46 protein-coding genes, 6 tRNA genes and 1 pseudogene (2 of these 53 running past the window's edge) are annotated in these 57671 nt (G+C 47.8%); 41 read left to right on the top strand and 12 right to left on the bottom strand.

Features of this window, described 5'->3' with window-relative positions:
* From EJN92_RS01280 to lon, 6 genes are all read left to right on the top strand, one after another.
* Positions 1-2597: the 3' portion of an efflux RND transporter permease subunit gene (locus EJN92_RS01280; protein ID WP_126126177.1), read on the top strand. 496 nt of this gene lie to the left of the window's left edge; 2597 of the gene's 3093 nt are visible here — the last part of the coding sequence; its start codon lies beyond the left edge, outside the window; it ends in the stop codon at positions 2595-2597.
* Positions 2598-2816: 219 nt separating this feature from the next.
* A tRNA-Leu gene (locus tag EJN92_RS01275) sits at positions 2817-2903 on the top strand.
* A gap of 28 nt (positions 2904-2931) precedes the next feature.
* Positions 2932-4281 carry a trigger factor gene (tig, locus tag EJN92_RS01270; protein ID WP_126126176.1) on the top strand — a complete coding sequence of 450 codons (1350 nt, stop codon included), beginning with the start codon at positions 2932-2934 and terminating at the stop codon, positions 4279-4281.
* Between the two features lie 16 nt (positions 4282-4297).
* A complete protein-coding gene (gene clpP / locus EJN92_RS01265; protein ID WP_126126175.1) occupies positions 4298-4924 on the top strand; it encodes an ATP-dependent Clp endopeptidase proteolytic subunit ClpP in 627 nt (208 codons plus the stop codon).
* Positions 4925-5086: 162 nt separating this feature from the next.
* Complete coding sequence (gene clpX / locus EJN92_RS01260) at positions 5087-6358, top strand: ATP-dependent Clp protease ATP-binding subunit ClpX (protein WP_126126174.1); 1272 nt, start codon at positions 5087-5089, stop codon at positions 6356-6358.
* Between the two features lie 208 nt (positions 6359-6566).
* Positions 6567-8975: an endopeptidase La gene (gene lon, locus EJN92_RS01255; protein WP_126126173.1), complete on the top strand. Its 2409-nt coding sequence runs from the start codon at positions 6567-6569 to the stop codon at positions 8973-8975.
* A gap of 204 nt (positions 8976-9179) precedes the next feature.
* On the opposite strand, the gene lexA is transcribed toward lon, so the two are convergent.
* Positions 9180-9836: a transcriptional repressor LexA gene (gene lexA / locus EJN92_RS01250; RefSeq protein WP_126126172.1), complete on the bottom strand. Its 657-nt coding sequence runs from the start codon at positions 9834-9836 to the stop codon at positions 9180-9182.
* Between the two features lie 260 nt (positions 9837-10096).
* Between lexA and rpsF the strand changes: the two genes are divergently transcribed.
* The 8 genes and pseudogenes from rpsF to EJN92_RS01210 all read left to right on the top strand — a co-directional run bounded on the left by rpsF (position 10097) and on the right by EJN92_RS01210 (position 16615).
* Positions 10097-10465, top strand: coding sequence for a 30S ribosomal protein S6 (rpsF, locus tag EJN92_RS01245; RefSeq protein WP_126126171.1), 369 nt, complete (start codon positions 10097-10099; stop codon positions 10463-10465).
* A gap of 29 nt (positions 10466-10494) precedes the next feature.
* Complete coding sequence (priB, locus tag EJN92_RS01240) at positions 10495-10809, top strand: primosomal replication protein N (protein ID WP_126126170.1); 315 nt, start codon at positions 10495-10497, stop codon at positions 10807-10809.
* A 9-nt stretch (positions 10810-10818) separates the two neighbouring features.
* A complete protein-coding gene (gene rpsR / locus EJN92_RS01235) occupies positions 10819-11103 on the top strand; it encodes a 30S ribosomal protein S18 (RefSeq protein ID WP_126126169.1) in 285 nt (94 codons plus the stop codon).
* A 12-nt stretch (positions 11104-11115) separates the two neighbouring features.
* Entirely contained in the window at positions 11116-11568 is a 453-nt protein-coding gene (rplI, locus tag EJN92_RS01230; protein ID WP_126126168.1) for a 50S ribosomal protein L9, read from the top strand.
* A 240-nt stretch (positions 11569-11808) separates the two neighbouring features.
* Positions 11809-13196: pseudogene (locus EJN92_RS01225) on the top strand (replicative DNA helicase).
* A gap of 147 nt (positions 13197-13343) precedes the next feature.
* Positions 13344-13970, top strand: a complete 627-nt coding sequence (locus tag EJN92_RS01220) for a DUF47 domain-containing protein (protein ID WP_126126167.1) — start codon at positions 13344-13346, stop codon at positions 13968-13970.
* 102 nt (positions 13971-14072) lie between these two features.
* Complete coding sequence (locus EJN92_RS01215) at positions 14073-15083, top strand: inorganic phosphate transporter (RefSeq protein ID WP_126126166.1); 1011 nt, start codon at positions 14073-14075, stop codon at positions 15081-15083.
* Positions 15084-15463: 380 nt separating this feature from the next.
* Complete coding sequence (locus tag EJN92_RS01210) at positions 15464-16615, top strand: IS110 family RNA-guided transposase (RefSeq protein WP_126126165.1); 1152 nt, start codon at positions 15464-15466, stop codon at positions 16613-16615.
* Positions 16616-17161: 546 nt separating this feature from the next.
* Here EJN92_RS01210 and EJN92_RS01205 read toward each other — a convergent pair.
* The 3 genes from EJN92_RS01205 to EJN92_RS01195 form a co-directional block, all read right to left on the bottom strand.
* On the bottom strand, positions 17162-17920 hold the full coding sequence (locus EJN92_RS01205; protein ID WP_126126164.1) for a LytR/AlgR family response regulator transcription factor: 759 nt from the start codon (positions 17918-17920) through the stop codon (positions 17162-17164).
* Between the two features lie 7 nt (positions 17921-17927).
* Entirely contained in the window at positions 17928-19412 is a 1485-nt protein-coding gene (locus EJN92_RS01200; RefSeq protein ID WP_126126163.1) for a sensor histidine kinase, read from the bottom strand.
* 374 nt (positions 19413-19786) lie between these two features.
* Positions 19787-22063, bottom strand: coding sequence for an EAL domain-containing response regulator (locus tag EJN92_RS01195; protein ID WP_170174844.1), 2277 nt, complete (start codon positions 22061-22063; stop codon positions 19787-19789).
* 249 nt (positions 22064-22312) lie between these two features.
* On the opposite strand from EJN92_RS01195, the gene aroC reads away from it, so the two are divergent.
* The 23 genes from aroC (at position 22313) to EJN92_RS01080 (ending at position 42876) form a co-directional block, all read left to right on the top strand.
* A complete protein-coding gene (gene aroC / locus EJN92_RS01190) occupies positions 22313-23395 on the top strand; it encodes a chorismate synthase (RefSeq protein WP_126126162.1) in 1083 nt (360 codons plus the stop codon).
* A gap of 229 nt (positions 23396-23624) precedes the next feature.
* Positions 23625-25028, top strand: coding sequence for a 3-isopropylmalate dehydratase large subunit (leuC, locus tag EJN92_RS01185; protein ID WP_126126161.1), 1404 nt, complete (start codon positions 23625-23627; stop codon positions 25026-25028).
* Positions 25029-25045: 17 nt separating this feature from the next.
* Positions 25046-25168: an entericidin A/B family lipoprotein gene (locus EJN92_RS01180; protein ID WP_126126160.1), complete on the top strand. Its 123-nt coding sequence runs from the start codon at positions 25046-25048 to the stop codon at positions 25166-25168.
* 1 nt (position 25169) lies between these two features.
* The gene (gene leuD / locus EJN92_RS01175) at positions 25170-25817 is read left to right on the top strand and encodes a 3-isopropylmalate dehydratase small subunit (RefSeq protein WP_126126159.1); all 648 of its coding nucleotides are present in this window, start codon (positions 25170-25172) and stop codon (positions 25815-25817) included.
* A 26-nt stretch (positions 25818-25843) separates the two neighbouring features.
* Positions 25844-26914, top strand: coding sequence for a 3-isopropylmalate dehydrogenase (gene leuB / locus EJN92_RS01170; RefSeq protein WP_126126158.1), 1071 nt, complete (start codon positions 25844-25846; stop codon positions 26912-26914).
* 68 nt (positions 26915-26982) lie between these two features.
* Positions 26983-28110 (top strand): aspartate-semialdehyde dehydrogenase, encoded by a 1128-nt coding sequence (gene asd, locus EJN92_RS01165; RefSeq protein WP_126126157.1) that lies wholly within the window; start codon positions 26983-26985, stop codon positions 28108-28110.
* Between the two features lie 555 nt (positions 28111-28665).
* Complete coding sequence (locus EJN92_RS01160; protein WP_227869645.1) at positions 28666-31452, top strand: motility hub landmark protein FimV; 2787 nt, start codon at positions 28666-28668, stop codon at positions 31450-31452.
* 77 nt (positions 31453-31529) lie between these two features.
* Entirely contained in the window at positions 31530-32372 is an 843-nt protein-coding gene (gene truA / locus EJN92_RS01155) for a tRNA pseudouridine(38-40) synthase TruA (RefSeq protein ID WP_126126156.1), read from the top strand.
* 210 nt (positions 32373-32582) lie between these two features.
* On the top strand, positions 32583-34376 hold the full coding sequence (gene lepA, locus EJN92_RS01150; protein ID WP_126126155.1) for a translation elongation factor 4: 1794 nt from the start codon (positions 32583-32585) through the stop codon (positions 34374-34376).
* A complete protein-coding gene (gene lepB / locus EJN92_RS01145) occupies positions 34373-35284 on the top strand; it encodes a signal peptidase I (RefSeq protein ID WP_126126154.1) in 912 nt (303 codons plus the stop codon). The genes lepA and lepB overlap by 4 nt, the downstream gene beginning before the upstream one ends.
* 14 nt (positions 35285-35298) lie before the next feature.
* Positions 35299-35694, top strand: coding sequence for a DUF4845 domain-containing protein (locus EJN92_RS01140; protein ID WP_126126153.1), 396 nt, complete (start codon positions 35299-35301; stop codon positions 35692-35694).
* 10 nt (positions 35695-35704) lie between these two features.
* The gene (rnc, locus tag EJN92_RS01135; protein WP_126126152.1) at positions 35705-36577 is read left to right on the top strand and encodes a ribonuclease III; all 873 of its coding nucleotides are present in this window, start codon (positions 35705-35707) and stop codon (positions 36575-36577) included.
* Positions 36574-37476, top strand: coding sequence for a GTPase Era (gene era / locus EJN92_RS01130; RefSeq protein WP_126126151.1), 903 nt, complete (start codon positions 36574-36576; stop codon positions 37474-37476). Before rnc ends, era begins: the two co-directional genes overlap by 4 nt.
* An 11-nt stretch (positions 37477-37487) precedes the next feature.
* Positions 37488-38330: a DNA repair protein RecO gene (recO, locus tag EJN92_RS01125; protein ID WP_126129694.1), complete on the top strand. Its 843-nt coding sequence runs from the start codon at positions 37488-37490 to the stop codon at positions 38328-38330.
* Positions 38327-39085, top strand: coding sequence for a pyridoxine 5'-phosphate synthase (pdxJ, locus tag EJN92_RS01120; protein ID WP_126126150.1), 759 nt, complete (start codon positions 38327-38329; stop codon positions 39083-39085). Before recO ends, pdxJ begins: the two co-directional genes overlap by 4 nt.
* A complete protein-coding gene (gene acpS, locus EJN92_RS01115) occupies positions 39082-39483 on the top strand; it encodes a holo-ACP synthase (RefSeq protein ID WP_126126149.1) in 402 nt (133 codons plus the stop codon). The genes pdxJ and acpS overlap by 4 nt, the downstream gene beginning before the upstream one ends.
* A gap of 1 nt (position 39484) precedes the next feature.
* A complete protein-coding gene (gene uvrC / locus EJN92_RS01110; protein ID WP_126126148.1) occupies positions 39485-41404 on the top strand; it encodes an excinuclease ABC subunit UvrC in 1920 nt (639 codons plus the stop codon).
* A 180-nt stretch (positions 41405-41584) separates the two neighbouring features.
* Positions 41585-42169, top strand: coding sequence for a CDP-diacylglycerol--glycerol-3-phosphate 3-phosphatidyltransferase (gene pgsA / locus EJN92_RS01105; RefSeq protein ID WP_126126147.1), 585 nt, complete (start codon positions 41585-41587; stop codon positions 42167-42169).
* Positions 42170-42238: 69 nt separating this feature from the next.
* Positions 42239-42314: transfer RNA gene (locus tag EJN92_RS01100), tRNA-Gly, on the top strand.
* Between the two features lie 59 nt (positions 42315-42373).
* A tRNA-Gly gene (locus EJN92_RS01095) sits at positions 42374-42449 on the top strand.
* A gap of 59 nt (positions 42450-42508) precedes the next feature.
* Positions 42509-42584, top strand: a tRNA-Gly gene (locus EJN92_RS01090).
* Between the two features lie 59 nt (positions 42585-42643).
* Positions 42644-42719 (top strand) — tRNA-Gly (locus EJN92_RS01085).
* Positions 42720-42802: 83 nt separating this feature from the next.
* Positions 42803-42876, top strand: a tRNA-Cys gene (locus EJN92_RS01080).
* Positions 42877-42986: 110 nt separating this feature from the next.
* Here EJN92_RS01080 and EJN92_RS01075 read toward each other — a convergent pair.
* From EJN92_RS01075 to folD, 6 genes are all read right to left on the bottom strand, one after another.
* Complete coding sequence (locus EJN92_RS01075) at positions 42987-44291, bottom strand: D-amino acid dehydrogenase (RefSeq protein ID WP_126126146.1); 1305 nt, start codon at positions 44289-44291, stop codon at positions 42987-42989.
* A gap of 117 nt (positions 44292-44408) precedes the next feature.
* The gene (locus EJN92_RS01070; RefSeq protein WP_126126145.1) at positions 44409-44765 is read right to left on the bottom strand and encodes a hypothetical protein; all 357 of its coding nucleotides are present in this window, start codon (positions 44763-44765) and stop codon (positions 44409-44411) included.
* Complete coding sequence (locus EJN92_RS01065) at positions 44762-45181, bottom strand: DNA polymerase III subunit chi (protein ID WP_126126144.1); 420 nt, start codon at positions 45179-45181, stop codon at positions 44762-44764. Before EJN92_RS01065 ends, EJN92_RS01070 begins: the two co-directional genes overlap by 4 nt.
* 14 nt (positions 45182-45195) lie before the next feature.
* The gene (locus EJN92_RS01060) at positions 45196-45801 is read right to left on the bottom strand and encodes a glutaredoxin family protein (RefSeq protein WP_126126143.1); all 606 of its coding nucleotides are present in this window, start codon (positions 45799-45801) and stop codon (positions 45196-45198) included.
* An 82-nt stretch (positions 45802-45883) separates the two neighbouring features.
* On the bottom strand, positions 45884-47956 hold the full coding sequence (locus tag EJN92_RS01055; protein WP_126126142.1) for a M3 family metallopeptidase: 2073 nt from the start codon (positions 47954-47956) through the stop codon (positions 45884-45886).
* 1 nt (position 47957) lies between these two features.
* The gene (folD, locus tag EJN92_RS01050; RefSeq protein WP_126126141.1) at positions 47958-48803 is read right to left on the bottom strand and encodes a bifunctional methylenetetrahydrofolate dehydrogenase/methenyltetrahydrofolate cyclohydrolase FolD; all 846 of its coding nucleotides are present in this window, start codon (positions 48801-48803) and stop codon (positions 47958-47960) included.
* 590 nt (positions 48804-49393) lie between these two features.
* On the opposite strand from folD, the gene aceE reads away from it, so the two are divergent.
* The 4 genes from aceE (at position 49394) to EJN92_RS01030 (ending at position 56233) form a co-directional block, all read left to right on the top strand.
* On the top strand, positions 49394-52090 hold the full coding sequence (aceE, locus tag EJN92_RS01045) for a pyruvate dehydrogenase (acetyl-transferring), homodimeric type (protein ID WP_126126140.1): 2697 nt from the start codon (positions 49394-49396) through the stop codon (positions 52088-52090).
* A gap of 103 nt (positions 52091-52193) precedes the next feature.
* Entirely contained in the window at positions 52194-53561 is a 1368-nt protein-coding gene (gene aceF, locus EJN92_RS01040) for a dihydrolipoyllysine-residue acetyltransferase (protein ID WP_126126139.1), read from the top strand.
* A gap of 13 nt (positions 53562-53574) precedes the next feature.
* Positions 53575-55377: a dihydrolipoyl dehydrogenase gene (gene lpdA / locus EJN92_RS01035; RefSeq protein ID WP_126126138.1), complete on the top strand. Its 1803-nt coding sequence runs from the start codon at positions 53575-53577 to the stop codon at positions 55375-55377.
* Between the two features lie 394 nt (positions 55378-55771).
* The gene (locus EJN92_RS01030) at positions 55772-56233 is read left to right on the top strand and encodes a hypothetical protein (RefSeq protein WP_126126137.1); all 462 of its coding nucleotides are present in this window, start codon (positions 55772-55774) and stop codon (positions 56231-56233) included.
* A 361-nt stretch (positions 56234-56594) separates the two neighbouring features.
* Here EJN92_RS01030 and EJN92_RS01025 read toward each other — a convergent pair whose 3' ends face one another.
* Complete coding sequence (locus EJN92_RS01025; RefSeq protein ID WP_126126136.1) at positions 56595-56801, bottom strand: hypothetical protein; 207 nt, start codon at positions 56799-56801, stop codon at positions 56595-56597.
* A gap of 722 nt (positions 56802-57523) precedes the next feature.
* Positions 57524-57671 carry the 3' end of an IS110 family RNA-guided transposase gene (locus EJN92_RS01020; RefSeq protein ID WP_126126135.1) on the bottom strand. 872 nt of this gene lie beyond the right edge of the window, so only the last 148 of its 1020 coding nucleotides appear in the window; its start codon lies beyond the right edge, outside the window; the stop codon is at positions 57524-57526.

Below are 57671 nucleotides of genomic sequence, written 5' to 3'. Positions count from 1 at the left end.
CGGATTTTGTGCGGCAAGAATTCTTGCGCATACCTTCGGTCTCTAAGGTCGAGTTGTTTGGCGTGCAGGATGAAAAAATCAATATAGAATTTTCGCAGAAAAAATTCTCACAGCTGGGTGTTTCCTTTGAGACCATCGTAGCTCAAATCAATTCGCAGAATACGGTAGAAGCCACAGGCGTTTTGACTACCGCAACCGATAATTTGCAGGTGCGTGTTTCAGGTGCGCTGATGGGCGTGAAAGATCTGGAGAATTTGCAACTACGCGCCAATGGAACCAGCTTTCGTCTAGGTGACTTTGCGACGATTAAGCGTGAATATAAGAATCCGCCGCAAGACAAGATGCGCTTCAATGGTAAGGAGGTCATAGGCCTGGGCATCTCTATGGAGAAGGGCGGGAATATCATCGACCTTGGTAAAAATTTACAGGTTTCCATGGCTGCCTTGAAAGCGAAATTGCCAGTCGGAATACAGATAGAGCGCGTCTCTGATCAGCCAAAAATGGTGGCGTCTTCGGTCGGTGAGTTTGTCAATACCCTGATCGAGGCGGTGGTGATCGTACTCGCAGTTAGTTTTCTGGCTTTGGGTTTGCATACCAAGCCGTTTCGTTTGGATGTGCGACCGGGTTTGGTGGTGGGTTTAACCATTCCTCTGGTGTTGGCGGTAACTTTTCTATGCATGCGCTTTTTGGATATCGACCTGCATAAAATTTCTCTCGGTGCGCTGATTATTGCTTTGGGCTTGTTGGTGGATGATGCCATCATCGCGGTCGAAATGATGGTGCGTAAGATGGAGGAGGGCTTTTCTCGCTTCGATGCGGCCACTTATGCCTATACCTCAACTGCCATGCCTATGTTGACGGGCACCTTGATTACCGCCGCTGGCTTTTTGCCGATAGGCTTGGCGAAATCCTCAGCGGGCGAATACACTTTTTCTATGTTTTCTGTCAATACCCTTGCCTTGATTATTTCTTGGTTGGTTGCTGTCTTGTTTACGCCTTATCTTGGTTATTTGCTGTTGAAAGTAAAGCCTTCGGCCGCAGCAGATGGTCATCACGAGTTATTTGATACACCTTTTTACAATCGCTTTCGCGCCATAGTGAACTGGTGTGTCGAATGGCGTAAGACGACGATAGCGATCACTCTGATGATCTTTGGTCTGGGCGTGTTTGGTTTTAAATTCATAGAGCAGCAGTTTTTTCCGGATTCGAGTCGTCCCGAATTAATGGTGGAACTTTGGTTGCCCGAGGGCTCAGCCTTCGCCGCCAGCGAAGCTCAGGCGAAAAAGTTTGAGGCATTTATACAAAAGCAGGATGGTGTTGAGAGTATTACGAGTTACGTGGGGACTGGGAGTCCAAGATTCTATCTGCCACTGGATCAAATTTTTCCACAAACGAATGTATCGCAGATTGTGGTGTTGCCTAAAGACTTGAAGGCCAGGGAGGCTTTGCGTTTAAAGATTACGCAGGCTTTTAAAACTGATTTTCCTGAGGTCAGAGGTCGCGTTAAATTATTGCCAAACGGTCCGCCTGTTCCTTACCCGGTTCAGTTTCGGGTGACCGGTTTGGAGGTGGAGAAAGTGCGCGAAATCGCTGATAGAGTGAAAGATGTCATGCGTGCCAATCCAAATGCGATCGGTGTCAACGACAACTGGAATGAGTCGGTCAAGGTGATACGCATCGACATGGACCAGGATAAATTGCGCGCACTAGGTGTTACATCGCAAAGTGTGATGCGTGCGGCGAATACGATTTTGACTGGCAGCACCGTCGGACAATTTAGAGATGGAAATAAACTCATCGATATCGTGGTGCGTCAGCCGGTGGATGAGCGTTCTACTGTGTCGGCCTTGGGTGGTGCAAATATCCCAACTGCCAGCGGTAAATCGGTGCCCCTGTCGCAATTGGCGCGTATTAAACTGGTATGGGAGCCGGGCGTGGTCTGGAGGGAGGGGCGTGAGTGGGCTGTTACAGTGCAGTCGGACGTGGTTGACGGCATACAGGGGCCGACCGTCTCTTCGCAAATCTCGCCTAAGCTCGATGCGATACGTGCCAGTCTGTTACCAGGCTATAAAATTGATCTGGCCGGCGCTGCTGCCGATAGTGGAAAAGCGCAGGGCGCGATTGCTGCGATTTTCCCCCTGGTTATTTTTATCATCTTTACTTTGTTGATGTTGCAGTTGCATAGTTTCTCGCGCTCCCTGTTGGTGTTTTTAACTGGGCCGCTAGGAATAGCAGGAGCTGCTGCTGCCTTGTTAATTTTCCAAAGACCGTTTGGCTTTGTCTCGTTGCTAGGTGTGATCGCCCTGTTTGGTATGATTATTCGAAATTCGATTATTTTGATTGACCAGATCGAGCAGGATATTGGGGCTGGCGCGGCACCTTGGGATGCCATTGTCGAATCTGCCGTAAGGCGTTGCCGGCCTATCATACTTACCGCAGCGGCAGCCGTGCTGGCGATGATACCTTTGTCGCGCTCGGTTTTTTGGGGGCCTATGGCGGTTGCAATTATGGGAGGTTTGATCATTGCCACCGCTTTGACACTGCTATTTTTGCCGGCCTTGTATGCTGCCTGGTTTAGGGTGAAGCGAGCTGTATAGCGCCGTTTAATAGCCCTATTTCTTCGAGGAATAGGGCTGTTTAGTATGCGCCCCTGAAATCTAAGGCTAAAGCGAAGAAAAATAGTGACGCGTCCGTTTAAAATCCAGTAGAATATGCGGCTGGAGTTGAAATGCAACAGTTACAGTTCTGGGCGACACTTGAATTCTAGGTCGCCCTTTGCTTTTGTGCTGGTTTTACGCCAGTAAGTATCTCATCCTGCGAGGATGGCGAAATTGGTAGACGCACCAGGTTTAGGTCCTGGCGCCAGAAATGGTGTGGGGGTTCGAGTCCCCCTTCTCGCACCACAGAATTTTTTTTATTTGGACGATTTTCATGGCAATTGCAGTCGAAACTTTAGATAAATTGGAACGCCGCCTTACTATCTCTTTTCCTATTGCAGAAGTGCAATCTGAAGTCGAGAAGCGTTTGAAAGTGCGTGCGCGTACCGCGAAGGCGCCTGGTTTCCGTCCTGGAAAAGTGCCTATGAAAATGGTTGCCGCTCAATACGGTTACCAACTCGAAACTGAAGTGCTCAATGATAAAGTTGGTCAAGCGTTTAGCGCAGCGGCTAATGAGAATAAATTGCGTGTCGCTGGTTATCCACGGATAGAGCCTAAATCAGGCGAGGCAGCAGTTGAAGGTACTTTGGCTTTTGAAGCTACGTTTGAAGTATACCCAGAATTCACGGTTGGTGATTTGTCCGCAGCCGAAGTAGAACAAGTTAAAACGGAAGTGTCCGACGCCGAAATCGATAAAACGATAGATATCTTGCGCAAACAACGTGTGCATTATCACGTAAAAGGTGAGCAAGGCGAGCACGGCGATGGTGGTAGTGATTTGACTGCAAAAACAGGCGATCGCGCTACGGTAGATTTCGTCGGAACGCTCGATGGTGTTGAGTTTGCTGGCGGTAAAGCAGAAGCCTTCGTGTTTGTGCTGGGCGAAGGTCGCATGTTGCCTGAGTTCGAAACTGCAACTATCGGTTTGGCTGTTGGTTCTAGTAAAACTTTCCCGCTGTCATTTCCTGAAGATTACCATGGCAAGGATGTTGCAGGTAAAACTGCAGAATTCACTATCACCCTAAAGCAATTGGAATGGGCACATCTGCCAGAAGTTGACGCAGAATTCGCGAAAACCTTGGGCGTTGAAGATGGTGACCTGGTCAAGATGCGTACTGACATCAAAGAAAATCTGGAGCGTGAAGTTAAAGGTCGCGTGAAAGCGAAGACTAAAGACAGCGTGATGGATACTTTGGTTAAAGCGGTTGAATTTGATGTGCCGAAATCATTAGTTGAGCAAGATGGCCAACGTTTGGCTGAAATGACACGCCAAGACATGGCACAACGTGGCATGAATGTGAAAGATGTTCCATTTCCGCCAGAATTGTTTACTGCTCAGGCAGAGCGTCGCGTGCGTTTAGGTTTGATCTTGGCGGAATTGGTTAAGTCAAACAACTTACAAGCGACTCCTGAGCAAATTAAAGCGCAAGTAGAAGATTTCGCGCAAAGCTATGAAGATCCACAGCAAGTGGTTAAATACTATTTCAGTGATCGTAGTCGTTTAGCTGAAGTTGAAGCCCTTGTGTTGGAAGAAAACGTCGTTACTTATGTACTTGGTAAATCGAAAGTGACAGAGAAAGTTCTGCCTTTTGATGAGTTAATGGGTAGTAATAACCAAGCGTAATTAATAAGGAAATCACATGACAGGTATCATCCGTAATTCTGCGTTGGACACCAATATGCTAGGAATGGTGCCAATGGTGGTGGAGCAAAGTGGTCGTGGGGAGCGTTCTTACGATATTTATTCCCGCTTGCTTAAAGAACGTGTGATTTTTTTGGTTGGTCCTGTCAATGACCATGCCGCAAATTTGATCGTTGCTCAGATGTTGTTTTTGGAGAGCGAAAATCCTGATAAGGATATTTCTTTCTACATTAACTCACCAGGCGGTTCCGTTTCGGCTGGTATGGCGATTTTTGATACCATGCAATTCATTAAGCCAGACGTGTCAACCTTGTGTACTGGTTTGGCCGCCTCTATGGGAGCTTTTTTGCTCGCCGCAGGCACCAAGGGGAAGCGTTTTTCCCTGCCAAATTCGCGCATCATGATTCATCAGCCTTCCGGTGGCGCACAGGGACAGGCGACGGATATTGAGATACAAGCACGAGAAATTTTGTATTTGCGTGAACGTCTGAATGGTATTTTGGCTGAAAAAACTGGCCAGACCATAGAGCAGATTGCTAAAGATACTGAGCGCGATAACTTTATGTCTGCAGAGTCTGCTGCAGAATATGGTTTGATCGATAAAGTATTGACTCATCGTTCTTGATGAATTGAAATATCCAAAAACGCCCGCATCTTTGAGTTGCGGGCGTTTTTCTATTCCGCCCTATAATTAGTCGACCATCGCAACGATGCCTGTATCTCTTCATGACGAATCATGAATTTGCAGGTAATATTACATCCACTCCGTTAAATAATATTCCGCACCATGCCCGATAAAAAATCCTCCACTGGCGAAAAACTGCTTTATTGCTCATTTTGTGGCAAGAGCCAACATGAGGTTAAAAAACTGATTGCTGGGCCATCTGTATTTATTTGCGATGAATGCATCGATCTTTGCAATGACATCATTACTGATGAGATCAGTAGCCTCGATACGATTGCCAGTGCCAAGACCGAATTACCTACGCCATCTGAAATTACGGGATTGCTTGATCAGTATGTGATCGGGCAAACTAATGCGAAAAAAATTCTGGCAGTGGCGGTATATAACCATTACAAGCGCCTCAAACATCTAGGCAAAAAAGATGATGTTGAGCTGTCAAAGAGTAATATTTTATTAGTTGGCCCGACTGGATCTGGTAAAACCTTATTGGCCCAGACCTTAGCGCGCATGCTGAATGTGCCGTTCGTGATCGCGGATGCAACCACCTTGACAGAAGCTGGTTATGTCGGTGAAGACGTAGAGAATATCATTCAAAAATTGCTACAAAATTGCAATTATGAAGTGGAGCGTGCGCAAAAGGGTATAGTCTATATTGATGAAATCGATAAAATTTCACGTAAATCTGATAATCCTTCTATTACCCGTGACGTTTCTGGTGAGGGCGTACAGCAAGCTTTGCTGAAGTTGATTGAGGGTACGATGGCGTCTGTGCCACCGCAAGGCGGGCGTAAGCATCCAAATCAGGATTTTATACAAATTGATACGACCAACATCATGTTCATTTGCGGTGGTGCCTTTGACGGCTTGGCCAAGGTTATCTCTGATCGCTCTGAGCGCAGTAGTATCGGCTTCTCTGCAAGTGTGAAGAGTCAAACGGAAAAGAGTGCCAGTCAAATCATGCAGGATGCTGAGCCGCAAGATTTGATTAAGTTTGGTTTAATTCCTGAGTTGGTCGGTCGCCTTCCTGTGATCGCAACGCTCAATGAATTGGATGAAGCTGCACTTATCCAGATTTTGCTTGAGCCAAAAAATGCCTTAATTAAGCAATATTCAAAATTATTGGAAATGGAGGGCGCAGAGTTGGAGATCCGCCCTGCGGCATTGCAAGCGATCGCCAAAAAAGCCATTGCGCGTAAGACCGGCGCGCGTGGTCTGCGCTCTATTCTCGAGCATGCTCTCCTTGATATTATGTACGAATTGCCAAACGAGCAAAATGTCGTTAAGGTGGTGATTGATGAAAACACCATTGCAAACGGCGCTAAGCCGCTATTGATTTATGATGAGCAACCAAAAGTTTCTGGTGCTAAATCTTAATTGTGAAATATGAAGCCGTAAATTTTTTGCCGGCCGCCAAATTAAATTAGCGGTACAATTTGTTTAAATAATAAAATTCAGGCTTCAATTGAAAAAAGCTGCACGGAGCCCTCTCTGCGTGGCTTTTTTTATTGTTTTTTGGATGACGGGCTTGTGTTTTGGCCTAGTGCGCCAATCTAACTGTTAGAAATTTTGAAAAAGGTGCGCCATGACAACTTCCATAATTACAGAACGAACTGAATTGCCCCTATTGCCTTTACGCGACGTTGTCGTGTTTCCGCATATGGTCATTCCCCTCTTTGTTGGTCGCCCTAAGTCGATTAAGGCTTTAGAAGCTGCAATGGAGCAAGGTAAGAGTATCATGCTTGCGGCGCAAAAGGCCGCAGCCAAAGATGAACCTTCTGCTGATGATATTTATGAAATTGGTTGTATTGCCAATATTCTGCAAATGTTGAAATTGCCAGACGGCACAGTAAAAGTACTGGTTGAAGGCGTGCAACGTGCGCGGATTCATAAAATCACAGAGACCGAATCGCACTTTACCGCGGATTTAACACCGGTTGAAACCGAAGTTGGCGATGATAGCGAAATCGAAGGAATGCGCCGGGCTATAGTCCAGCAATTCGATCAATACGTTAAATTAAACAAAAAAATTCCTCCTGAAATTCTGGCATCTTTGTCCGGGATTGACGATGCTGGGCGCTTAGGCGATACCATTGCGGCGCATCTGCCTTTGAAGCTAGAGCAGAAGCAAGTGATACTGGAGATCTTCAGTGTCGCAAAACGTCTTGAGCATTTGCTGGGGCAGTTGGAGGGCGAGCTAGATATCTTGCAGGTCGAGAAGCGCATCCGTGGGCGTGTTAAGCGCCAGATGGAAAAGTCGCAGCGTGAGTACTATTTGAATGAGCAAGTAAAGGCGATTCAAAAAGAGCTGGGCGAAGGCGAAGAGGGCGCGGATATTGATGAACTCGAGAAAAAAATTGTTGCTGCGAAAATGCCTAAAGAGGCGCGCGATAAGGCGATGAATGAGTTGAAAAAACTCAAAATGATGTCGCCCATGTCGGCTGAAGCGACCGTGGTGCGTAACTACATAGACACCGTCGTGAATTTGCCTTGGAAGAAAAAATCGAAGGTGAACAATGATTTAACCAATGCTGAAAAAGTATTGGAAGACGATCATTACGGTCTGGATAAGGTTAAAGAACGCATCTTGGAGTATCTCGCCGTACAACAGCGCGTCGACAAGTTAAAAGCACCGATACTTTGTTTCGTCGGCCCTCCAGGTGTCGGTAAAACTTCTTTGGGGCAATCTATTGCCCGTGCTACCAATCGTAAATTCGTGCGTATGGCGTTAGGTGGCGTTAGAGATGAGGCCGAGATCCGTGGACATCGCCGCACCTATATCGGCTCTATGCCAGGCAAAATTTTACAAAGCTTGGCGAAGGTCGGGGTGCGCAATCCTTTATTCTTGCTCGATGAAGTCGATAAGATGGGGGCTGATTTCCGCGGTGATCCATCCTCCGCTTTGTTGGAGGTCTTGGATCCTGAGCAGAATCATACTTTCTCGGATCATTACATCGAGGTCGATTTTGATTTGTCAGATGTGATGTTTGTGGCTACGTCCAACTCTTACAATATTCCTGCGGCTTTATTGGATAGGATGGAAGTGATACGTTTGTCCGGTTACACTGAGGATGAAAAGACCAGTATCGCGCAGCGTTATTTATTGCCTAAGCAGATCAAAAATAACGGTTTGAAGGAAGAAGAGATTACGATCGCAGAAACAGCGATCCGCGACATCATTCGTTATTACACGCGTGAAGCTGGCGTGCGTTCGCTAGAGCGCGAAATCTCCAAGATCTGCCGCAAGGTCGTGAAGATGTTGCTGCTCAAAAAGACCGAAAAGAAGGCGACTATCAATTCGAAAAATATCGACAAATACCTCGGTGTGCGTCGTTATGATTTCGGGGTGGCGGTCAAAGATAATCAGGTCGGTCAAGTGGTTGGCTTGGCGTGGACTGAGGTTGGTGGCGATTTATTGACCATAGAGGCGGTAGCGATGCCTGGTAAGGGCGGCGTGATACGCACCGGTACATTGGGTGATGTCATGAAAGAGTCGATCGAGGCTGCTCGCACGGTGGTGCGTAGCCGTGCTAAGCGCCTGGGTATTAAAGCCGACGTGTTTGAGAAGAGTGATATCCATATCCACGTTCCCGAAGGTGCAACGCCGAAGGATGGTCCTTCAGCGGGTATAGCTATGACTACCGCTTTGGTCTCTATCTTTACAGGCATACCAGTACGGGCTGATGTGGCGATGACGGGTGAAATTACCCTGAGAGGTGAAGTTTTGCCTATTGGTGGGCTAAAAGAGAAGTTACTGGCAGCGCATCGCGGCGGCATCAAGACAGTGCTAATACCTGAGGAAAATGCGAAAGATTTGACCGATATTCCGGACAACGTTAAAAATAAACTGGAAATTATCCCGGTGCGTTGGATTGATAAAGTCTTGGAAATTGCCTTGGAGCGTCAACCTGTTGCCTTGACGGATGAGGATGTCGCACTTGCTGCGACTGCGAAACCAGATGCGGCGATCGAGGCTTCGGCCATTAAACACTGATGTGATGTTGGGCCAGTTGCTTTATTGCAGCTGGCATCAATTTAAAAAAACGCCCGATAAATTCTCGGGCGTTTTTTTATGGGCATGCTTCTATTTGGTGGCTGGCGATTTTTAAACAGCCATGCTCAGCGCGCAGTATCCATGCGGCTTCCAGGCAAGCTAGGCTGGAAGCCGCATGGATACTGCGTCTTGGCGCCTTGCTTGTTACGACCAGCTGCGTAATAAGCCAACCGCCAATCCTTCGAGTGAGAAGTCGGTTTCGGTGTCGCTCACTTTGATAATTGGATAGTCTGGATTTTCTGGGATTAATTCTATGCCGGCGCTGGTTTTTTTGTAGCGTTTTACTGTCACATCGTCGCCTAGTCTCGCAACTACGATTTGTCCGTTACGCGCCGTATCAGATTTTTTTACTGCCAATAGATCGCCATCCAAAATGCCAGCGTCACGCATCGACAGACCGCGTACTTTTAGTAGAAAATCCGGTTTGGCAGAAAACAGTGCAGGATCCACGTTATAGGTGGCCTCTACATGTTCGGTCGCTAGGATGGGTGACCCTGCAGCTACTCTGCCAACCAAGGGTAAGCTCAATTGCATCAGCGCAGGATGCGGCAATGCCATTTGTATTCCTGGCATGTGGCTGGATAACTCGGATTCTAATAGGCGTATGCCGCGCGAGGTACCGGCTGCGATTTCGATGACGCCTTTGCGCGCCAGTGCCTGCAAGTGTTCTTCGGCCGCATTGGTCGAGCGAAATCCAAGTTCTGTTGCGATTTCTGCGCGGGTTGGGGGGAAGCCTGTGTTTTGTATGGCATCCTTGATCAGGTTGAGAATCTGCTCTTGGCGGGCGGTCAGTTTCAGCATGGTGGTTCTTTCAATTAGCTGTATGTATATGCAGACTGTATTTTTATACAGTGAAGTCACTTATGCAAGGAAAACCTGCAAAAAATATGGAATAAGTGATTTGACTGCTATTTCATTTGTGCACGCGGCAACCGAGTCGCTTTTGCTCCTAGAACTAATTGTGCAAAGCTTGAAAATCGGTTACTATTGTCGGCTTTCCTCTTCCCGCACTCGTCTTGACGCCGAGGCGGGCATCTTTTTATTGTCCACAAGGAGAATATATGCGTCATTATGAAATAGTATTTATCGTACACCCTGATCAAAGCGAGCAAGTGCCTGCAATGATCGAACGCTACAAAGCTAGCGTTACTACACGTGGTGGTCAAATCCATCGCGTGGAAGACTGGGGTCGCCGTCAACTGGCTTACGTCGTTCAAAAATTGGCTAAAGCTCACTATGTTTGCATGAACATAGAGTGCGATGCTGAGACTTTGCTTGAGTTGGAAACAGCATTCAAATTTAACGATGCCGTTCTGCGTCACCTCACAGTTAAACTGAAAAAAGCTGAAACAGCGCCATCTCCAATGATGAAAGCAGTTCAGAAAGAAGATGCAGCTAAGACGCAACGCGTTGAAGCACCTGCAGCTTAATAGTTTTAACGAAGGACGCGTAATTATTTGTGAATGAGCTTAAAGTCGTCGCTAGCATTGCAGAAAAATCAGCGCTGCGTTATACACCAGCCGGAATTCCGATAGCAACTGCAGTACTGATGCATTACTCTAAGCAAGAACAGGCGAGCACCCAGCGCCAGGTTGAATTTGAAATCACTGCAATCGCTGCAGGTACGATTTCTAAGCGATTCCTGGAAATACAATTGGGAGTCACGATGTTATTCACGGGTTTTTTAGCGCGTAAAAATCGCAACAGCAAAAGTCTCGTTTTTCATATCACTGATTTTCAGGAAAATGAGTTCGAGACACCTTTACTAGATTAGGAGCCTAAAATGGCATTCGGTAAAAAATTTGATAAAAGCAAACTGAAGCAAAAGCGTCAGCAACAAAATCCTTTGTTCAAGCGCAAGAAGTTTTGCCGCTTTTCAGCAGGACACGTAGCTGCAGTTGATTATAAAGACATCGATACACTGAAAGACTTCGTGCAAGAAAACGGCAAAATCATGCCAGCACGTTTGACTGGCACTGTAGCCTTGTACCAACGTCAAGTTGATACAGCGATCAAGCGTGCACGCTACCTCGCGTTGCTGCCGTACACTGATCTGCATACAGCGTAATAGGAGAAGAATATGCAAATTATTTTGATGGATAAAGTCGTTAATCTCGGCAATCTGGGTGATGTAGTTCGTGTTAAAGATGGTTATGCACGTAACTTTTTGATTCCACAACGTATGGCTCGCCGTGCAACTGCAGCCGCAATCGCTGAATTCGAAGCGAAGCGCGCAGAGTTGGAAAAAGCAGCAGCTGCTAAATTGGCCGCTGCGCAAGCACAAGGCGAAAAATTGAGTGGTTTGACAGTTCAAATCTCGCAAAAGTCTGGCGTTGATGGTCGTTTGTTTGGTTCTGTAACCAATTCAGACATCGCTGATGCTTTGACTAAGCAAGGTTTCGCAGTTGAGAAATCTCAAGTGCGTTTGCCATTGGGTCCTTTGAAGACTGCTGGCGATCACGCTGTATCAGTTGCATTGCACACTGATGTTGTAGTTGATGTCATCGTTGCAGTATTGGGCGAACACGCTTAATTAGCGCTTGCTTTAAAAAAAAGCCGGGTGTTCCCGGCTTTTTTTATTTTTATTTTTGATTTCGCGCAATAGACTACGCTTTTTTTTGCGTTGGAAATCCGGCTAATTTTTTCCGTAATTTGTCAATTAGGTGTTGCATAATTTTTTGTTGTGACGCATCTTTCTTCTCTCGAAAATTAGGCTAGTTCAGGCGCACTTTCACTTGCTTTTCAAGGCAAATAAAAAGGTATAATGCGCGCCATGAAAGCACCTTCCGATCCGCAGTTAGATAATCTTCGCATCCCGCCACACTCCATAGAATCAGAGCAATCTGTTTTGGGGGCTTGTTGTTGGATAACGCCGCCTGGGATAGAATCGCCGACTTTATTAATGAGGGTGATTTTTATCGCTATGATCATCGCATTATTTTCCAGGCTATCGTCAAGCTGATTAATGCTTCGCGCCCCGCCGATGTGATTACCGTCTTTGATGCGCTCACTGCCATCAATAAAGCAGAGGATGCGGGCGGTTTGAGTTACCTCAACGCATTGGCGCAAAATACGCCGTCGGCAGCGAATATCCGTCGTTATGCCGAAATCGTGCGGGATAGGGGGGTCTTGCGTAAGCTGATAACGGTGTCTGATGAGATCGCTGGCCAAGCCTTCAATCCTCAGGGTAAAGAAGTCAAGCAAATGCTGGACGAGGCAGAGTCAAAAATTTTTGCCATTGCCGAAGAGGGCTCGCGTGGCGCCCAAGGTTTTAACGCGATTCAGCCCTTATTGACCCAGGTAGTCGAACGTATTGATGAGTTGTATAACCGTGATCACACCAGTGATATTACCGGTGTGCCTACTGGCTTTACTGATCTCGATAAAATGACCTCGGGCTTGCAGCCTGGTGACTTGATCATCGTTGCGGGTCGTCCTTCCATGGGAAAAACGGCGTTTTCTATCAATATCGCAGAGACGGTGGCAATTGAAAGCGGCTTGCCCGTGGCGGTGTTCTCGATGGAGATGGGCGGCGCCCAGTTGGCCATGCGTATGCTAGGTTCGGTTGGCCGTTTGGATCAGCATCGGTTGCGTACCGGTCGCTTGATTGATGAGGATTGGCCGCGCCTGACACACGCAATACAAAAAATGAATGACGCCCAGTTGTACATCGATGAGACACCTGCGCTCAGTTCTATAGAATTACGTGCCCGTTCCCGTCGTTTGGCCAGGCAATGTGGCAAACTCGGTTTGATCGTGATCGATTACTTGCAGTTGATGTCGGGTAATACCCAAGGTGAGAATCGTGCCACAGAAATTTCTGAAATTTCCCGAAGCTTAAAAGGCTTAGCGAAAGAATTGCAGTGCCCAGTGATTGCGCTGTCGCAGTTGAATCGTTCTTTGGAGCAGCGCCCGAATAAGCGCCCGGTGATGTCAGATTTGCGTGAATCCGGCGCGATTGAACAAGATGCCGACGTTATTTTGTTTATTTATCGCGATCAGGTCTACAACCCTGATTCACCTGATAAAGGAACTGCCGAAATTATTATTGGTAAGCAGCGTAATGGCCCTATCGGTAGCGTGCGCCTCACCTTCTTGGGTGAATATACCAAGTTTGATAATTACACGGGTTCTTTGTCTATCTATGGTGACTCTGAGTAGTCGAGTGTAGAAGAGCCCCGCATAACATTTTTATTTTGTAGTGTTTGGTAATTGTAGTAAGTGTTTTACAGCAGTATCCGGGAAGTCAGGTGATCCTTGTACTTTTCGGATCAATTCTAGAAATTTTCTATTTTCAGTGAGAAAAAAATGTTTGGACGATTCATGCCCACCGAGGGTAAATTCTTTGACCTATTTAATCAGCATGCTGAGTTATGCGTCAAAGGATCGAAAGAGATGGTCGCATTAATGACCAATTTTGACGACTTGGAAATCCGGGTTCATGCGATAGAGGGTATAGAAAAACAAGCAGACACTGTCACATACAATACGATAGAGTTGCTGCATAAAACCTTCATCACACCTTTGGATAGAGATGATATTCATAAGCTCATTACGCGCATGGACGATATTCTCGATTTACTGGAAGATGCTGCGCAAACGATCTCACTCTACGATATTCGTGAAATTACACCCGAAGCCAAGCGTCTGGCTGAGTTGTGCTTGGCCTGTGCCGAGAAGGTAAAAGCGGCCGTTGGGTTGCTCCATAATATGGATAATTCGCGCGAGATTCTGGCAATCTGCGAAGAAATTGACAGGCTCGAGTCGGATGCCGATCACGTCATGCGTGCTGCCATGTCTAAACTGTTCCGTGATGAACCGGATGTGCGTAATTTGATCAAACTTAAAGCGATCTACGAAATTCTGGAAACCGTCACCGATCGTTGTGAAGATGTCGCGAACATCATCGAAGGCATCATCGTCGAAAACGCGTAATTTTCGCGGTAGCAGGCTGTATCCAGCTGGCCACCTACACGAGAGTATTGATTAGTATTAGTTGCGTCGGATCCGGCGCAACTTAAAAGAGAAGTGATTCCTATGCAAACCCTCCATATAAGCATGTATGTCATCGTATTTCTGGTGGTATTGGCTTTGTTATTTGATTTTATGAATGGCTTCCACGATGCGGCAAACGCGATTGCCACCGTGGTTTCTACCGGCGTACTCAAGCCGCAACAAGCGGTGGCGATGGCCGCCTTTTTCAATGTGCTCGCGATCGTGGTGTTTCCTTTGACGGTAGCGACCACCATCGGTAAGGGCACCATAGACCCGGCAATTGTTGATCACTACGTGATTTTTGGGGCCTTGGTGGGCGCCACGTTTTGGAATTTTGTTACCTGGTACTTTGGCATACCTTCTTCCTCATCACACGCCTTGATAGGTGGCATGGTCGGCGCAGCTGTTGCTAAATCGGGCACTGGTGCCTTGATTTCTGCCGGACTTTACAAAACCATCATCTTCATCGTGATTTCGCCATTGCTGGGATTTTTCCTGGGATCCTTGATGATGTTAATCGTATCCTGGTTATTTGTGAAATCTACCCCTATGAAGGTCGATAAGTGGTTTCGTCGCCTGCAACTGGTGTCGGCTTCGATGTTTAGTCTCGGTCATGGTGGTAACGATGCGCAAAAAACCATGGGCATAATCTGGATGTTATTGATCTCGGCGGGCTACTCTAGCCAGGCTGATAAAATGCCACCGCTATGGGTGATTATTTCTTGTTATGCAGCGATCGGTCTGGGCACCTTGTTTGGTGGCTGGCGTATCGTCAAAACCATGGGGCAGAAGATCACTAAACTTAAACCGGTGGGCGGCTTTTGTGCTGAAACCGGTGGTGCTATCACTCTGTTTATGGCAACTGCTTTAGGCATTCCGGTGTCGACCACTCACACTGTGACTGGTGCGATTGTCGGCGTAGGATCTGCTCAGAAAATGTCGGCAGTGCGCTGGGGTGTGGCTGGTAACATTGTATGGGCCTGGTTCTTGACCATCCCTGCTTCAGCCTTTGTCGCCGCCATTGCATGGTGGTTGGGAACCAAGATTTTGTAAGATCTAGTTGATTGCAAGAAAAAGCCACTCTGCGCGGTCGAGTGGCTTTTTTTATGTAACTGTTCAGCCTGCTACTAAAATTATTAGAAACAAAACGAAAACATCTCAAAGGAGGCACAGAGACACAGAGAAAAACGGAGAACTGCCTTGCTTCCTCTTTGAATCTCTGTGCCTCTGTGTTGGGTGGTTTTGACTTTCTACATAGTGGGCTGAACAGTAACTTTTTTATGCGAATTTTTTTGAGCATAGGCCCAGTGCGCAATAGGCATGCGGGTTTGCGGCTTGCCATGCCTAGCAGATCCTATGATTTAAAAAAAAGAGTCGATCCCAAATCTACCCCCTAAAATAAAAGTACGAACAATCAATTTAAGGAGATCAAAATGGAATCGACTCTTATCACAGATTTTACGCCAGAGATGACTACTTTGGCTGTGGCGTTTGAATTATCCAAAGCGAGCTGGAAGATAGGCTTGCACGATAGCAAACGAGAACACCCTGCGATGCACACCGTTGCCGATGAAGCTGCTCAGAAACGGCTAGAGCAAGCCGTAGCGGTGATTGAAGAGACCAAACAAAAATGGGGACTAGCTCAGCCGCTGCGCGTGGTCGTCATGTACGAAGCGGGGCAGGACGGTTTCTGGATCGCCAGAGCGCTCATCCAACTCGGTTATGAAGCGCTAGTCATTGATCCGGCCAGCATCCCGGTAGAGCGGCACGCACGACGTGCCAAGACCGACCGTTTAGACACGATCAAACTGCTCACCTGCTTGCGCGCCTGGCTACGCGGCGAACGCGACCGCATGCATGTCATCCGGATACCGGAGTCTGCCGCGGAAGCGCAACGCCAGCTGGTACGTGACCGCGGTGAACTGCAAAAGGAATGCGGACAACATCGCGACCGCATCCGCAAGCTATTGCGCACCGTTGGCTGCTGGGACAGCATGGATAGTCACTTTGCCAGGCGACTGGCCGATGGTGACGTCAGATGTCACGACGGCAGCGCACTAGCGCCCGAGTTACAGCAGCGGCTGCGCCGGGAAAGCGTACGCATGGAGCTGGCCGAGCAGCAACTGCTGGCGTTAGAAAAGGCCCTGGTCAAGCAACTGCCAGAAAGCACCCAAGAGCGCATCGCCACTCTGACCCGGCTCAAGGCCATCGGCAAGGTGGGTGCGATGCGCATTGTGCTCGAATTATTCTGGCGCGATTTCGACAATCGGCGCCAGGTCGGCTCCTGCGTAGGCTTGGTGCCGCAACCCTACGACAGTGGCGAAAGCCATATCGACCAAGGCATCAGCAAGCAAGGCAACCGGCGTGTGCGCGCCTTGCTGGTCGAAATGGCGTGGATGTGGCTACGCTACCAGCCGGAAAGCGCACTGACGCGCTGGTTTGATAAGCGGACACAAGGCAGCGGACTGAATAAACGCGCCCGACGTATCGCCATCATCGCGGTCGCCAGACGACTGGTGATTGCCTTATGGCGCTATTTGAAGGATGGGGTTATTCCAGACGGGGCGACGTTAAAGGCAGCGTAGAGTTAAGCAAGGGAGCAGCGACAGAGCAAACCAACGAATTGAAGTGAATAAGCCCGCCATGCGCCTTGGTTGCCAACAGCAACCGCCTATACGAGATGGGGTTTATTGGAATTGAGGTCACCTTAGCGCAACGCGCATGCAGGATTTGGTTGGCGTAGAAAAGCCAGCGGATAGAAGGTGGTGAAGCTCTATGCTTCACGAAACGATGACCGAAAGCTTCAAAGAGTTTGAATGAGCGTCACTGTAGATATGCCCAACAGGAGTCAAGGACGCGCTGAAAAGCGAGCATGGTGGTAAGGCAAAAAGCGCGCCTTACCACCCGGCGACAGCGTAATGTTGATTACTTGGGCGTCAAGGGTTCGCTACGCTGGGCTACGCCCACCCTTGACACCCAAGTAATCAACAAAGTAAAAATAGCCGTGAATGGGATAATTTTGAGAAAACCTCTTGATGTTAATCATAGAAGGCGCATGGAATATAGCTGATACGGCTGGCATGCCTGAAAAGCGCATGGAATATGCGCATCAGGCGTACTGCTGTTTGTATTTACATTTGTTTGAATAAATGGACGAAGCTGCGACTCACTTCTAGTTTTTCAGTTAAACCTTTGATCTGTACCAGATGGCGGCCGCGCATGTCGCGCACGACACCGGCGATGGCCTTGGCGTTGACCAAGGTGGAGCGATGTATTTGCCAAAATAGGGCTGGGTCTAGCTCTTCGCATAAATCGCGTACCGGTTTGCGTATCAGTGCTTCATAACTAGCGGTTTGTACGCGGGTGTATTTTTCGTCGGATTGGAAAAAAAGTATTTCTTCCACTGGAATCAAACGCAATTCCTGTCCTATCGAGGCTTGTATCCATTGCAAATAGCTGGGCTTGGCAGCGATACCCATTTGTTTGGCTAACTGTGACAGCATAGCGCTCATATCCGTGGGGCTGCTAGCCACGCTCAAGCGCGCCTTGAGCCTAGCTACGGTGCGACCGAGCCGCTCCACATCGGCTGGTTTTAAAACGTAGTCCACCGCGCCCTGGTCAAAGGCTTCAATCGCATATTGATCGTAGGCGGTAATGAAGACCACGTGGGCTTGATTGCCGATTTCTTTGGCCGCTTCCAGTCCGGTCTTGACCGGCATTCTAATGTCCAAAAAAATCAAGTCTGGTTGATGGGTCGCGACCATATGTATGGCCTCTTCGCCATTCTTGGCTTCCGCCAGTATCTCAAGCTCGGGCCAGACTTGTTCCAGGCGCGAGCGTAACTGGTCGCGCATCATTCTTTCATCGTCGGCAATAATCGCGGTAGGCATGGGTGATCTAGTTGGCTAATTCGTAAGGGATTTCTATGGTAACGCAAACGCCTGTCGGTTGGTTAGGTGTGATGATCATCTGTGCTTTTTCTTTGTAGATAAGCTTGAGTCTTTCACGAATATTTTGTAGCCCGAGGCCGGTTCCATTACTGGGTTTTGCGCCAAAACCAAGGCCAGTGTCTGAGACTGTCACGCGTAATTTATTGTGAGCTACTTCTGCTCTAAATTGCAGCGTGCCGCCTTCGGCTTTGACTTCCAGTCCATGTTTGATAGCGTTTTCTACCAGTGATTGCAGCATCATAGGAGGGAAGGAGGCGCTTCTGAGACCGTCGGGCATGATGAAGTCTATCTCTAATCTTTCTTCCATGCGCATCTTGAGTAAGTCTAGGTAGGATCTCACCATATCGGCTTCACGCCCGAGGTTAGTAGTGGTGGCATTTTCTCGCATCTGCGGCAAAACCGCGCGTAAATACGAAATCAGACTACGTTGCATGGCGGCTGCACGCGGTGGATCGGTTTCGATTAAATATTCCACCGAGGCTAAGGTATTGAAAAGAAAATGCGGTTCTACCTGGGCCTGCATCATCTGCATTTGCGCTTCGCTGACTTGGCGCAATAAGGCTTGTTTTTCAGCGCTGTTGTTGGCTTCTTTGGCTTTCTCTTCGGCGCGTACCTTGCCGCCCATTAAAGCTTTCATACCGAACAAGCCGAAAATGGCGAGCAGGACAAAATTAATAAACCATTGCGATGATTTTTTCTGGTAGCTGCGAACTTCTTGATCGGCTGCGTCAGCTACTGCATCGTCGATTTCATCGCTAATTTTTTGCGCTATTTCCGGCGGCATCTTAATGTGGATCTCGTCTTCTCCTATGCTGACACCCGGGGTGTTTTGCATATTAGGAACATTAGGAACGTTGGGAACATTAGGAACATTAGGAACGTTGGGAACATTGTGAACGTTAGGTACATTAAGTGCATTAGGAACGTTAGGTGCATTAGGAACGTTAGGTGCATTAGGAACGTTAGGTGCATTAGGAACGTTAGGTGCATTTGGTACAATAGGTACATTAGGTACATTAGGAGCGTTCTGCGTGCTTGAGGTGACAGGAGATTTCTCTGTGCGACTCGAGCCTTTACTAACATGGACACCGTCGCCATCGATTTCTATCTGCTTAGCGCCGCCAGTCGGATTGTTTTTGCGTATATGTATTCCTGTAGCATCAATTTCTACGTTGGTGTCGCCGTCTATCGTATGTTGCGATGTCAAAGGTTTTTTGGGGCCATGTTTTTTGCTGACAATCACACTTTCCTCTTTAGTAAAAAAGGTATCTTGCATAATTGCGCCAGCGGCAATCGTAATGGTCGCGAAGATAAAAAATTTCCACCATGATAATTTGGTGACCCACGTTGCTGTGCTATCAAAGGCTTTGCTAAGCCAAATAAGGAAGTTGGAGCTGAGCTCTTTGGCGGTCTGGAGAGTATCTTGATTCATGATGGGCTTTTTCAAAAAATCCTGGTTCGCCACTCAAAGGGACGAGTGGCATACTGTGCGACACTTTAGTACATGTAGGCACTCTAAAGCGCTCAGCAAAGTTTAGCCACTCAGTTGCGACAGTCTGCAAAATTGTAGGGCTAGAATGATTAAAATGCTTGCTGTGGCGCAAGCTGCGGTAAGTAAGGCTAGGGCTGCGATGGTCATCGCGCTGAAGCGAGGGGATTCGCCGCACTAGATAATCGCGCTAGTGGCGAGTTGAGTGTGTAGCACTTGAAATGGAAATGCACGAGAGCGGGCATTCGTGCATTTCATTTTTTTCGGTTTTGCTGTGCTCGTTGTGCTGTTGCGTCATTGAAAAGCCAAAGCCACTCTCAGACTTTATTTTTTTGATTCTCCAACCAGGGATAGAGGTCATTTCTAGTCATAGGTTTTGCGTATAAGTAGCCCTGCGCCAGATGGCAACCGAAGGAGAGTAGGGTGTCGGTCTGGGTTTGAGTTTCTACGCCTTCGGCAATGATCGCCATTTCCAGACTTTGCCCCAATTGCACCACCATCTTGGCAATACTGCCGTTACCGGTGGCACTGTCTATCTCATTGACAAAAGCCCGATCGATTTTGAGTTTGTCGACATTGAGTTTTTGTAAGTGGCTTAAGGATGAAAATCCTGTACCGAAGTCATCGATAGAGATACGAATACCCAATTGTTTAATTTGATGCAGGGTCTTAATCAGTAGTTCGGGATCTTTCATTGCCATTGATTCTGTAATTTCTAACTCTATGCAACCAGGTGGCGCTTGCGTGTCCTGCAGTGCTCTATGCAGGGTTTGCATAAAGAGGGGGTGCGAGAATTGCGCCTGCGAGACGTTAATTGCCATTTGAAAATTGGTGTGACCTAGGCTACGCAGGTGCACGAGTTCAAAGCAGGCGCTGCGTAAAACCCATTCGCCAATATCAACGATTAAACCAGAGTATTCTGCAATTGGAATAAATTGATCGGGCGGTACAAACTTTCCTTCTTCTGTTTTCCAGCGCAATAAGGCCTCGGCACCTACCGCTTGTTTGGTGCGCATGTCAACCTGTGGCTGATACACCAGAAACAGACGCTCGCTTTCAAAGGCGCCGCGCAATGCATGCATCATCCTTACCCGTTCGCGAATCTCTACACCCATGTCGCGCGTAAAATAGGCATGCCCGGAACGTTGATGTGCTTTTGCGCGTTTAAGGGCAATATTGGTATCCTTTAATGCTTCCGATCCATCGCCTTCATAATCACTTAGTTTGATCAGTCCTATGGTGGCAGACAATTGCACGTCTTGATTATCAACCTCGAATGGCGCTGTAAATAAAGAGAGAATTTCATCGGGGCAGACTTTTTTCTCATCACCAACCAGGGCAAAAGTGTCACTACCAACACGGGATATTTGATAATCATTACCGAAGTGATTGGATAAGCGTCGCGCTACCGCGCACAGAAGTAAATCTCCAAAGTGATGGCCTAAGGCATCATTGGTCTCTGCAAAATGATCGATGTCGATCAGTGAAAGTGCGGTTTCTTGCTTTAAAGGAGATAGTAGCGTTTCATTTAAAGTCTGCAGTAGTTTTAGTCGATTTGCCAACCCTGTTAATGGATCATAAAACGCATAATTGTGCAGACGTGAGTTCAACATCACGTTATCGAGGCCAACTGAAACGTTGCTGCAGAACACCTCGAGCAGGCGCTTGTCCATCTCATTGAGGTGTAAGCCGGTATTGATGTAGACAGTTAATTCTCTTTGCGCAACATTACTAAAAAACAGTATGGTCGCCGCGCTCTCGTAAATATTGTGACGCGCCAGTAAAGTTTGCTGCACCAAGGCCTGAATTTTAGCATCGGCAACAATATCAAGTTTCTGCCCCACCCAAGTCTCGAAGCTTGGTGTGCTCGCAAGTATTTGTAAGCGACCAGCAGTTTCTGTTGCGCTGCTGTCTGGCGAAGATTCTAGCGCCTGCTCTGTCTGCTGACTGCAGACGAAGCCTTCCGTATGTCCGCCTAGTAGGGCAACTAGTTGCACCAGCACGCCAGAGGCGAAGTTTTGTAAGCCTTGTCGCGCCATTAGCTCGGTGCTGGCGTGGATGATTAATTCAAGGCCACGACGACTCGCCGATATTGCACAGATTTGTTCGTAGGAGCGGATCGCGGAGGTAACAGCGGTATAAAGTTTTGTACGGGTTAATTCAGACTTGGTCTTGTAGTCGTTGATATCGTAATCGCGGATGGCATCAATTTCTGGGGCATAACCCGGCTGACCGGTGCGGAGAATAATACGCACATCAGATAGGCCTAAGGTCTTGCGTATATGGCTTACCAGTTGTAGTCCGGCATCTTCCTGCTCCATGACAACATCAAGCAGAATAATCGCTATGTCCGTTTCATGCGCCAGAATGTCGCGGGCTTCAGCGGCAGAATAGGCATGTAAAAAACTGAGTGGGCGATGTTGTATCTCTAGGCTGCCTAAGGCAAACGTGGTTGCCGAGTGGACGTCAGGATCATCGTCGATGATCATGATGCGCCATTTTTTTGCCAGTCTTGTCCTTGGCGAGGCGTCATTTGCCTCCGGTTCATCCAAAAAAACCAGATCATCTTCTGAAGAATGAATCAATGCGCTCATCTGATGTACTACTCCAAGAATGTATTTATCTTTTTAGGTGGCACTGTTGGCAGATCAGAAGGGCTCTGCAACTAGTCTCAGTATGGAGTATAAAACAAGAATGTGCTTAAAATCATTATTTAAGTCGTCAACACGCTAGTTTTAAGACATATTTCGTGGAAACCGTTGATAAGCTGTGCTTGATCGAGTTTTGTGCTGCCTTATCGCTGTTAAAATGAGCGTATTCCTGAATTTTATATTGTAAATATTATGTCTGGTAATACTTTTGGAAACTTGTTTTCAGTAACAACCTTTGGCGAATCTCACGGTCCAGCGATAGGATGCGTGATTGATGGTTGCCCACCAGGCTTGGAATTATCCGAGTCTGATATTCAGCCCGATTTAGATCGGCGCAAACCTGGCACTTCGCGTCATGTCACGCAAAGACAAGAATCAGATACGGTAGAAATTTTATCCGGTGTCTATCAAGGAAAAACCACAGGCACACCGATTGCCTTGCTCATCCGAAATGAGGATCAGCGTAGTAAGGATTATGGCAATATAACCGAGACCTTTCGTCCTGGGCATGCCGATTATACCTATTGGCACAAATACGGCATTCGGGATCCACGTGGTGGTGGGCGCTCTTCGGCGCGCTTGACTGCTCCCGTTGTCGGTGCCGCTGCGATAGCAAAAAAATGGTTATTTCAGCAGTACGGTACGGTTTTTAATGGATGCATGAGCCAGTTAGGTGAAATCCAAATTCCTTTTGAATCTTGGGACTTCGTCGCACAAAATCCTTTTTTTGCAGCCACCGAGGATACGATACTCATTACTCAGCTGGAAGAGTATATGGATGCACTGCGTAAAGACGGTGACTCTATTGGTGCGCGCATTGATGTTGTCGCGAGAAATGTGCCTGTTGGCTTAGGTGAGCCAATTTACGATAAGCTGGACGCTGAAATTGCCTATGCCATGATGGGGATTAATGCGGTTAAAGGAGTTGAGATCGGCGCTGGATTCAAGTCCATCGCGCAGCGTGGCTCTGAGCATGGTGATGAGTTAACGCCGGATGGTTTTGTTGGGAATAACTCTGGCGGCATTTTGGGAGGGATTTCTAGCGGGCAAGATATTACTGTTTCGATCGCAATAAAACCAACTTCCTCGATACGAACACCTCGTCGCTCAATTGATAAAGAAGGAAATCCAGTTGTGGTCGAGACCTTTGGTCGTCATGATCCCTGTGTCGGTATTCGTGCTACACCTATCGCTGAAGCAATGTTAGCGTTAGTATTAATGGATCACGCGTTGCGCCATCGTGCGCAATGCGGGGATGTTAAGTCCTCGCAATAGTAGTAGCTGTCGTGTCTGGGTGTCGCGGAATATAAACCGGAAAATGCAGTATTTGGTCTTAATTTTCAAAGGAAAATTTTGCATTTGTTGCTTTTTTTGGGTTTTTATATTGCGCTGCTTCTTCTTTAATTTGATGCGTTTGTGCGGTTTTGCATCGCACAATTGTGGCATAATCAAGAGCTAAACGAAATTTACGCTCAACGATTTACTCCATTTTAGACATCAGATCATGCTTAAGACGCTGTACGACAAACTTTGGGAATCCCATGTAGTTCACGAGGATCAGGATGGCACTGCCATTCTGTATATCGATCGCCATTTGCTGCATGAAGTTACCAGCCCGCAAGCTTTCGATGGTTTGCGATTGGCTGGACGTCAACCTTGGCGGTTGTCTGCAAACCTAGTCGTGGCCGATCATAATGTGCCAACGACAGACCGCGCCAGAGGTATCGATGATCCAACGTCTCGTTTGCAGGTGGAAACGCTTGATGCCAATGCTAAACAATATGGTCTGACCTATTTCGGCATGAATGACAAGCGGCAGGGCATTGTTCATGTTATTGGGCCTGAGCAGGGCGCAACCTTGCCGGGTATGACCGTGGTGTGTGGTGACTCTCATACTTCCACCCATGGTGCATTCGGCTGTCTGGCACATGGTATTGGCACCTCAGAAGTCGAGCATGTTCTTGCGACGCAAACACTGATCGCAAAAAAATCAAAATCTATGTTAGTGCAGGTCGACGGGCTCATGCCTTTGGGCATTACCGCCAAGGACGTGGTGCTCGCAATTATTGGAAAAATCGGTACCGCTGGCGGTACCGGCTATGCAATTGAATTCGCTGGCTCGACCATTCGTAGTTTATCGATGGAAGGACGGATGACGGTCTGCAATATGGCAATCGAGGCGGGTGCGCGCGCTGGTATGATCGCCGTCGATCAGACTACAATAGACTACGTAAAGGGGCGGCCCTTGTCACCAGTTGGCCCTCATTGGGATCGTGCAGTTGAATGTTGGCGTAGTTTGCATACAGATGTCGGTGCTAAATTTGATATGGTGGTAACACTCAATGCCGCCGTGATTAAACCTCAAGTGACATGGGGTACCTCGCCAGAAATGGTGGTGGCGGTAGATGGGCGTGTACCAGATCCGGACTTGGAAAAAGATGCGGTCAAGCGTGATGCCATGGAAAAAGCTTTGGCGTATATGGAGCTGAAGCCCAATATGGCGATCGAAGATATACGCATCGATAAGGTGTTTATTGGCTCTTGCACCAACTCCAGAATTGAGGATCTGCGCGCCGCTGCATCGGTAGTGCGTGGTAAGTTTCGTGCTTCCAATGTGGTCTTGGCAATGGTGGTTCCAGGCTCCGGGCTCGTGAAGGATCAAGCTGAGCGTGAAGGCTTGGATCAAATATTTCGCGATGCTGGTTTTGAATGGCGCGAACCTGGATGCTCAATGTGCCTGGCAATGAATGCCGATCGACTTGAACCCGGCGAGCGCTGTGCATCTACCTCGAATCGTAATTTTGAAGGTAGGCAAGGGCAGGGTGGGCGTACTCACCTTGTTTCGCCTGCTATGGCCGCCGCAGCTGGTATTGCCGGTCACTTTGTTGATGTCCGTGCTTTACGCTAAATTTTCGGAAAAATAAAATGAAAAAAATATTTACTCTCATCCTTTGTGTCATGGTTTTGGCCGGTTGCAATACTGTGCACGGTTTTGGTCAAGATGTTAAAAAAGTTGGTGAATCGCTGGAAGGTGCGGGTAAGAAATAAAATGGAAAAATTTACCGTACTCGACGGCTTGGTCGCTCCTATGGATAGGGCGAATGTGGATACTGATGCCATCATACCTAAGCAATTTTTGAAATCTATCAAGCGTAGCGGGTTTGGGCCGAATCTGTTTGATGAGTGGCGCTACCTGGATCATGGTGAGCCTGGGATGGACAATAGCCAGCGTCCTTTGAATCCTGACTTTGTACTGAATCAAGCGCGTTATCAAGGCAGCTCGATTTTATTAACGCGTAAAAATTTTGGTTGCGGCTCCTCGCGCGAGCACGCGCCTTGGGCCTTGGAACAATATGGATTTCGCTCAGTAGTTGCGCCTAGTTTCGCTGATATTTTCTTTAATAATTGTTTTAAAAATGGCGTCCTGCCTATTGTTTTGTCTGAACAGATTGTCGATCACTTGTTCAATGAGGTAAAGGCTTTTCCAGGTTATCGCTTGATTGTTGATTTAGAGAATCAAGTTGTTACGACTTCCAATGCGAGCGCTTCTTACCCATTTGATGTTGATGCATTTCGCAAGTATTGCCTGTTGAATGGCTTGGATGATATAGGACTGACATTGCGTCAGGCTGACAAAATTCGTGCTTTCGAAGAGCGACATGTGACAACGCAACCTTGGCTAATAAATACTATTTAATTTGACTCAAACGGATTTGAAATAAAATGAAAATTGCAATATTGCCGGGTGATGGGATAGGTCCAGAAATCGTAGCGCAAGCAGTTAAAGTATTAAATGCATTGGGCGAATCTTTTGAGATGGAAACTGCGCCGGTTGGCGGTGCAGGCTATGAAGCGTCGGGACACCCTTTGCCTGAGGCTACGTTAAAATTAGCCCAAGATGCTGACGCAGTCTTGTTCGGGGCTGTCGGGGATTGGAAATATGATAGTCTGGAACGGTCTTTGCGCCCAGAGCAAGCGATTCTTGGTCTGCGTAAAAATCTAAATCTCTTTGCAAACCTGCGTCCAGCAATTTTATATCCAGAATTGGCTGGTGCTTCCACCTTGAAACCTGAGGTTGTGTCTGGTTTGGATATCTTGATTATTCGTGAATTGACAGGTGATATCTATTTTGGGCAGCCGCGTGGGGTGCGTATTTGCCCGGATGGCCCATTTAAGGGGCAACGTGAGGGCTTTGATACCATGCGTTATGCCGAGGGTGAAATACGGCGCATCGCTCACGTTGCATTCCAGGCAGCGCAAAAACGCGATAAACGCCTAACCAGTGTAGACAAGGCCAATGTTTTAGAAACTTTCCAATTCTGGAAGGATGTCGTTATCGATGTTCATAAAGAATATCCGGATGTTGCTCTGGATCACATGTATGTAGATAATGCAGCGATGCAGTTGGTGCGTGCGCCGAAAAAATTTGACGTTATTGTTACTGGCAATATGTTTGGTGATATTTTGTCTGACGCTGCAGCGATGTTGACAGGGTCTATCGGTATGTTGCCATCGGCCTCGCTCGACGCGAATAATAAGGGTTTATATGAGCCATCGCATGGTTCTGCTCCTGATATCGCAGGTAAGGGTGTGGCTAATCCTTTGGCTACCATTTTGTCGGCAGCGATGATGTTGCGTTTTTCTTTAGGGAAACCTGAGCAAGCTGATCGCATAGAAGATGCGGTGAAAAAAGTGTTGGCGCAGGGATTGCGTACGCCAGACATCTATGAAGCGGGTACGACTAAAGTCGGCACGGTTGAGATGGGTGCTGCGGTAGTTCAGGCTTTGTCGTAATTTGGACTGCCGTATAAATAAGTTTGTAGTGAAATTGCAGGTATTCTTGTAACTATTAGGGAAAGATGATGAAACTAGTTGGTTTGGTAGGTTGGCGTGGAATGGTGGGTTCGGTCTTGATGCAACGCATGCAGGAGGAGGGTGATTTTGCCCATATCGAACCTATGTTTTTTTCGACGTCAAATACAGGTGGCGCAGCTCCTGCGATGGCAAAGAATGAAAAAACATTAAAAGACGCAAATGATATCGACGCATTAAAAAAGTGCGACATTATTATTACCTGCCAAGGAGGTGAATACACCACGGAAATTTTCCCTAAATTGCGTGCGGCTGGCTGGAATGGCTACTGGATCGATGCAGCTTCTAGCTTGCGTATGGATGATGACGCAATTATTGTGCTCGATCCTGTAAATCTCGATGTGATCAAGTCTGGATTTAGTCGCGGAGTGAAAAACTATATCGGTGGCAATTGCACGGTTTCTTGTATGCTAATGGGCCTTGGCGGCTTGTTTCAGCATAATCTGGTTGACTGGATGTCATCCATGACTTATCAGGCTGCGTCTGGTGGTGGTGCGCAACACATGCGAGAGTTGTTGACGCAATTCGGTTCGATTCATGCAGAAGTGAAAGCTTTACTCGACAATCCTGCAGCGGCTATCCTTGAAATTGATAGGAAAGTTTTGTCCAAGCAGCATTCCTTTGCTGCCGATGAAATTAAACAATTTGGCGCGCCATTGGCGGGAAATTTGATACCCTGGATAGATAAAGATTTGGGTAATGGCGTTTCGAAAGAGGAATGGAAAGCTGGCGCTGAAACCAATAAGATTCTTGGCACAGGTGAAGCCTTCGGTACAGCAGCGATTCCGGTAGACGGCTTGTGTGTTCGAGTTGGTGCGATGCGTTGTCACTCGCAGGCCTTGACTATTAAGTTGAAACGCGATGTTCCGCTGGATGAAATCAACGATATGATTGCTCAAAATAATCAATGGGTAAAAGTCGTGCCAAATGAGCGCGCAGCATCTATGCAATACCTAACGCCAGCTGCGGTAACTGGTAGTTTGACTATTCCTGTGGGGCGTTTAAGGAAAATGCAGATGGGCGGTGAGTATTTATCCGCATTTACGGTGGGCGATCAATTATTGTGGGGCGCTGCGGAGCCATTGAGACGCATGCTGAAAATTTTAATTGCGGATTAAATTTGTAATTTTGCAGTAAATGTAATATGAATAGAGCCAATGAAAAGATTTTTCATAGGCTCTTTTTACTTGCGAGACCCATAGTTTTGAGTTTTCTGTCAGACAGCTGTTGATTTGCGATTTCCAAACGAAGATTTTTTATGTTCGATCAATTCACTTTATTTTTTTCTTGGTTATATTTTTTGAAAAATGTAAATGCTTTGTAAGTATTTGATTGCTTCTGTGCCTTTATTATTGGTGATCAGCTATTATGCAGAGGTAGGCTCTCAAATTGCGTATTGCCAAATTTGTTGTTCGATTCGTGAATGAGTAGCTTTTTTATTTCAATTTGATTTCTGAATCCGAATTTCGGCTCATTTTTTTAGATTGTTAAACTGCAACAACGATTTTTAATGTAATAAATAGTTTGCCTTCTTAATTTATTTACCATGGGCGGAAATCGGGTTAAGCTTGCGCGGCTAACTCTGTAATGTTATCTTAAGACAATAAGATAACAATTAGACGCGATTGACAAAAACTGCTCTCGCTAACTGTAATTGCCAAAGATCAAAAAAAATGTCCTATAAAATGCATAACGATAAACGTTTACCAATGAGTTCACTAGGCCGTAAAGTGTTGAGTGCGGCGGTAGCCTCGACATTTTTATTGTTTTCTGACTCCAATGCCACAGGTCTTGGGAAGCTGACTGTGCTTTCAGCTTTGGGGCAGCCTTTAAGGGCTGAAATTGAGCTCACCTCTCCCGATAAGGATGAAATCAGTTCCTTGGTGCCCAAGTTGGCTTCGGCGGAAGCGTTTAGGCAGTCAAGCATAGATTTTAATCCGGCATTACTGTCGTTGCGCTTTGCTGTTGAATCTCGAGGTGCAGGGTATGTGATCCGCCTATCGTCAACACAGGCCATGAATGAACCATTTGTTGATTTGTTGCTTGAGATGAATTCCAATAATGGAAAATTATTACGTGAGTATACGTTTCTTCTTGATCCAGCAGAGCTTAGAAGTAGCCAGTCTGCCCAAGTTGCAAATCCCGTAAGCGTTACATCACAAAATGCATCTGTAAAAACTGCATCGCAATCCAAATCTCAAGCTGCCTCCAGTTCAGTGGCTACTCAGGCAACGCCATCAGTCGCGACTGTTACTCCAAAAAAGACAGTCGATAAATCCGTTGCGGTTAAGGACGAAAGATCCACTTCTGACTATCAGGTTAAGAGGGGAGATACTCTTGGTAAAATCGCTGAGGCACACCGAGGCGATGGTGTTTCCTTGGATCAAATGCTGGTAGGTTTGTATAAAGCAAACCCTCAGGCGTTTTCTGGAAATAACATGAATCGCTTGAAGTCGGGGCAGATTTTATCTATTCCCGACGCGAGTGAGGTTCGATCAAATAGTGGAAGTGAGTCTCGTTCTGTGGTGATGGCACATGCCGCTGATTTTACTTCATATAGAAATAAATTGGCTGGGCAGGTGGCTGATGCACCGGCGCAGAAAACAGTTGAGAGCAAACAAAGTGTTAGCGGCTCTATTACTGCTAAAGTGAAGGAAGTGCCAACGGCTAGCAATGAGTCTTTGGATAAATTGAAATTGTCTAAAGCCACGACGACTGCCTCGTCAAAAACTGCCACAGGAAAAGTCACAGTTGATGAGGATAAGCTTGCGAAAGATAGAGCCGTTGCTGATGCAAATGCACGGGTCAAAGAGTTGGAAAAAAACGTTGGTGATTTACAGAAGATTCTAGAACTGAAAAATAAGGATCTTGCAGAAAAGCAATCTGCAGCATCTGCGAAAGCAGTTGCTAATGTTGTCGCTCCAACTAGTGCGTCTAAACCTGAGGTGCAGGCACCTGCGCCTGCTGCCGTAGTAAGCGCCGCATCTGCGCCGGACGTTTCTGCATCCGCAGTGGCGACACCAATACCGCCTGTCAAGAAGAAAGTTGCACCACCACCACCGCCGCCGCCGCCAGAATCAAATTGGTATGATAATTGGAGTGATTGGTTGTTGCCTGGTACTGTGGTTTTGGCTTTGTTGGGCGGCGTTGGTTTGTGGTCAAGTCGTCGCAATAAAAAAACCCAACAATTTGATGATAGCGTTCTTACTGGCTCGAGTATGAAAGCGAACTCGATGTTTGGTTCTACCGGTGGTCAAAGCGTAGATACAAATAATAGTGTTTTTAATTCTAATTTTGCGCCTTCAGCGAGCCAGTTGGATGCGAATGAAGTTGATCCGGTTGCTGAGGCTGATGTATACATTGCCTACGGTCGAGATTCTCAAGCTGAAGAGATATTGAAAGAGGCTTTGCGCACACAGCCTGAGCGTCATGCTGTGCGGGTGAAGCTACTTGAGATTTATTTTAGTCGTAAAGATCCAAGATCGTTCGAGCGTCTTGCTAGTGAGTTGTATGGCATGACGAGTGGTGAAGGCGATGAATGGGCTCAAGCTATTTCTATGGGGGTCACTTTAGAGCCGACTAACCCTTTATACGCTGGAGGCAAGTCACATTCAGATTTCTCAGGCGGTTCTGCTGCTCTAGGTGCAAGTACTCAGCCACAAGATGATCTAGATCCAGAATCTTTACTGGGTAATTCACTTTCTCAAGACATGTTGGATTCAATTAGCATCATTGATACTGCGTCTGGCTTAACGGAGGATCCTAATCATCCAAATGCTGAATTTGTAAGTACTAAGGATAGTAATCTTGAGCCGATATTGGATATAGATTCGCTGGATTTTGATTTGGACATGCCGGACATCGCGCCGACAAATGAACTTGATGTTGCCCCTGCGATGTTAAGTGAGGTGTCTGAGGTGGCTGTTCAAAAGTCGGTTGTTGAGGAGAGCTCTGTCGATTTTGGTGTTATCGACTTTGATTTTGGATCAAGTGATGCTGACGTTAAGGTCGCAACTGTTGAGGATAATGCTGGCAGTCTAAAGTCTGAGGTCTCTGAGTTCAAGTCTGCGTCGTTGGTAGATGAAAACAACTTGGCATTTGAGTCGAGTTCAACTGAAAATAGTTTGGACTTCTCAGGTCTGAAAGCTGAGCATGATCTTGTTATGCCTACTGATAATGCGGACGCTGCGTTAGCTTCGGCGCCATCTGCGTTTGAGTTTGACTTGTCCGGAATTAATCTAGATCTCGGTTCTGATGACTTGAAGCTTGATATTCCAGTATCGACGAATGATGATGTCTCTTCTTACAATGCTGAAATGGCGACCAAATTAGATCTTGCCGTAGCGTATCAAGAAATTGGGGATAAGGAAGGTGCCCGTGAATTGTTGGATGAGGTGTTGAAAGGCGGAACCTCAGATCAAATTGAAAAAGCGAAAGCTATGCTCTCACAACTGATTTAAATCTCAATTCTTAACATGAACGGGCGCAGCGTATAGCTTGCGCCCGTTTTATTTTTTTCAGAAATAGAATATTCGAAATGAAGCGACTTGTATTCGGTGTGCAGTACGACGGTAGTTGTTGGCATGGGTGGCAAACGCAACCTGGCGGTGAAACTGTACAAGATGCTCTTGAAAGGGCGCTTGGGCGATTTGCTCAGTGCGTCATTGCAACAAACTGTGCTGGACGAACAGATACTGGTGTTCATGCTACAGAGCAAATTATTCATTTTGATACTGTACTAGATAGGTCAGAGCATTCGTGGTTAAATGGCGTTAACGCCTTTTTGCCTTCATCGATTGTTGTGCGTTGGGTTCATAAGCTTGCTTTTTTTGATCCAGATCGACAAGATAATTTTCATGCGCGATTTAGTGCACATGCTCGTACCTACCACTATTTGCTTTACAACAGTTGCATTCGATCCCCTATGTGGTCTAAACGTGCTGGATGGGTATATCGGCCCTTGGATGTGGATAGAATGCGCTTAGCCGCCAGCCATTTGGTTGGTGAGCATGATTTTACTGCGTTTAGGGCCGCTGCTTGCCAAGCTAAGTCTCCGATCAAGCATATGTATAAAATAGAAATTAGACAGCAAGGCGATTTGATTGTTTTTAGTCTGCGAGCTAACGCATTCTTGCACCACATGGTTAGAAATATTATGGGGGCTCTGATTGCCGTTGGTACGGGGAAAAAAGATCCAGACTGGATAGCGCTTGTATTGCAAAGCAGAGATAGAAGTTTATCTGCGCCAACATTTATGCCGGACGGCTTATATTTGTCGCAAATTGAATATGATGAGCGATGGCAATTGCCGCAGAATTCAAATCAGAATCAGCCTTGGTTCTTATCTATGTTTGAAGATCGAAAGTGCGATACCAACTAAAATAAATACCAATTGTTAAGTTAAATCCATTTCACGATGATGAAAAGTAAATGGCAATAAATCACTTTTCTATTGTGCTGCATGAATAATCAGTTTTTCATCTTAAATTCCGGTAAAATGGCGTTTTGCATAATCCAAACTTGAGGCGCTCGCCTGGGATCTTTGCCCGGCTATGGGCGCTTTTTTTGTAATCGGCTTTTTGTCTCCCTAATGAATAACATTCGTAACTTCTCCATTATTGCTCATATCGACCACGGAAAATCGACCTTGGCTGATCGTATTATTCAGCTGTGCGGAGGCTTGTCCGATCGCGAAATGGAAGCGCAAGTTCTTGACTCCATGGATATTGAACGCGAACGTGGTATCACGATCAAAGCACAAACCGCTGCCTTAAGCTATAAAGCTAGAGACGGACAGATATACAATTTGAATTTGATCGATACACCGGGTCATGTCGATTTTAGCTACGAGGTTAGTCGATCTCTTTCTGCTTGTGAAGGTGCCTTGTTGGTTGTTGATGCATCGCAAGGGGTTGAGGCTCAAACTGTTGCTAATTGCTATACAGCGATAGAGCTCGGCGTAGAAGTCGTACCAGTGTTAAATAAAATTGACCTTCCCTCCGCTGATCCTGATAATGCCATTCGGGAAATTGAAGAGGTGATCGGAATTGATGCTAGCGAGGCAGTTCATTGTTCCGCTAAAACGGGACTCGGAGTGCAAGACGTTCTTGAATCCTTAATCGTTAAAGTTCCGCCTCCACAAGGTGATCCCGATGCGCCACTTCAAGCACTAATTGTTGACTCTTGGTTTGATAATTATGTCGGTGTAGTGATGTTGGTGCGCATTATGAATGGGATATTACGGCCTAAAGAGAAGATTTTGTTTATGGCGACTGAGGCCCAGCACCTAGTTGAAAGTGTGGGGGTATTCACACCAAAGTCTTTATCTAGAACGGCTTTGTCTGCCGGTCAGGTTGGATTTATTATCGCTGGTATTAAAGAATTAAAATCTGCCAAGGTTGGTGATACGATAACGCATGCGGCTAGGCCTGCAGCTGAGTCTTTACCTGGATTTAAAGAAGTCCAGCCTCAGGTTTTTGCAGGACTGTTTCCTGTTGAGGCAAATCAGTATGACGCTTTGCGTGATTCGCTTGAAAAACTGAAGCTCAACGACGCAGCTTTGATGTACGAGCCAGAAGTGTCTCAAGCTTTGGGTTTCGGTTTTCGCTGTGGATTCCTCGGATTGTTGCATATGGAAATCGTGCAAGAGCGTCTCGAGCGCGAATTTGATATGGATTTGATTACAACGGCTCCAACTGTTGTGTATGAAGTGGTTATGGCTGATCGTAGTATTTTATTGGTCGATAATCCATCTAAGATGCCTGAACCATCGAAAATAGAAGAGATTCGTGAGCCTATAGTTACTGTTAATTTATACATGCCACAGGAGTATGTCGGTTCAGTAATCACCTTGTGCACTTCTAAGCGAGGTGTGCAACTGGATATGAATTATCACGGTAGGCAAGTTAAATTGACCTATGAAATGCCGATGGCAGAAATCGTTTTGGATTTCTTTGATAAACTTAAGTCAACTTCGCGTGGATATGCGTCTATGGACTATGAGTTTAAAGAGTATCGATCCGCGGATGTCGTTAAGGTTGATATGTTGATAAATAGCGAAAAAGTAGATGCTTTGGCTATTATCGTACATAGATCGAATAGTAATTATCGAGGCCGGGCGGTTGCCGCAAAAATGCGTGAGCTTATCCCTAGGCAGATGTTTGATGTGGCAATTCAAGCGGCGATCGGTGCAAATATTATCTCGCGCGAAAACGTGAAGGCCTTGCGTAAAAATGTTTTGGCGAAATGTTATGGCGGCGATATCAGTCGTAAACGCAAGTTACTCGAAAAGCAAAAGGCAGGTAAGAAACGCATGAAGCAAGTTGGTTCCGTTGAGATACCACAGGAGGCATTTTTGGCAATTTTACAAGTGGACGATAAATGAGTTTTCAATCAATTCTAGGCAATTTTGCTTTAATCCTTTTTATACTTACCTTCGTAACTGGGATAATTTGGTTTTTAGATGTGTTTATTTTGGCAAAGAAACGTCGAATTAACGCAGATAAGGCTCTGGCAGACTTTGATATACGTAATCAGAAATTGACCAGCGAAGGAATTCGTCTGCAAGAAGGCGGGCGAATTGAATTGGAGTCCCGCTTATTGAAACAGCCAGCTTGGATAGAGTATTCAGGGAGTTTTTTTCCTGTGATTGCGATGGTGTTTTTTTTACGCTCCTTCCTTTACGAACCTTTCAAAATACCGTCTAGTTCTATGTTGCCAACGTTGTATGTTGGTGATTTGATTTTGGTAAATAAGTTTACTTATGGAATACGTTTGCCAGTTATTAATAAAAAAGTGCTGTCTTTAAATGACCCGCAGCGTGGCGATGTCATGGTCTTTAAGTATCCTGAAAATCCAAGTTTGGACTATATTAAACGTGTGGTAGGCGTTCCTGGTGATAAGGTGGTCTATAAAAATAAGCGCTTATCAGTCAATGGACGGGATATCGCCTATGAGACACTGCCCGATTTTCTAGATGAGGAGCACCTTAATTACTCAAATCAATATACTGAAAATTTAACAGGGGTGAAGCACCGGATATTAAATGATGTGCAACGACCGCCTTTTGTCAGTGATCCGCATTCGTTTCCAAATCGTGAACTGTGTTCTTACGATGATTCAGGGTTTAGCTGTACGGTGCCTAAAGATCAGTATTTTATGATGGGCGATAATCGTGACAATAGCCTAGATAGCCGATACTGGGGATTTGTGCCAGATCAAAATATTGTTGGAAAAGCTTTTTTTATTTGGATGAACTTTGCTAGCCCGAAGCGTATCGGTGGCTTTGAATAATTAAGGAAATATATATGAAAAATCTTGGAAATTACTCTTTAAAGCAACAGCAAGGAATTTCATTGGTCGGTCTGATATTGACCTTAGGTGTTTTAGTTTTTGCTGCCATGCTGGCGACAAAGGTTGCTCCTACTGTCATCGAATATTCTTCCATTAAGAAGGCGATAGTCTCTTCTAAACAGGCCGGTAAAACGGTAAGGGACATTCAAACAGCATTTGATAAGCAAGCTGAAGTTGGTTACTTTGATGCTGTCAAAGGGAAAGATTTGACGATAGTAAAAAACGGTGAGGATATGGAAGTTAGTTTCGCTTATTCAAAAAAAATACCCTTGTTTGGCCCCGCAAGTCTGTTGATGGAGTACGAAGGTACTACTGCTAAAAGTGGCACTGCCGCTAAGATGAAGGAATAAGTAGGCATGTATGAATGAGCAATTATTGCAAAAAAGGCTAGGGCATCAATTTGCGAATTCCGCTTTGTTGCAGCAGGCCTTGACGCATCGCAGTCATAGCGTTTTACATAATGAACGCTTGGAGTTTCTTGGCGACTCAATTTTAAATTGCGTAATCGCTTCTTTGTTATTTGATAGTTTTGCAAGTATTGATGAGGGGGATCTCTCTCGGGTTCGTGCTAATTTGGTCAAACAACAGTCCTTGTACGAAGTGGCGCAAAGAATAGAATTGTCACAATTTTTGCGTTTGGGCGAGGGCGAGTTGAAATCCGGTGGTTTTCGGCGTCCATCAATCTTAGCCGATACTCTGGAGGCTTTATTTGGCGCTATCTACCTCGATGCTGGTTTTGATGCGGCGAAGGAAGTAATTAAGGCCTTGTATTCTTCAGTTTTGGTGACGATAGATCCGAATACTTTAGGCAAGGACGCTAAGACTCTATTGCAAGAGTTTTTACAAAGTAAAAAAATCGCTCTGCCTCAGTACAACGTTGTCGCTACTCATGGCGCAGCGCATAATCAAGAATTTGAGATCGAATGTCTGGTTCCCAAATTGGAAATCCAAGTGTTTGGCGCTGGCGGTAGTCGCCGTGCGGGCGAGCAGGCAGCTGCCAAACTAGCGCTGGAGACCGCACTGTCGATACTTTCAAAGACCCCTGCCGCTAGAAAAAAAAGTAAGCCAAGAACTTCTCAGTTGAAACTGGCGGGGATTGCTACCATACAGGCGGATAGTCGCATAGACAACGACAGCGAAGCACTCGATTCAAAACCGGCTCAGGGTGTTTTTAATGGCATAAATAATCCTGACGTCGCAACACAACATAACTTAGATCCGAAAACAGTATGACTGATACCTTTGATAATTCTGAATTCCGATGTGGTTACATTGCCATTGTTGGTCGTCCTAATGTTGGTAAATCCACGCTGATGAATGCGCTAATTGGTGCAAAGGTGAGTATTACCTCACGCAAGGCGCAGACTACTCGGCATCGCATCACAGGCATACAGACCAAAGACAATGCTCAGTATATTTACGTGGATACACCAGGATTTCAAACCAGACACTCGAATCCTTTAAATCGCACCTTAAATCGTACAGTGACGAATACATTGACAGCTTCTGATGTCATTTTGTTTATTATTGAAGCGGGAACTTTTGGCGCGGCTGATCAACAGGTAATCGATTTGTTGCCCAAAAATGTACCTTGTATTTTGGTGATTAATAAGTCCGATCGCGTTAAAGATAAGGCGGTGATGATGCCCTTTGCGCAAAAAATTATGGCCTTGTTTCCTTTTGCTGCGGTGGTGCCAGTTTCTGCTACCTTGGGATTTCAATTGGAAAATCTGGAAGGCGAGACAAAAAAATATTTGCCTCTGAATGCTCCAGTTTTCGGCGAAGACGATATTACTGATCGTAGCGAAAAATTTCTCGCAACGGAGATCGTACGTGAGAAGCTATTTCGTTTTGTCGGTGATGAATTGCCTTATACCAGCACAGTGTTGCTAGAGAAATTTGAGCAAGAAGGTAACTTGCGACGTATTTTTATTGCGATCTTGGTCGAGCGCGATGGGCATAAATCAATGGTGATCGGGAATAAAGGCGCTCGCCTCAAAGACATCTCGACACAGTCTCGTCAAGACATGGAAAAATTGTTTGGCGGTCCCGTGTATCTTGAAATTTGGATTAAGGTTAAATCCGGCTGGGCGGATAACGAAGCTGGTTTGCGTGCGTACGGCTACGAATAAAACGACTCATGATGGAGGCGCTAATACGTCCCGATTTTGAGGTTTTGGCTGAAGGTGAGGCGCAAGGTGCCAAGTCGCCTATCATCCCGCCATCTCGGCCTATTAATACCGCAAAGCCGCGTGAGAAACGAATTCTGCAAAAAGATATTCGTTGTTTGCATCAGCCTGGCTTTGTGCTCCATTCTTATCCGTATAAAGAGACTAGTCTTATTCTCGACGTGTTTAGTCGCGACTACGGCCGCGTTGCTTTGGTCGCGAAAGGCGCTAAGCGCCCACACTCACAGTTACGTAATGTTTTACAGAGCTTTCAGCCCTTGAATCTAGGTTGGAGTGGAAAGTCTGAAATACGTACTTTGATCTCTGCCGAGTGGGTAGGGGGCATGCTCCCATTAGAAAAATCCGGACTCTTGTGCGGATTTTATCTGAATGAATTGTTGTTGAAGTTCCTCCTAAAAGACGCACCGCACGCCCTATTATTTAATCATTATGTATCGACATTAAGTCAACTTGCGCACAACGAGCCAGCGCAAATAGTGCTGAGGAAGTTTGAGTTGGCTTTGTTGACAGAATCTGGCTTAATCGGCGATCTATCCGTTTGTACTTTGTCGAAGAGTAGACTGATTGCAGATCAGTATTATGTACTTGAGCCAGAAAACGGTGCGCGTCCGGCTAGGGCAAGCGATAATATCCCTCGGGTACTCGGAAAAACGCTGCTCGATATGTGCAATGAGAATTACTCTGATACGACTACTCAGTTGCAAAGCAAAATATTGATGCGATTTTTACTCACGCATCATTTACATGGTATCCCCTTAAATACTAGACAAATTCTGATAGATTTGCAGAGGCTATGAATATTCACAACCAAACACAATTAATTGATCTCGGCATCAATATTGATCATGTCGCCACTTTGCGCAATGCGCGTGGGACGGCTTACCCCGATCCTTTGCAAGCAGCGCGCATCGCCGAGGAGGCTGGCGCTGATTGCATTACTTTGCACATGCGTGAGGACCGCCGTCATATTAAAGATGAGGATGTGAGACGCCTTCGTCCTCTAATACTGACTAGGATGAATCTAGAGGCGGCAGTGACCGCTGAAATGATAGATTTCGCTTGCAGTATTAAGCCACAAGATGTTTGCCTGGTTCCCGAGCGTCGCGATGAGGTGACTACTGAAGGCGGGCTTGATGTTGTTAAGTATTTTTCGAGAGTGGAATCTGCGGTCAGGCAGTTGCAGGCAGAGGGGATACGCGTGAGTCTGTTCATTGATGCCGACGAACAGCAGATGCAGGCATCCAAAGAAGTTGGTGCGACGGTTGTCGAAATTCATACCGGCCGATATGCCGATGCACTTGACCCAATGGCGCAAGCGAAAGAGTTGGAGCGAGTACATTCAGGTGTACTTGAAGCAGTCAAAAGAGGTTTAAAAGTGAATGCCGGACATGGTCTGCATTATACGAATGTACAGGCAATCGCGGCTATTCCCGCAATATCCGAGTTAAATATTGGCCATGCGATTGTTGCGCACGCACTTTTTGTCGGCTGGAGTAAGGCTGTTAGCGACATGAAGGCTATCATGGTGCAGGCAAGGTTAAGTGCCAAATGATCTTTGGCGTTGGTACTGATATCGTTCAGATTTCCCGCATAGATGCCGCCTTGTTGCGTAGTGGTGAACGATTTGCTGAGAAGATACTCGGCTCCGATGAAATTCTTATTTATCGTGCACGTAAGGCAAAGTCTAGCGTTCTCGGGCTGAGATTTTTGGCCAGCCGCTTTGCAGCAAAAGAGGCTTTTTCTAAAGCTTTAGGATTGGGGATGCGTGCGCCTATGAGTTGGCAGGCGGTTCAAGTTTTGAATGAGGCTGACGGTCGTCCGAGTGCCAAACTTAGCAGTCAACTAGGCGATTGGATGGGCGAACGCAAGCTGAGTGCGCAATTGTCCTTGTCGGATGAGGTCGAGTATGCGCTGGCATTCGTTGTTATTGATCGTTTGAATTCGGATTGATATGTCTGACGCTAGAGTTGATTTAAACGCTGATACACAAAACGACGAGGCGCGGTTACAGTTGCTCGAGACGGTCGCAAAATTACCCAACTTACCCGGTGTTTATCGATATTTCGACGCGCAGGATCATGTCTTATACGTGGGTAAAGCGCGGGATTTAAAAAAACGTGTTTCCAGCTACTTTCAAAAAACTTTGAGCAGTCCCCGTATCGCGATGATGGTTGGTAAAATTTCGCGCTTGGAGACCACGGTCACGCGTAGCGAAGCAGAAGCCCTGATTTTAGAGAATACTTTAATCAAAACTTTACGACCTCGCTACAATATTCTATTCCGTGATGATAAGTCCTATCCCTACCTAAAAATCACCAACGAGCAATCGCCACGAATGACGTATTATCGTGGGGCAATCGATAAGAAACATCAATACTTTGGCCCTTTTCCTTCAGCCTGGGCGGTCAAAGAATCCATGCAGCTTTTGCAGAAAATTTTCCTTTTGCGTAGTTGTGAAGATAGTGTGTTTGCGAATCGTACTCGCCCTTGTTTACTCCATCAAATTCAAAGATGCAGCGCGCCCTGTGTCGATTTTATTACGCATGAAGACTATCTGGTCGATGTCGACAACGCTGCCAAATTTTTGCGCGGGCGGCAGTCAGAAGTAATGCAGAATTTAGAATCCAAAATGCTCGGTTTTGCGGAGCAACTTAAGTTCGAACAAGCAGCTTTAGTACGCAATCAAATGTCGGCACTCTCCAAAATATTGCATCAGCAAAGCATGGAAACCACCGGCGATAGTGATATTGATGTGATTGCCGTGATCGTCGAGGGGGGGCGCGCTTGCGTGAATCTTGCTATGGTTCGCGGTGGTCGACATTTGGGGGATCGGGCTTATTTTCCTAGTCAGGTGGCTGAGGTAGAGGCAATGAGCGATGAGTCTATCGACGTGGCGGTATTAACTGCTTTTTTAGCGCAACATTATGCGGATCAGTTCATCCCTTCCCAATTGATCTTGAATATAGAATTCGATGCACCGGATTTGATGCTCGCTTTGATGGCGCAATGCGGACATAAAATTCATTGTTCGTTTCAGCCGCAGGAGCAGCGCCGTGCTTGGTTGGAGATGGCCGTTAAGGGGGCTCAACTGTCATTGGCACGGATGTTGTCTGAGCAAGGCTCGCAACAATCGAGAACGCGTTCTTTATGCCTCGCTTTGGAATTGGAAGTCGACGACATTGATCAACTGCGCATAGAGTGTTTTGATATTAGTCACACCCAGGGTGAGGCGACTCAAGCCTCCTGTGTGGTGTTTCATCATCATGCCATGCAAAATTCCGAGTATCGACGATTCAATATTAAGGATATTACGCCTGGCGATGACTATGCGGCGATGCGCCAGGTCATCCATAGACGATATGAAAAAATGAGCGTGACAAGACCGCTTGATGCGGGCGGGGATGCCGACATGGCGTCGATACCCGTGATGCCAGATGTAGTTTTAATCGATGGTGGTAAAGGACAGGTTGAGGTAGCGCGTCAGGTGTTTGAGGAACTCGGTCTCGACGTCAGTTTAATTGTCGGTGTATGTAAAGGGGAGGGGCGCAGAGTTGGTTTGGAGACCTTGGTGTTTGTTGATGGCCGCGCTGCTAAAGAGTTGGGCAAAGAGTCCGCAGCCTTAATGTTGATTGCGCAAATCAGGGATGAGGCCCATCGCTTCGCGATTACTGGTATGCGTGCCAAGCGGGCCAAGGCCAGGCAGACTTCTCAGCTCGAAGAGATCGAGGGCGTGGGCCCTAAGCGCAGGCAGCGCTTATTGGTTCGCTTTGGTGGTTTAAAAGGTGTGGCGGATGCTAGTATCGAGGACTTAATCGCGGTGGAAGGCATCTCGCGTGTGCTTGCAGAAGAAATATATAAGCGCTTGCGATAATATCTGCAGAGATCGCTTTCGATAGTCGCGATACATCAGTAAAATTGCTACACTTAGTTGATAGCATCAATTTTAATAAAACCTAGTTTTTAGCTGCCTCGCTTGTTCTCTTGCTTGAATGATCTGGTTTGAAGAGTACGCCAGGATTTAATATCACGATACAATTTCTGCGACAAAAAAATGCCGTTTAATTTTCCCATTTTGCTTACTTGGTTGCGGGTTGCCTTGATTCCTTTGGTGATGGGAGTGTTCTACTTGCCCAAATCCTGGTTAGGCTCCATCGATCCAGGTGCCGCATCGACCGCTGTTTTTATCATCGCTGCGGTCACTGATTGGTTTGACGGCTTTTTGGCGCGTCGCTGGAATCAGACTTCCGCGTTTGGTGCCTTTCTTGACCCTGTCGCCGATAAATTAATGGTGGCCGGTGCCTTGCTGGTTTTAATGGAGTTCCGTCAAGTCGAATATATCGCGATCATTGCTTTTATTATTATTGGCCGTGAAATCACAATATCGGCCTTGCGTGAATGGATGGCGCAAATAGGCGCTTCAAAATCGGTGGCGGTAAGTTCTATCGGTAAAATTAAAACCACTGCGCAGATGGTTGCTATCCCTATGCTGTTATATGATAAGGTCTTGTTCGGCGTGATAAACACGCACTTGTGGGGGCAGTTTTTGTTGTGGATAGCGGCGGCGCTGACTTTATGGTCTATGTTTTATTATCTGCGCAAAGCCTGGCCTTTGATTAAAGCAAATGCAGAGCAGTAGGCGGTATCTACCTAGGCAAAAGTCTTGACAGAAAAGCTGGGTGCTATATAATGTGGGGCTGTTGTTCATGCGGGAGTAGCTCAGTTGGTAGAGCGCAACCTTGCCAAGGTTGAGGTCGAGAGTTCGAGCCTCTTCTCCCGCTCCAGATTTTGTTGTAATGGTTTTTGTAGTGCTCGAAAAGTTTTAGCAGTTTAAGTAATACATGCGGGAGTAGCTCAGTTGGTAGAGCGCAACCTTGCCAAGGTTGAGGTCGAGAGTTCGAGCCTCTTCTCCCGCTCCAGATTTTGTTGTAATGGTTTTTGTAGTGCTCGAAAAGTTTAGGCAGTTTAAGTTGTACATGCGGGAGTAGCTCAGTTGGTAGAGCGCAACCTTGCCAAGGTTGAGGTCGAGAGTTCGAGCCTCTTCTCCCGCTCCAGTTTTTGTTGTAATGGTTTTTGTAGTGCTCGAAAAGTTTTAGCAATTTAAGTAATACATGCGGGAGTAGCTCAGTTGGTAGAGCGCAACCTTGCCAAGGTTGAGGTCGAGAGTTCGAGCCTCTTCTCCCGCTCCAGTTTTTAAGAATAGATTTAAATTTCTTCTATTCTCTAGTTGCACCGCTTTTTTATTATCAATGTTAATAAAAAACGCACCCCTGGCGGGGTAGCAAAGTGGTTATGCAGCGGCCTGCAAAGCCGTTTACGCCGGTTCGATCCCGACCCCCGCCTCCAGTTTCTCAATCACTAAAAATCCTATACGCAATTTTCAATTTGAATAGATTGTGTAGCACATGCCTCTGCCTTGCATGTCCTTGGTGCCTATCCGGCTATATTTACTCACCCTATTCGACTTGAATTTGGTTGCCACCTTTGACAGGTGTTAATCCATTAAAATTAAAAGCAACTGTAGGCATGCGTCCACCTATAATTTCTGCGATCGCGCGTCCCGAACCTGCGCCCATAGTCCAGCCTAGGCTGCCGTGGCCGACATTGAGGTAGAGATTTTGAAACTTGGTTTTTCCGATATACGGACGATTGGATGGCGTTAATGGCCTTAGTCCCGCCCAATAGCTAGGATTCTCGTAATCGCAAGCATCAGGGAATAGCTCACGAGTGCGGCGAGTAATTGCTGCGCAGCGTGCGTTATTGAGTTCGCGTGAATAGCCATTGATCTCGCAAGTCCCAGCCACGCGCAGGCGCTGGCCCAGGCGCGATAACACTAGTTTATAGCCATCATCCGTGAGAGAGATCGTGGGAGCCAGATCTGGCGCGATGATAGGGTAGGTCGCCGAATATCCTTTGCCAGGATAAATCAATAATTTTATGCCTAGCGGGCGCAGTAATTGTGGCGCAAAGCTGGCGATGGCGATCACGTAGGCATCCGCACGTAAGACCTGGTGCTGACCGCGTTCATCGATAACTTCTACCCCTGTAATTTCTGCGTTAGCGCCACTGCCTGCTGTTAGTAGGCGCGTGACGCTGGTATTGAATTGAAAATCCACCCCTGCCGCGCTGGCTTGTTGCGCTAGTCCACAGGTGAATTTGTGCGCATCGCCAGACTCGTCTGTTTCCGTGTAATCGCCACCGACTATCTTGTGTCGGATGCCAGATAAAGCCGGTTCTTTTTTTACCACCTCATCAGCAGTTATCGTATTGCGAGGGCAGCCCAATTCGCGCATTAATTTTGCGGCATGCAAAGAGCGATCGAACTCTTGTTGGTCGGTGTAGAAATGCAAAATTCCTTTGCTTAAATTGTCGTAACTGAGTCGGGTTTCGCTGCGCAGCGCGATTAAAGTTAGTCGGCTGTATTCCGACAGCGCCAGGATCTGGCGAATATTCTCGTCGCTACGTTTGCGGCTACATTCTCGTAAAAAACTCAAGCCCCATAACCATTGCTGTAGCTCAGCGCGAGGCCGAAATAGTAAGGGCGCGTCGTCTTTCCCCAGGTATTTTAAGAGTTTAAAAGGCGCATGAGGATTAGCCCAGGGCTCGGCGTGCGATACCGCAATTTGCCCGCCATTGGCAAAACTGGTTTCTTGTGCGACGCCTGGTTGTCGCTCGATCACACAAACATCGTGGCCGGATTTATTTAAAAACCATGCGGAGGATGTGCCTATGATGCCCGCGCCCAAGACTAGGATCTTCATTGGTGTAACTGCCTATGCGCTGCGGCTAAGCGCAGAGCTTGCCCTAGGGATTTGAGGTGGGTGTGCAAAGCGGTGGCGAGGGATGGGCTTATTAGCAAAAACAATTAAATATGTGATTTATTTGGATATTTTTGCTTTGGTAATTTCTTGCGTCACTGCGCGGGTAATCACTTCTTCCATGGTTTTGTGTAGACCTGAGCGTATTTCCAGTGCCAGGCTCTCGACCGCGGTTTGTAAGACATCGGCCAGGCTATCTCTGACTCTGTGCTCGAGCACAAAATCAATCCGTCCCAAGACTTGGCGCAAGACGTTTTCACGTATGGTTTGCTCTAAAGTCTGCCATTGTTCTTCACTGATCGCTGCTTGGCTGCGAGATGTCTGGCTGCTGGCATCCTCAATTTGAAAATGAGGCTCTAGACTGGGGTAAATGACTTCGGTGAGGACGGGGATGCTGGTATCGATTTGATTGTTCATGTTGATTTTGCGACGCTTGGCGTCATGCCTTGCTGTTGATAGTTGCGGTAACGCTCGCGCCCGGAAATAGTGTCTTGCTGCTCGCTGGAGATGATTTCTATCAGGCGCGCAAAGCGTTCGAAATTTTGTGGGATGCTTTGCGTCAGATTGATGAGTAACTCATGATGCGGGAAGTCTGCGCTAGCATCGGCAGTTAATATGATCGCAGTCTGGCGCGCCAGGGAGTCGCCAGACATCACATGCGGCAAAAAATCGCTTTCTGAGAAGTTCCAAAGTGCCTCATCTAGTTTGCTCAGTCGCACTTGATCGTCGTCAAATACCACCACTTTACAGTTGGCGGCATGGGCTTTTCTGATGAGGCGGCAGGTGTAGCTAATTTTGTCGGCTACATTGCTGTGAAAATCGATTCTAGTCATGATTTACGCGTGGCTTAGAAGCGGATGCCAGTGTCGGATTCTGATTTGCGATTTGATTCTGGGGGCGCTTTCTCCGGAGTGTTCTTAGTTTTCGGCGTGGGTGCTGGTGCGGCCGATTCCGCCGCTGGATAGCGATATTCTTTAGGCAGTTTACTCGTGTCTGGGTAGCCAGCACTGCTCAAGGCGGTGCGCCATTCTGAGCTATTAAATCCGCGAAATTTACTGTTTTTAATTACCAGCAATGGCAATTGTGTGTCGCCCCCGGCTTGCTTTAATTTGGCAATGTCATCGTTAGATGAAACTGTTTTTTCTGAAAACGGTATGCCTTGTTGTTTGAGTAGTGCGCGCCCCTCATTGCAGGGTGTGCAGGTTTCTGAGGTGTACAGCGTGACCGGGTTTTGCGCAACCGCTGCCGCCAATTCTGCTGGAAATGGAACGCTAATATTATCTATGCTCAGGTTTTTTCTCTCAACTTGTTTCGCATTGGCCGGTGGCGGTACATCGCTGTAAGTAATTTTGCCATCCGCTCCTACCCATTTGTAAAGTTCGGCGTGGGCGTTGCCCGCTAACAGACAGCTCAATAACAGGCAACTGGCGTTGAATAAAGTGTGTGGTTTCATGGTCAAAATCTCCTTGGAACAAATAGTGCATGATAGTGCATGATTTATCGATTGAACTGTATGTCAATTTGTAAGCGCGCCTTCAATTGCTCATGCCGCTATGGCGTAACAGCGCATCTATGCTAGGGGCGCGACCACGAAATGCACGGAAAGAAGCGATCGCCGGGCGTGAACCACCCACTTCTAATACTTCGTCCTGGAATTTTTTACCAGCACTGCGTGAGAGGGTGCTGCCTTCGATTTTAGCCGCTTCTTCAAACGCGCCATAGGCGTCGGCTGATAAGACTTCGGCCCACTTATAACTGAAGTAGCCCGCCGCATAGCCGCCGGCGAAGATGTGGCCGAAAGAGTGTTGAAAGCGATTAAATTCAGGCGGATTAAATACCGACACTTGTTCTCTGACGGTATTGAGTATGTCTTGCACTAAATGTGCTCCACCTGGATGGGCATCATTATGCAAGCGCAGATCAAACAGAGAAAATTCTACCTGGCGTAACGTCTGCATGCCGGATTGAAAATTTTTCGCGGCGATCATTTTGTCGAATAGGGCGCGCGGTAAAGCTGCACCGGTATCGGCATGCGCCGTCATATGTTGCAAGACATCCCACTCCCAACAGAAATTTTCCATAAATTGTGAAGGCAGTTCGACCGCATCCCACTCGACACCAGAGATCCCGGAGACAGACAAGTCTTCCACCTTGGTCAGCAAGTGGTGCAGGCCGTGGCCGAATTCGTGGAATAGGGTAATCACTTCATCATGCGTGAATAGGGCGGGCTTCTTGATGCCGTCTACGCTGACCGGTTCGCTGAAATTACAGGTCAGATATGCCACCGGTGTTTGTATGCCGTTTGAAGTGCGACGACGACCGCGGGCATCATCCATCCAGGCGCCACCGCGTTTGCCATCGCGCGCATACAGGTCGAGATAGAACTGGCCGATCAACTGGCCGTCTTTTTCCAGCCTGTAAAACTTCACGTCAGGGTGCCAACAAGCTGCGCTATCCAATTTAATATCAACTGCAAACAGAGTCTGGATTACGCGGAACAAACCATCTACCACTTTGTGTTCCGGGAAATAGAGTTTCACTTCCTGCTCAGAAAAGGCGTAACGTTGTTCGCGCAATTTTTCTGAGGCGTAGGTGGTATCCCAGGCTTGCAAATCATCGATGCCCAGATTGTCACGTGCAAAGCTGCGCAGTTCGGCCAGATCTTTTTCTGCAAAAGAGCGTCCACGCTGAGCTAAATCAAGTAAGAATTCACTCACTTGCGCTGGTGTTTCCGCCATCTTTGCCACCAGTGACACTTCAGCGTAGTTTTTATAGCCGAGTAACACCGCTTCTTCTTTGCGTAGCTCGAGTAATTCGTTGATGATGCTGGTGTTGTCCCACTCTGGTTTGGCACCTAGTTCCGAGGCTTTGGTAGCGTTGGCTCGATAGATACTTTCACGCAAAGCGCGGTTTTCGGCGTACTGTAAAACTGGGAAATAAGAGGGGAAATGCAGGGTAAATTTATAACCTGGTTTTTCATCTTTTTCTGCCGCATTTTTTGCCGCCTGCAAGACGTCTTCCGGTAAGCCTGCTAGCTCGCTCACATCTTCTACGAATAAACCGTAAGCGTTGGTGGCATCGAGTACGTTTTCAGAAAACTTGGTCGACAAGGCGGCATGTTTTTCTTGAATCTCGGCATAGCGTTGTTTTTTATCATCGGCCAGTTCGGCACCGCTCAGACGGAAATCGCGTATCGCATTGTTGATGATGGTTTGTCTGGCTGGCGACAACTGGTCAAAATTGCCAGCGGCCCGCAATGCCTTGTATTTATCGAACAGTGCCAGGTTTTGGCCTAGCTCGGTCCAGAACTCGGTGATGACGGGTTGATTCTCGTTGTAGACGGCGCGTAATTCAGGCGTATCAACCACAGCATTGAGATGTCCGATGATGCTCCAGACGCGTCCTAGGTGTTCGGTCGCGTCTTCTAATGGCTGAACAAAATTCTCCCAGCTTACCGGCTCTGTACTTTGTTCCAGTTGCGCCACTACTGCGCGATTTTGTTCCAGTAGCAGCTCAATGGCGGGTGTGACGTGTTCTGGCCGTATCGCGTCAAAACGCGGCAAATAACTAAAGTCGAGTAGTGGAGAGGGAGAATTTGCTAGTGTCATATTAGGTTCTTTCAGCTGCTTCAATCGTATTAACCAAGAGCATGGTAATTGTCATCGGGCCCACACCGCCAGGTACTGGTGTGATATAGCCAGCGACTTCCTTGACGTTGGCGAAGTCAACGTCGCCACAGAGTTTTCCTTCATCGTCGCGGTTCATGCCTACATCAAGTACCACTGCGCCTGGTTTTACCATGTCCGCGGTGACGATGTTGCGTTTGCCGGTGGCGACCACGAGAATATCTGCGTTACGCGTGTGGTAGCCCAGATCACGCGTCTTAGAATTGCAGATGGTGACGGTAGCGCCCGCTTGCAAGAGCAACATGGCCTGCGGCTTACCAACGATGTTCGATGCGCCGACCACGACTGCATTGGCACCACGTACCGGATAGTTGATTGATTCCAGCATTTTCATCACGCCATAGGGCGTGCAAGGGCGAAACAGCGGCTGACCTGTCATCAGGAGGCCGGCGTTACTGATATGAAAACCGTCCACATCCTTGTCGGCGGCGATCGCTTCGATAACCTTATTGGCGTCGATGTGCGCAGGTAAAGGCAATTGCACCAGGATGCCATTGATTTTTGGGTCCTGGTTGAGTCTGTCTATATGTGCCAGCAGTGCCGCTTCGCTGAGCTCGGCCTCATATTTTTCTAACACTGAATAAAAACCACAGTCTTCGCAAGCCTTAACCTTGTTGCGTACATACACTTGCGAGGCCGGATTTTCACCGACCAAGATCACCGCCAGGCCTGGTTGTTTGCCCTGTGCGCTCAGTGCCGCGGCGCGTTGCGTCACGTCGGCACGAATTTGTTGGGAAAGTTGGGTTCCGCTGATGATGTGGGCTGTCATGATGGGCTTTAGTGTAGATGTGTAAAGAAGAGTGCAAATTAGTTCAGACTGAGATTATAAGGGATGCATACAGGATGAGGGCGTTCAGTGATGCTGAAAAGACTTGATTAAGTGTGCTTTGTGATGGTTTTTGCGCAAGCTGTGCTGCGTGCGATGAGGTGGTTTTTTTAAAAAATTCAAAATGCGTTGCGCAATATCCATGCGCCTTGCAAGCCATTTATGCTCGGGAAGGCGCATGGATATTGCGCATAGCCCCAAAAAAATAGCGCATTTAGGTGAAAAGACTGGGAAGCGCTTGTGTAAATACTACTTATATCGTTTTTTTGTTTTATGTCCGCGTGCTGCCGAATGCGCTGCAAGTCACAGGAGAACGCTAGGTAAATATTTTTGCACTGCAGCACAAATACCACAATATGAAATCACGAACCGCCATTTGAAAAATTGAAAAACTCCTGTTAGAATACCCACACTAATACAATGATGTGCAATTTGTACTCGGTTTGCCCGCAGTTTTGAGATTCTATTTTGTTGTCGTTACGTCCATAGCGCACTCCCAATAAGCGCACCCACTAGGAAAGAGGAGATTCTTTATGTCACCCCAGATAGACCAAGTTTTGGCGCAAGCCATCAATGATCCTGATGTCATCGAAACCAATGAATGGTTGTCGGCCTTAGAGTCCGTGATCGACAATGAAGGCCCTGAGCGCGCGCATTACCTGATGGAGCGTATGGTAGATCTGGCGCGTCGCCGTGGTTCGCATATCCCTTTTTCCAGCAATACCGCCTATGTCAATACGATACCGGCCGATGTCGGTGCGCATTGCCCGGGCAATCTCGAGATTGAAGAAAAACTGCGCTCCATGATGCGCTGGAATGCGATGGCGATGGTGGTTAAGGCGAATCGTCTGGATGGCGATCTGGGTGGTCATCTGTCTAGTTTTGCCTCGCTGGCGAATATGTTGGGCATCGGTTTCAATCACTTCTGGCATGCGCCTACCGAAGACCATGGCGGCGATTTGCTGTACATCCAGGGCCATTCTTCACCGGGCGTGTATGCGCGTGCTTTCCTGGAAGGCCGTCTGACCGAAGAGCAATTGCTGCATTTCCGCCGTGAAGTCGATGGCAAGGGTTTATCTTCCTACCCGCATCCGAAATTGATGCCAGACTTTTGGCAGTTCCCTACCGTGTCTATGGGCTTGGGCCCTTTGATGTCTATCTACCAGGCGCGTTTCCTGAAATACCTGCATGCGCGTGGCATTGCCGATACAGCCAATCGTAAGGTTTGGGCCTTTTGTGGCGACGGCGAGATGGATGAGCCTGAATCGATGGGCGCAATCGGTATGGCAGGCCGCGAACAACTCGATAACCTGATCATCGTGGTCAACTGCAATCTACAGCGTCTGGATGGTCCGGTGCGTGGTAATGGCAAGATCATTCAAGAGTTGGAATCCGATTTCCGTGGTGCTGGCTGGAATGTGGTTAAAGTCATTTGGGGCGAGGGCTGGGATGCCTTGCTGGCCAAGGACAAAGACGGCATCTTGCAAAAAGTCATGATGGAAACCGTGGATGGCGAATACCAGAATTACAAAGCCAAAGATGGTGCCTATGTACGCAGCCATTTCTTTGGCAAACACCCTAAATTATTAGAGATGGTCGCGCAAATGTCGGATGACGATATCTGGCGTCTGACCCGCGGTGGCCATGATCCGCACAAGATTTACGCAGCCTTTAAAGTGGCGCAAGAGCACAAAGGTCAACCGACAGTCTTGCTGGTGAAGAGCGTTAAAGGTTTTGGTTTCGGTAAATCTGGTGAGGCGCGCAATACCGCCCACAATACCAAAAAACTTGATGACGAAGCGATTAAGGCTTTGCGTGATCGCTTCCAGTTGCCGATTTCGGATGCCGAGTTGCCCGCGATTCCTTTCTTCAAACCATCTGATGACACACCAGAGATGAAGTATCTGCAAGAGCGCCGTGCTGCGCTCGGTGGTTACTTGCCGCAACGCCGCCAAAAAGCCGATGAAGTACTGGTGGTGCCAGAATTGACTGCGTTCCAGGCGATGCTCGAGCCAACCGCCGAAGGTCGTGAAATTTCGACTACCGCAGCTTATGTGCGTGTCTTGACCGCCTTATTGCGTGATTCCAGCCTGGGTCAGCGTATCGTGCCTATCATGGTCGACGAGTCGCGCACCTTTGGTATGGAAGGTCTGTTCCGTCAGATCGGTATCTTTAGTCAAGTCGGGCAATTGTATGAGCCTGTCGATAAAGATCAGGTGATGTACTACCGCGAAGATAAGGCCGGCCAGATTCTACAAGAAGGTATCAATGAAGCCGGCGGTATGAGTTCATGGATCGCTGCCGCGACTTCTTACTCGACCAATAACCGCGTGATGATTCCGTTTTACACCTACTACTCTATGTTCGGTTTGCAGCGCGTCGGCGATTTAGCTTGGGCGGCTGGCGACATGCGTTCACGCGGTTTCCTGATGGCCGGTACCGCAGGCCGTACGACCTTAAATGGTGAAGGTCTGCAACATGAAGATGGTCATAGCCACGTCTTGGCCTCGACCATCCCTAACTGCGTGCCTTACGATCCTACGTTTGCGCACGAAGTAGCGGTCATCATCCATGATGGTCTGCGCCGCATGGTCAGCAATCAGGAAGATGTGTTTTATTACATCACCATCATGAACGAAAATTACAGCCATCCTGGCCTGAAAGCCGGCCAGGAAGACGGCATCATCAAGGGGCTGTATCAGTTGCAAAAATCGCCTGAGACGACCAAGCACCGCGTACAACTGATGGGTTCGGGCACGATCTTGCGTGAAGTGATCGCAGCCTCTGATCTGCTGTTTGCTGACTGGGGTATTGCCGCTGACGTCTGGTCGGCACCATCGTTTACCTTGCTGGCACGTGATGGCCAAGACGCAGAGCGCTGGAATATGTTGCATCCAACCGACGATGCACGTCTGCCTTACATCACCGACTGCCTGAAAGATACTCAGGGTCCTATCGTGGTCTCTACCGATTACATGCGTACTTTTGCCGAGCAGGTGCGTGCCTTTATTCCTAAGGGCCGCAGCTACAAGGTCTTGGGTACCGATGGTTTTGGTCGCTCCGATTCTCGTGCTAAATTGCGTGAGTTCTTTGAAGTGAATCGCTATTTTGTCGTGATCGCTGCCTTGAAATCGCTGGCCGACGAAGGTGCGATTTCTGCATCGGTAGTGGCGCAGGCGATTGCCAAGTACGGCATCGATGCTGAAAAAGCCAATCCAGTGTCGGTGTAAAAATATGCGTAGGGTGGGCACCGATCTTGTGCCCACGCGGTTGATTTAGGCATGGTGGGCAAAAAATGCCCACCCTACATAAAAGCAAAGCGGAGTGAATACTATGAGTGCAATCGAAGTCAAAGTGCCGGATATCGGCGATTTCAAGGAAGTAGAAGTCATAGAGTTGATGGTCAAGGTAGGCGATACCGTCAAGCTTGATCAATCACTGGTGACGGTAGAATCAGACAAGGCCAGCATGGAAATCCCTTCCAGCCACGCCGGTGTCGTTAAAGAGATTAAAGTTAAAGTCGGTGACAAAATCGCCGAAGGTTCTTTGCTGTTGATCGTAGAAGCTGCTGGTGATGCCGCTGTTTCTGCTAGTGCAGCACCCGTCGCTGCCGCTGTGGCTGCAGCCGCACCAGCCGCCGTTGCTGCTGCCGCCGCGACACCAGTTGCAGCAGTCGCCGCCGTGCCTGCACCAGCTGCACCGGCCGCAGCATCAGCCGCACCAGCCGAGCTTACTTCGGTAACGCCAGCCGGTAATGCGCATGCTTCGCCATCGATACGTAAGTTTGCGCGTGAACTCGGGGTTGATTTGACGCGCGTTTCCGGATCAGGCCAAAAAGGCCGGATTACCGAAGAAGACGTACAAAACTTCGTTAAGGGCATCATGTCCTCATCGACTGCGGCACCGGCATTGGCCGCCAGTGCTGGTGGTGCTGGTGGTGCCACCAATGGTAGCGGCTTGGGTATCAATCTGTTGCCTTGGCCTTCACTCGACTTTAGTAAATTCGGCGCGACCGAATTACTGCCTCTGTCACGCATCAAAAAACTCAGTGGCCCTAATTTGCACCGCAACTGGGTGATGATCCCGCACGTGACGCATTTTGACGAAGCCGATATCACAGGTCTGGAAGAATTCCGTAAATCGTCCAATGATGCTTTGGTCAAGTCTGGCGTTAAGTTGACCATGCTGGCCTTTGTGATCAAGGCTAGCGTTGCGGCACTGAAGAAATTCAAGGCCTTCAATGCTTCGCTAGACGCCACCGGTGAAAACCTGATCCTGAAGTCTTACTACAACATCGGCTTTGCCGCCGATACGCCAAATGGCTTGATGGTGCCGGTGATTAAAAACGCTGACCAGAAAACCCTGTCGCAAATCGCGCTAGAGATGGGCGAGTTGTCGGCGCAGGCAAGAGACGGCAAGCTCAAGCCTGCTGACATGCAGGGCGCGACTTTCACGATTTCTTCGCTCGGCGGCATCGGCGGTACGGCATTTACGCCTATCATCAATGCGCCTGAAGTGGCGATTCTGGGTCTCTCCAAGTCTTCCATGAAGCCAGTTTGGGATGGCAAGCAATTCGTGCCGCGCCTGATTCTGCCTATGTCGCTGTCCTACGATCACCGCGTGATAGACGGCGCGATGGCGGCCAAGTTCTCTGCGTATCTGGGCGATGTCTTGTCCGATCTGCGTAAAACCTTACTGTAAGCGGAGACTAATAATGAGCACGATAGAAATTAAAGTACCGGACATCGGCGATTTTAAAGAAGTTGAAGTCATAGAATTACTGGTCAAAGTGGGCGACACCGTCAAGGTCGATCAATCACTGGTGACGGTAGAGTCAGACAAGGCCAGCATGGAGATCCCTTCCAGCCACGCCGGTGTCATCACCGAACTGAAGGTTAAGATTGGTGACAAGATCGCCGAAGGTTCTTTGCTGGCAGTAGTGACGGCAAGCGCCGATGCTGCGCCAGTAGCGGCACCCGCTGCAGCAGCCCCAGCTCCAGCCCCCGCTACAGCCGCAGTAACACCAACTGCAGTAGCAGCACCGGCAGCAGTGCTTACGGCTGCACCAGCCGCTTCCAGCTATGCCGGTCAAGTCGATGTTGAATGCGACATGATGGTGTTGGGCGCAGGTCCGGGCGGCTATTCGGCGGCTTTCCGCTCGGCGGATCTGGGCATGAATACCGTGCTGGTCGAGAAATATTCGACACTCGGCGGCGTCTGTCTCAATGTCGGTTGTATTCCGTCCAAAGCTTTGCTGCACGTGGCTGCCGTGATCGATGAAACCGCTTCTATGGCCAAGCATGGCGTGACGTTTGCCGCACCGGCAATCGATATTGATGCTTTGCGCGGCTACAAAGAAGGCGTCATCAAAAAAATGACCACAGGCTTGTCCGGCATGGCCAAGGCGCGTAAGGTCAATGTGGTACAGGGTGTCGGCCAGTTCGTCAGCCCGCACCACATCACCGTTACTGCGGCCGATGGCACGCAAAAAACCATACAGTTCAAGCAGGCGATTATCGCTGCCGGCTCTGCGGTGGTGAACCTGCCATTTGTACCAGTTGATCCGCGTATCGTCGATAGCACCGGTGCGCTGGAATTGCGTCAGATCCCTAAACGCATGCTGGTCATAGGCGGCGGCATCATCGGCCTGGAAATGGCGACCGTGTATTCGACCTTAGGTGCGCGCATCGACGTGGTTGAGATGATGGACGGCCTGATGCAAGGCGCAGACCGCGACATGGTCAAGGTCTGGCAAAAGTTCAACGAAAAACGCTTCGACAATATCATGTTGAAGACCAAAACCGTAGCCGTAGAAGCGCTGCCTGAAGGCATCAAGGTGACGTTTGAAGCGGCAGAAGCGGGCGCTGCAGCACCAGCTCCACAGCTGTACGATCTGGTATTGGTTGCGGTAGGCCGCAGCCCTAACGGCAAGAAGATCGCCGCCGACCAGGCTGGCGTGGCAGTGACGGATCGCGGGTTCATCAACGTCGATAAGCAGATGCGTACCAACGTGCCGCATATCTTCGCCATCGGTGACTTGGTCGGCCAACCTATGCTGGCGCACAAGGCCGTACATGAAGCGCATGTCGCAGCCGAAGCAGCGTTTGGCGAGAAAGCCTTTTTCGACGCCAAGGTCATCCCATCGGTGGCTTACACCGATCCTGAAGTGGCATGGGTAGGGATCACCGAAGACGAAGCCAAAGCCAAGGGCATTAAGCTAGAAAAAGGGCATTTCCCATGGGCAGCCTCAGGCCGCGCAGTGGCAAACGGCCGTGACGAAGGCTTCACCAAATTGCTGTTCGATGCGGAAACCAAACGCATCGTCGGCGGCGCCATGGTCGGCACCCACGCCGGCGACATGATAGGTGAGATCGCGCTGGCAATCGAGATGGGCGCAGACGCGGTCGATATCGGCAAAACCATCCATCCGCATCCAACTCTGGGTGAATCGATAGGCATGGCAGCAGAAGTCTACAAAGGCGTCTGCACCGATTTACCGCCTATGCGTAAGAAGTAAATCAGCGTTTGGTAGCTTGAATCTAAACTTTAGATCTAAGCTGCCAAAGCCTAAAAAGCCCGCGTGCAAGCAATTGCCAGCGGGCTTTTTTATTCAACACAAATAGAAATAGTGCCTAGCCCAACACGCATATTCCATGCGGGCTGCAGGGCAGTGTGCTTGGAGAAGCGCATGGAATATGCGCAGTGGCGTCGCCTGTTTTGAAAATTGTCTAATAATCGGGGTTTATCTGACGTGATGTATTTGCCGGCTTGGTTCGACAGGCTAAATAATCAGTACAACAAAATTTAGTCAATATCCACGCGGGTTTCAATGCATTCAAGAAAATTGTCTTTTTTAACATATTCGGTTAGTATTGTAAAATGAAAATTAAAACAAGTAGGCAACTCAAATCATGTCCACTGATGAATTATATGCAGAACTAAAAGATGACATCGCCGTCGTTGCCAATCCGTTGTTTGAATTTTCAGAAAAATGCCTCAAAGAGCGAGGCAATTTTCTTCCGCATGGTGCAGTGCTCGATGCGAGCGGAAAAGTTGGGCTTGTTGCCGCTTCACCCGATCCAAACGGCAGGTCAAAGTCCACAGAGGTTTTGCCTCTCCTGCACGAGGGGCTTCGCGCTCAAGTAAGGGAAGGAGATTTGGTCGCTATTGGTGTCGCCGAAAATGTCACGGTCACGCCGCAAGGCCAGCCATCCACGGAAGCAATCAAAGTACTTTTCGAGCATAAGCGGGGGCTGGTTGTAGCGCTCTACCTTCCATTCAAAAAGAAATTCCTGCGTGGCTACTCATTCGGCCAAGCGTTCACCGTTGTCACTACCGGAGAAGTCAATGCGTGGGCAGGCCCCGTTGGCTAACATCCTGGTCAAGGCGCGAATTCGCCACTGAGACGTTACGCCTAATATATGAAGTCAACTCGGTAAAGCGTGATGACTCATCTATTACGCCGTATTGAATCTCAAAACAGGTAACGCCACTGCCCATATTCCATACGCTTCTTCAAGCATGTTGGGCTGTGAGGCGCATGGGATATGCGCGCTGGCTTGCTGTTCTTCTGTCGTTGTTGTGCGATTGCAGGCCGGTGGTAGACCGGCAACTACATACCTTTTTTGCTTCGCCAAAAAAGGTATGCCAAAAAAGGCGCCGCAAAGTCGCTGTCCCTGCGGGATACCCAATTATGCAGGTCGTAAAATGGGAAATGAAGCAAACTCGCTACGCTCAAACAGCTTCACTTCTGATCCATTTTCCGCCCCGCACAATTGGCAGCGCCACATGCGAATTCGAGTCAAAAGCAGAGTCAAACCCCAGGTCAAAAGCCAAGTCCAAAGCCAGGTCAAAACCCAAGTCAAAACCCAAATCAAAAGCCGAGTCAAAAGTCAAGTCAACAGCAGCACCGAATTGCCGTAGCGCGATGTGCTTGCGCATTGCTTGTGCAAAGAGACGGCCGCCGCACCACGGATGTGTTGACTTTCGCCGTTCGCATGTGGCGCTGCCGCTTGTGCATGGCAGAAAATGGATTAGAAATGAAGCTGTCTGAGCCGCAGGCGAGTTTGCTTCATTTCCCATTTTTTGACCTGCACAGGCGGGTACCCGCAGGGCAGCGACTTTGCGTCGCCTTCTTTTGCTTCCGTTTCTTGGCGAAGCAAGAAAAGGGAGTAGCCGCCGGTCTACCACCGGCCAGCAATCGCACAACAACGACAGAAATACAAACAAGACCAAGCCACAGCAAACCAAAAACAGCATGCCGCCAACACGCATATTCCATGCGGGCTACAGGCCTATGTGCTTGAAGAAGCGCATGGAATATGCGCCGTGGCAGGGATGCATATGAGATTTCATATGGCTCAATAGATGAAGCCCATTGCGTATATGGACTCCTCCAATCTTGCAAGTTTTTTGTTTAGACAATAGGTGTAACTGCTCGCGTATATCCGGCTTCTATTTGGGTGCCGTCGCACCCGAGCCATAATGGAATCTGCGCGCTTGCTCCAGAACGCCCTAGCGACCTTATCTTTTTCAAGATAGAGGGCCTATTCAATAGGCTGGTGATTCAAGCGCCGGTTTAACCTGTTTGCCATCACTTCAAAAATCGCAATTACTGCTGGTTGTTACTCGTCACTACTTCAATTTTGTCTCAACGTTTCGCACTAAATTCCCGCACTTCTATAGGTTTCTTTTCGACTTAATACCGCCCAGGCAATGCGGGCGTTTTTATTGGCCAAGGCAACTGTCGCAATGTTTCGATTTCGCCTTGCCATCAATCCTTGTGCCCATCGACTTCGTCGGTCTTGTTTA

Source organism: Undibacterium parvum, from assembly GCF_003955735.1.
GTDB classification, from domain to species: Bacteria; Pseudomonadota; Gammaproteobacteria; order Burkholderiales; family Burkholderiaceae_D; genus Undibacterium; species Undibacterium parvum.
The sequence above is the reverse complement of the archived record's forward strand: the minus strand, read 5'-3'. Positions and strand labels throughout refer to the sequence as shown.

Coding starts and splice junctions, on each gene's coding strand:
- tig (WP_126126176.1), top strand. CDS start 2,932: ATGGCAATTGCAGTCGAAACTTTAGATAAATTGGAACGCCGCCTTACT.
- clpP (WP_126126175.1), top strand. CDS start 4,298: ATGACAGGTATCATCCGTAATTCTGCGTTGGACACCAATATGCTAGGA.
- clpX (WP_126126174.1), top strand. CDS start 5,087: ATGCCCGATAAAAAATCCTCCACTGGCGAAAAACTGCTTTATTGCTCA.
- lon (WP_126126173.1), top strand. CDS start 6,567: ATGACAACTTCCATAATTACAGAACGAACTGAATTGCCCCTATTGCCT.
- lexA (WP_126126172.1), bottom strand. CDS start 9,836: ATGCTGAAACTGACCGCCCGCCAAGAGCAGATTCTCAACCTGATCAAG.
- rpsF (WP_126126171.1), top strand. CDS start 10,097: ATGCGTCATTATGAAATAGTATTTATCGTACACCCTGATCAAAGCGAG.
- rpsR (WP_126126169.1), top strand. CDS start 10,819: ATGGCATTCGGTAAAAAATTTGATAAAAGCAAACTGAAGCAAAAGCGT.
- rplI (WP_126126168.1), top strand. CDS start 11,116: ATGCAAATTATTTTGATGGATAAAGTCGTTAATCTCGGCAATCTGGGT.
- EJN92_RS01220 (WP_126126167.1), top strand. CDS start 13,344: ATGTTTGGACGATTCATGCCCACCGAGGGTAAATTCTTTGACCTATTT.
- EJN92_RS01215 (WP_126126166.1), top strand. CDS start 14,073: ATGCAAACCCTCCATATAAGCATGTATGTCATCGTATTTCTGGTGGTA.
- EJN92_RS01210 (WP_126126165.1), top strand. CDS start 15,464: ATGGAATCGACTCTTATCACAGATTTTACGCCAGAGATGACTACTTTG.
- EJN92_RS01205 (WP_126126164.1), bottom strand. CDS start 17,920: ATGCCTACCGCGATTATTGCCGACGATGAAAGAATGATGCGCGACCAG.
- EJN92_RS01200 (WP_126126163.1), bottom strand. CDS start 19,412: ATGAATCAAGATACTCTCCAGACCGCCAAAGAGCTCAGCTCCAACTTC.
- EJN92_RS01195 (WP_170174844.1), bottom strand. CDS start 22,063: ATGAGCGCATTGATTCATTCTTCAGAAGATGATCTGGTTTTTTTGGAT.
- aroC (WP_126126162.1), top strand. CDS start 22,313: ATGTCTGGTAATACTTTTGGAAACTTGTTTTCAGTAACAACCTTTGGC.
- leuC (WP_126126161.1), top strand. CDS start 23,625: ATGCTTAAGACGCTGTACGACAAACTTTGGGAATCCCATGTAGTTCAC.
- EJN92_RS01180 (WP_126126160.1), top strand. CDS start 25,046: ATGAAAAAAATATTTACTCTCATCCTTTGTGTCATGGTTTTGGCCGGT.
- leuD (WP_126126159.1), top strand. CDS start 25,170: ATGGAAAAATTTACCGTACTCGACGGCTTGGTCGCTCCTATGGATAGG.
- leuB (WP_126126158.1), top strand. CDS start 25,844: ATGAAAATTGCAATATTGCCGGGTGATGGGATAGGTCCAGAAATCGTA.
- asd (WP_126126157.1), top strand. CDS start 26,983: ATGAAACTAGTTGGTTTGGTAGGTTGGCGTGGAATGGTGGGTTCGGTC.
- EJN92_RS01160 (WP_227869645.1), top strand. CDS start 28,666: ATGTCCTATAAAATGCATAACGATAAACGTTTACCAATGAGTTCACTA.
- truA (WP_126126156.1), top strand. CDS start 31,530: ATGAAGCGACTTGTATTCGGTGTGCAGTACGACGGTAGTTGTTGGCAT.
- lepA (WP_126126155.1), top strand. CDS start 32,583: ATGAATAACATTCGTAACTTCTCCATTATTGCTCATATCGACCACGGA.
- lepB (WP_126126154.1), top strand. CDS start 34,373: ATGAGTTTTCAATCAATTCTAGGCAATTTTGCTTTAATCCTTTTTATA.
- EJN92_RS01140 (WP_126126153.1), top strand. CDS start 35,299: ATGAAAAATCTTGGAAATTACTCTTTAAAGCAACAGCAAGGAATTTCA.
- rnc (WP_126126152.1), top strand. CDS start 35,705: ATGAATGAGCAATTATTGCAAAAAAGGCTAGGGCATCAATTTGCGAAT.
- era (WP_126126151.1), top strand. CDS start 36,574: ATGACTGATACCTTTGATAATTCTGAATTCCGATGTGGTTACATTGCC.
- recO (WP_126129694.1), top strand. CDS start 37,488: ATGGAGGCGCTAATACGTCCCGATTTTGAGGTTTTGGCTGAAGGTGAG.
- pdxJ (WP_126126150.1), top strand. CDS start 38,327: ATGAATATTCACAACCAAACACAATTAATTGATCTCGGCATCAATATT.
- acpS (WP_126126149.1), top strand. CDS start 39,082: ATGATCTTTGGCGTTGGTACTGATATCGTTCAGATTTCCCGCATAGAT.
- uvrC (WP_126126148.1), top strand. CDS start 39,485: ATGTCTGACGCTAGAGTTGATTTAAACGCTGATACACAAAACGACGAG.
- pgsA (WP_126126147.1), top strand. CDS start 41,585: ATGCCGTTTAATTTTCCCATTTTGCTTACTTGGTTGCGGGTTGCCTTG.
- EJN92_RS01075 (WP_126126146.1), bottom strand. CDS start 44,291: ATGAAGATCCTAGTCTTGGGCGCGGGCATCATAGGCACATCCTCCGCA.
- EJN92_RS01070 (WP_126126145.1), bottom strand. CDS start 44,765: ATGAACAATCAAATCGATACCAGCATCCCCGTCCTCACCGAAGTCATT.
- EJN92_RS01065 (WP_126126144.1), bottom strand. CDS start 45,181: ATGACTAGAATCGATTTTCACAGCAATGTAGCCGACAAAATTAGCTAC.
- EJN92_RS01060 (WP_126126143.1), bottom strand. CDS start 45,801: ATGAAACCACACACTTTATTCAACGCCAGTTGCCTGTTATTGAGCTGT.
- EJN92_RS01055 (WP_126126142.1), bottom strand. CDS start 47,956: ATGACACTAGCAAATTCTCCCTCTCCACTACTCGACTTTAGTTATTTG.
- folD (WP_126126141.1), bottom strand. CDS start 48,803: ATGACAGCCCACATCATCAGCGGAACCCAACTTTCCCAACAAATTCGT.
- aceE (WP_126126140.1), top strand. CDS start 49,394: ATGTCACCCCAGATAGACCAAGTTTTGGCGCAAGCCATCAATGATCCT.
- aceF (WP_126126139.1), top strand. CDS start 52,194: ATGAGTGCAATCGAAGTCAAAGTGCCGGATATCGGCGATTTCAAGGAA.
- lpdA (WP_126126138.1), top strand. CDS start 53,575: ATGAGCACGATAGAAATTAAAGTACCGGACATCGGCGATTTTAAAGAA.
- EJN92_RS01030 (WP_126126137.1), top strand. CDS start 55,772: ATGTCCACTGATGAATTATATGCAGAACTAAAAGATGACATCGCCGTC.
- EJN92_RS01025 (WP_126126136.1), bottom strand. CDS start 56,801: ATGCGCAAGCACATCGCGCTACGGCAATTCGGTGCTGCTGTTGACTTG.